This is a genomic window from Streptomyces sp. NPDC086023, from assembly GCF_044540325.1.
Classification (GTDB): Bacteria; Actinomycetota; Actinomycetes; order Streptomycetales; family Streptomycetaceae; genus Streptomyces.
Map to the genome: position 1 here is coordinate 56,675 of NZ_JBITRX010000003.1, position 57,671 is coordinate 114,345.

Genomic DNA, 57,671 nt, shown 5'->3' on the forward strand with positions numbered 1-57,671 from the left:
CCGACCTGGCCCTGCCGGCCGTCGGGGTCCTCCTCGTCGGCTACACCGACGTCGTCCTGACCGGCCGGGCCTTCGCCCGCCGGGACGACCCCCACCCCCTCGACGCCAACCGGGAGCTGCTCGCCCTCGGCGCGGCCAACCTGGGCGCCGGAGCGCTGCACGGCTTCCCCGTCAGCAGCAGCGCCAGCCGCACCGCCCTCGCCGACTCGGCCGGTGCCCGCACCCAGGCGTACTCCCTCGCCGGCGCCGCCTGCGTGGCCGCCGTCCTGCTCTTCCTCGGCCCCCTCCTGGCGCACACCCCGGCCGCCGTCCTCGGCGCGATCGTCGTCTACGCCGCCGTACGCCTCGTCGAGATCGGCGAGTTCCGCCGGCTCGCCGCATTCCGCCGGCGCGAACTCCTGCTCGCCGTCGGCTGCGCCCTCGGCGTCCTCGGCCTCGGCATCCTGTACGGCGTCCTGGTCGCCGTCGCCCTGTCCGTCATCGACCTGCTCGCCAGGGTCGCCCGCCCGCACGACGCCGTCCTCGGCATCGTCCCCGGGCTGGCCGGCATGCACGACGTCGACGACCACCCGACCGCCCGCACCATCCCCGGCCTGCTCGTCTACCGCTACGACTCCCCGCTGTTCTTCGCCAACGCCGAGGACTTCCGCCGGCGCGCCCTGGCCGCCGTGGACGCGCAGGACGAGCGGGGCGAGCCGGTGCGCTGGTTCGTGCTGAACACCGAGGCCAACATCGAGGCCGACATCACCGCCCTCGACGCCGTCGAGGCCCTCCGCTCCGAACTCGCCGGACGCGGCGTCGTGTTCGCCCTCGCCCGCGTCAAACACGAGCTGCGCCTGCTGCTCGACGCGTACGGTCTCACCGAGGCCGTCGGCCCCGACCGCATCCACCCCACCCTCCCCACGGCCGTCGCGGCGTACGAGGCCTGGCGGGCCGCATCAGGACCGCGGGACGGCACGGCTCCTTCCGGGGACGCGGACGACGGTCCGGGACCGTGAACCGGCTGCGGGGGAGCGGAGGTTGTGCCATGGTGACGGGGACCGCGAAACGGGGGACCGGCACCATGCGCATCAGCATCGACAACCACGGGGACGACCAGTCCGACGGGGCTTCCGAGGACGAACTGCGGTCGCTCCACCAGTGGTTGCTCGACAACCCGGAGATCCGGCGCCAGGCCGGCATCGAACTGGGCGGAGAACCGGGTCCCGCGGGATCCATGGGCGGACCGCTGGAGTACGTCCAGCTCGTCATGGACTCCGGGTTCGGCCTCGCCAACCTCGCCCTCGCCGTGGTCACCTGGCGCTCCACCCGCCCCCGCCCGCCCGCCGTCACGTTCGAGCGCGACGGCGTCACCGTCACGCTGACGGGGGAGGATCCGGAGGCGGCGGCCCGCCTGCTCGAAGCGCTCACGCGCACCGACGCATGAGCGGACCGCCGTGGCCGGAGCGGTCCCGCGCGGTGCTCATCGGCGTCAGCGAGTACGACCACCTCGAAGCTCTGCCCGGCGTCAAGGCCAACGTGCAGGACCTCGCCGCCGAGCTGCGGGACCCCGCGGTGTGGGGGCTCGCAGCCGAACACTGCACTGTCACCTGTGACCCGGCAACGTCGACGCAGGCCCTCGTGCCCCTGCGCGCCGCCGTGCGCGAGGCCCGCGACACACTGCTCGTCTACTACTCCGGCCACGGCCTCATCGACCCCGACCGCGGCGGACTCTGGCTGGGCCTGCCCGGCTCCCGCACCGGCGAGGACGACACCGTCCTCCTGTACGACTCGGTCCGCCGCGCATTGCTCCGCAGCCGTGCCGAGCGCACGATCGTCGTCCTCGACTGCTGCTACGGCGGCCGTGCCCTCGGCATGATGAGCGCCGCCGAGTCCACCACCGCCCTGGCCGACAGCGCCGAAATCAAGGGCACCTACCTGATCGCCGCCGCCGGCGAGTCCGTCCGAGCCCTCGCCCCGCCCGGCGAACGCAACACCGCTTTCACCGGCGAACTCCTCACCCTCCTCCGTGGCGGCGTCCCCGACGGCCCCACCGTGATCCGCCTCGACGAACTCACGGACCTCCTCACCACGGCCCTCCGCTCCCGCTCCCGCCCCGAACCCCAGACCCGCGACCGCAACGGGGTGGGCAAGCTCCGGATGTTCCGCAACCGCGCGTACAGCCCGCCGGCGGACGGCATCAGGCTTCCCGGCACCCGGTACGAGGTCACGGGCCCCGCCGAGAGGAGCGACGGCGAGGCCGAGAACATCCCCGGACGGGACACCCTGTTCGACCGCCCGGTCACCATCCGTGTCATGCGGCCGGACCTGGCCGCCGACCCCGCCATGCGGGAGAGGTTCGTCGACCGGATGCGCGCGCGGGCCCGCCTCAACCACCCCTCGCTGGCCGTGGTGCTCGACTGGGGCGAGGTGAAGCAGTCCCGGGTCAGCTGCCCGTATTTCATCACGGAGAGCCTCGGCGGCGGCACCCTCGCCGAGTGGACGCAGCCCCACTCGTACCCGTACCTCGTCGTGCGGACCGCGCTGGAAGTCCTGGAGGCACTGGAGCACGCCCACCGCGAGGGCGTGTCCGGCTGGTACCTCTCGACCGACCGCCTGCGCCTCACCACCACCGGCCACGTCAAGATCGTCGACCACTACGGCGGGCCGTCCCCGGCCTCTCCCACCGACGACGTCGCCGCCGTGGGCGAGCTGCTCCACTCCCTGCTCGGCAGCCCCGTGCCCGCCACGCCCGCGACCGTGCCCGGCGACCTGGCGGCCGTCGTCGCACGTGCGCGCCGCCACGGCTACGCCACGGCGGCCGACATGTCCCACGCCCTGGAGCGTCCGACCGGCCGGGTCGTCCCCGTGCCCGGCCCCCGGCCCAGGCAAGGAATCCACGTGCCCGCCACCCCGGCTCCACGGCCCCCGGAACCGCTGTCCTTCCGGGAAGTCCTCCGTTCCGCCGTGGGCAGCCACCCGGGCAGGAACCGCCACCGGAACGAGGACTCGGCCTACGCCGGACCCCGCCTCCTCGCGGTGGCCGACGGCCGACGCGGGGAAGCGGCCGCCGCGGAGGCGGGCCAGGTCGCCAGTGCCGAGGTCATCGCGGAGCTGGACCACGAGCTCAGGCGAGGGCTCACCCGGGAGTCGGTGATCTCGGCGTTCATCATCGCCGCGAAGCGAGCCGACAGGAACCTGGCAGAAATGATCGCCGCGGACCCCGCACTCGGCGGCATGGCCACCACCGTGACCGCCCTCTACCGGTTCGGACCGCACGCGGTGCTGCTGCATTCCGGCGGCAGCACCGCCTTCCGCATGCGGGACGGCCGCCTCAGCCAGCTCACCCCCGACCCCACCGAGCCGCCGTGGCCGGCAGGCGGGATTCCCGCGGCTCCCCAGGGGGACCAGGAGGGGATCCCGGGGGACCGGCGCAGGACACCGCTCCTGTGCGGTATCGGGGACGCCAGGGTGTACACGGCCTCCCTCGCCGTGCGGAGTGGCGACCGGTACCTGCTGTGCACGTCGGGCCTGACGGGCGCCCTCTCCCAGCGCCGCATCCGGGAACTGCTGGCGAAGTCCGAAGGGGCCGAGACCACGGTACGCATGCTCATGGAAGCGGCCTTGACCGGCGGAGGGCACGACAACATCACCTGCGTCGTGGGTGACGTCCTCAGCGCGGACGGCCCCGACGGAGCCGAGGACACGGAGACCCCACCCGTCACGGCCGGCGCCGTCGCCGACACCAGACGCCTCTGACCGGCCCGGACAGGGCGACCGGAACCGATCCGCCCGCCCCCACGTCCCACCCGCACCACGGAAGCGGACGGAAGGCCCCCCATGACCCGCCTGACCCCCACACCCCGCACGACCTCCCGCACCACCCCCCTGCGCCGCCTCGCCCCCCTCGTGCTCGCCGCCGCCCTCACGCTCACCGGCTGCTCCGCCGTCGCCGAAGCCGGAACCAACGGGCCCGACGCCGAGGACCCGCTTCCCGCGCCGGGCGCGGTCGACCGGGACAAGCCCGCACAGGGCCCCGCCCAGGCCAAGCCAGGCACCTGGTACCGGTTCGACCTCTTCACCCACTGCGGCATCAGCACCCTCAAGTTCTCCGGCCGGTACTGGCGCCTCATCCAGATCCGCACCGACCTGGACTCGAACGTGAAGGGCCCCCGCGTGGACTGGACCGCCGACTACACCCCCGGCTACGTGCAGCTGGAATCCGACAAGGTCGCGGTCTTCGAGACGGCGGGACAGCCCCCGCTCGCCTTCGAACCCGGCACCGGACCGGGCCTGCTCTGCAAGTAGCCCCGGCCCGGGAGGGGTAGGTACGGGGAATGAGCGCACCCGAACGCGAGTCTGAAGCCGACCCCGGGCTCTACGGCCCCGGCTCCGTCACCTGGCAGTGCCACGGCGATCCGATCATGTGGCTCGCCGGGGTGCGCGCCCTCTACCTCCAGGCCCTGCACCCCCGCGCCGTACGCGGAGTCGTCGCCAACTCCGACTTCCGCACCGACACCTGGGGACGCCTCTACCGCACCGCCGACTTCGTCGGCACCCTCACCTACGGCACCACCCCGGCCGCCGAGGACGCCGGCGCCCGCGTCCGCCGCATCCACGCCCGGCTCACCGCCACCGACCCGGCCACCGGCGAGACGTTCCGCATCGACGACCCCCACCTCCTCCTCTGGGTGCACTGCGCCCAGATCGACTCCTTCCTCCACGTCCTGCGCCGCTCCGGAGTCCGCCTCACCCCCGCCCAGGCCGACCGCTACGTCGACGAGAACCGCGTCAACGCCCGCCTCGTCGGCCTCGACCCCGCCGACGTCCCGGCCGACACCTCCCAGCTCGCCGCGTACTTCGAGAAGGTGCTCCCCGACCTCGCCGCCGGACCCGACGCCCGCGACGTCGACGCCTTCCTCCGCCACCCGCCCGTCCACCCCCTCCTCGCCCCCGCCCGCGCCCTGGTCTGGCGGCCGCTCGCCGCCCTCGCGTACGCCAGCCTGCCCCCGTACGCCCACCGCCTGTACGGGCGGACCGCGCCCGGTGCCCGCACCGTCACCCGGCGCCTGCGCCTCACCGCGCTCCTGCTGCGCGCCGTCCCCGCACGTCTGCGCTGGCAGCTCCCCCCAGGTCACATCTTGAAGGCAATGGCGCGCCTGGGTCCCGCCACGCGTCCCTCGCCGTACACACTGCGAAGAGCGGCGGCCATACTGGACGGGCCGGGGAGGGCACAGCACGACAACGGGGGCGGCTACACGAGATGGCGGAGTCTGCGGAGAAGAGACTGATCCAGGGCCGTTACCGGCCGCTCGACCTGATCGGGCGCGGGGGCATGGGGGAGGTCTGGCGGGCGCGCGACGAGTCGCTGGGCCGGCAGGTCGCCGTCAAGTGCCTCAAGCCGCTCGGGCCCGACCACGACGCGCACTTCACCCAGGTCCTGCGCGAGCGCTTCCGCCGCGAGGCCCGGGTCGCCGCGTCCCTCCAGCACCGCGGCGTGACCGTCGTCCACGACTTCGGCGACGACAGCGCCGCCGGCGGCCTGCTCTACCTCGTCATGGAACTCCTCGACGGCCGCAACCTCAGCCAGCTGATGGAGAGCGGCGAAGGCCGGCCGCTCCCCGTGGAGGAGGTCGTGGACATCGCGGAGCAGGTCGCCGCGGCCCTCGCGTACACGCACGAGCAGGGCATCGTCCACCGCGACCTCAAGCCGGCCAACATCATGCGGCTCAGCGACGGCACCGTGAAGATCTGCGACTTCGGCATCGCACGGCTCGCCCACGACATCGGCTTCACCGCCAAGCTCACCGGCGGCGGCATGGCCATGGGCACCCCGCACTACATGTCCCCGGAGCAGATCGCCGGCAACGAGGTCGACCACCGCAGCGACCTCTACTCCCTCGGCTGCGTGCTGTACGAGATCGCGACCGGCGCCCCGCCGTTCGACCTCGGCGACTCCTGGTCGATCCTGGTCGGACACCGCGACACCCCGCCCGTGCCGCCGCGCGCCCACCGGGCGGAGCTCCCCGCCTTCTTCGAGGAGGTCGTCCTCGACCTCCTCGCCAAATGCCCCGAGGACCGGCCGGCCGACGCCCGCCGCCTGCACCACCGCATCGCCGCGGCCCGCCGCGCGGCCGCCGGACTCCCGGCCGCCACCCTGCCGCCCCCGGCCCACACCGCGGGCGTTCCCGTCCCCGGCGCCACGGCCGCGCCGACCGTCGCACCGGCATCCGGCCACGTACCGGTACGGGCCGACGCAGCCGTGGGGACCGGCGCACCCGCCCCCGGGCAGGAGCCGCCGCTCCCCGGCTGGACCCACGGCATGCACACCGGCCCCAAGGCCGTGCTGCCGGCGCACGAGTCGGGCGGCTGGAGCGCCGACGCCCTCACCGGCGCCTGGACCGTGGCCCCCGCCTGGCCCGGCGCGGGGACCGCCCCGGCAGCCCCGGCCACCACCGGCACGGGCCCCTCCGCCGGCACCCCCTCCGGCGTCCACGCCGCGTCGCCCTCCGGCGTCCACGCCGCGTCGCCCTCCGGCACCGCGCCCGGCGACCCCCGCGTCCCCGGCCCCCGCACCGCGCCCACGCCCGGACCGGCCACGCCCGGACCGGCCACGCCCGGACCGGCCGCGGCCGCACCCGACCCCGGCCTGCTCGCCGCCCTGGAAAGCCGCCACGGCACGGCCATCAGCCTCGGACGCCTCGGCCGCTGGGCCGAGGCGGGGGAGGTGCACCGGTCCGTCGCGGCGGACCGCGCCGCCGCCCTCGGCCCCGAGCACCCCGACACCCTCGCCAGCCGCTACGAGGTCGCCTTCACCCTCGGCCGCACCGGCCGGGCAGGCGACGCCCTCATCGAGTACGGCAAGGTCGCCGAGGGCCGCCGCCGGGTCCTCGGCCCCGAGCACCCCGACACCCTGGCCGCCCGCCAGGAGATGGCGTTCGTCCTCGGCCGGCTCGGCCGCCACCAGGAGGCCCACGAGCTGTACACCGACGTCCTGGAAGCCCGCGACCGCGTGATGGGCCCCGACCACCCCGACACCCTGCGCTGTCGCCACAACCTGGCCTTCACGCTGTCCCGGCTCGGGCGCCTGGAGGACGCGTACCGGCTGGTCCACGACGTGGCCGCGGCCCGCGGCCGGGTGCTCGGCGCCGACCACCCCGACACGCTCGTCACCCGCTACGAGGCCGGCTACGCCCTCGGCCAGCTCGGCCGCTGGGGCGAGGCGCTCGCCGTGTACCGCGACGTCGCCGCCGCCCGCGAGCGCACCCTCGGCCGCGACCACCCCGACACCCTCGCCACCCGCTACGAGATCGGCATCAGCCTCGGCCGGCTCGGCCGCAGTGCCGAGGCACTCGACCTCTACCGGGACCTGGTCGCCGACCGCACCCGCGCGTACGGCGCCCAGGACCCCGAAACCCTCCGCGCCCGGCACGGCCTCGGCGTCAACCTCGGCCGGCTGGCCCGCTGGGACGAGGCCCTGGCCGAGGCCCGCGAGGTCGCCGCGCTGCGGACCGCGGTCCTCGGCCCCGGCCACCCCGACAGCCTGGTCAGCCGCCGGGAGGTCGCCGTCGCCCTGGGCTGGCTGGGCCGCTGGGCCGAGGCCCTCTCCGCGTACGAGGAGGTCGCCCGCACCCGCGAGCACACCCTGGGCGCCGACCACCCCGACACCCTCGCCGCCCTCAGCGACCAGGCCCACTGCCTGGAACGCCTCTCCCGCGCCCCGGAAGCCGCCGACCTCTACCGCCGCGTGGCCGCCCTCCGAGGCCAGGGCCTCGCCTACGGCAGCCCCCTCCCCCCGGTGGGCGCCTGACCGCGTCTCCGGCGGGAGCGTCCCCGCGCCCGCCGGCGCCGGGCGCGCCCGCCCGCAACGGCGCGCACGCCCTCTGGCCCCCGGTGATCGGCCCGTGTTACGAAGGGCCATGACCGCACGCGCCGAATTCCGCAGGCCCGCCAAGGACGTGTACGACGCCGTGATCGTCGGGGGCGGGCACAACGGCCTGGTGGCCGCCGCCTACCTGGCCCGGGCCGGACGTTCCGTCCTCGTACTCGAACGTCTCGGCCACACCGGCGGGGCCGCCGTCTCCACCCGTCCCTTCGCCGGTGTCGACGCCCGCCTCTCCCGCTACTCCTACCTGGTCTCCCTGCTGCCCCGGAAGATCGTCACCGACCTCGGCCTCTCCTTCGCGGTCCGCAAGCGCACCGTGTCCTCCTACACCCCGGTCACCCGCGACGGCACGCCCACCGGCCTGCTGGTCGGCGGCGGCGAGGAGCGCACCCGCCGCTCCTTCGCCGCCCTCACCGGGTCCGACCGCGAGTACGAGCGGTGGCGCGCCTTCTACGACACCACCCGGCGGGTCGCCGAGCGGGTCTTCCCCACCCTCACCGAGCCGCTGCCCGGCCGCGCCGAACTGCGCGCCCGCGTGGCCGACGACGACGCCTGGCGGATGCTGTTCGAGGAGCCCCTCGGCCGGGCCGTCGAAGAGCACTTCAGCGACGACCTGGTCCGCGGGGTCGTCCTCACCGACGGCCTGATCGGCACGTTCGCCGACGCCCACGACCCGTCCCTGCTCCAGAACCGCTGCTTCCTCTACCACGTCATCGGCGGCGGCACGGGCGACTGGGACGTCCCGGTCGGCGGCATGGGCGCCCTCACCGCCGCCCTCGCCGGGGCCGCCCGGGCCGCCGGCGCCGAGATCGTCACCGGGCACGAGGCCCTGCGCATCGACACCGACGGCGCCGCCGACGCCGGCGTGGTGTACCGCACCGAGCACGGCGAGGGGCAGGTCGCCGCCCGCCAGGTCCTGGTCAACGCCTCGCCCCAGGCCCTGGCCCGGCTGCTCGGCGAGGACCGGCCGGCGCCCGCCGAGGGCGCCCAGCTCAAGGTGAACATGCTGCTGCGCCGGCTGCCGCGGCTCCGCGACCGGCAGGCCGACCCCCGGGAGGCCTTCGCCGGCACCTTCCACATCGCCGAGGGCTACCGCGAACTCGCGGCCGCCCACGCCCAGGCGGCCGCGGGCGAGCTGCCCGCCGCCCCGCCCTCCGAGATCTACTGCCACTCGCTCACCGACCCGACCATCCTCGGGCCGGAGCTGGTCGCGCAGGGGTACCAGACCCTCACCCTGTTCGGACTCCACGCCCCGGCCCGGCTGTTCGAGAAGGACAACGACGGCGCCCGCGACCGGCTCCTCGCCGCCACCCTCGCGCAACTCGACGCCCACCTCGACGAGCCCCTCGCCGACTGCCTGGCCGTCGACGCCGAGGGCCGGCCCTGCATCGAGGCCAAGACCCCGCTGGACCTGGAGCACGAACTGCGCCTCCCCGGCGGCCACATCTTCCACCGCGACCTGGCCTTCCCCTATGCGGAGGCGGCCGAGGGCACCGGCCCCTGGGGCGTCGGCACCGCCCACCCCAACGTCTTCCTCTGCGGCGCGGGCGCCCCGCGCGGCGGCGGCGTGAGCGGCATCCCCGGCCACAACGCCGCGATGGCGGCCCTCGGCCGCTGACCGTGCCGCGCAGCGGAGCGGAGGGGGCGGCGCCGGGCCGCCGGCCGCGGCACCGGGAAACCGCCGCGCGCCGCCGGGAACGACCACGCGTCCCCGGTCGTTGTGCCGGTCCCGCAGTTCCGCGCCGAGAACCGAGGAGTGCCGTGCCCGACACCGCGTCCGCCGACGTCACCGCCGCCCTGCCGTCCGCCGCCGCCCTGCCGTCGCCGACCGCCCAGGCGGAGCGTCTGATCCAGCTGGGAGTGGCCGAGTCGGCCGGCCTGACCGCCGAGGACGTACGGGCCTTCGCCGCCGCCGCGGAGGGCGCCGGGGAGGGCGCCGCGGAGGGCGTACTGCTGGCCGTCCACCCCGACCGCGTGCCCGCCTCGGCCCTCGCCCCGCTGCTGCGCCGCGACGGCAGGCCGGGGTTCGTGGTCGTCGACATGACCGACGTCGACGACTTCGCCCCGTACGGAGTCGAGCTGCCCGACGCCCCGCTCTACCTGGTCACCGGCGTCGACCGCGGCGACCGGATGGCCAACTGGAGCCCTGAGGAGGCGCTGCCCGCCCTCGCCGGGGAGGACCGCACGCCGATGGTGCTCACCGAGGGCCTCCACTGGGTGCTCCAGCAGCCCGCGGTGCTGGACCGCAACCTCTGCTTCATGACCATCGGCTCGCGCCTGCGCAAGCCGAACGGGAAGCCGGACGCCCGTACTCCGGCGATCTGGATCAGCAACGGCACGGGCCGCGACGGCCGCGAGCGCCGCGACGCCCCCAAGGTCGGCTGGTGCTGGTGGGGCAACCGGCACACCTGGCTGGGGTTCGCCTCGGTCACCGGGCGCCGCGCGGACGGCTGAGCACCCGGGGTGCCGGGCCCTGCCGGCGTACGGACGCCACCTGGTCTCCGTACGCCCGTCAGCGCGTGTACACCCGGGGCACGCGCAGGCCCGCCAGCCCGGCCAGGAGGGCCAGGGACGACGCGGTGAGCAGCGGGACGTGCAGGGGGAAGCCGGCGCGGACGAAGGCCGCGCCGGCCACCCCGCCCGCGAACATCGACGCGACCGAGAGGGCGCGCCGGGCGGCGGCCCGCGCCGTGCCGAAGCTCGGGTCGCGTCCGATGAGGGAGCCGCTGAGGAAGCCGGTCATCGCGCGGGTCACGAGCGTGGTCGGCATCCCCGGCACCGCGACGCGCATCGCGGTGACGTTGCGCAGCCCCATGGCGGCCGACAGGACGGCGATGGCGGCCAGGTGACGGCCCGAGGGGGCCGACCGTACGGGTTCCAGGTCCCAGGCGATGGCCGCGGCGGCCGCCACCAGGACGGCCTCGGTCAGCATCGCGATGATCAGCCACCGCAGCCGGTGGGCCTCCAGGCGCCACTCCACGCGCGCGGCGAGGACCGCCCCGAAGACGAAGGCGCCGAGCGAGGTGGCGGGCGCGACGACCGACAGGCCGCCCTCGCCGATGGTGCCGAAGGCGAGGAAGAGCACGTTGCCCGTCTGCATGCCGGTGAACACCGGCCCGCACCCGAGCAGGCTCGCCGCCTCCACGATGCCCGTGGCGACGGTGAGCAGCGCCAGCAGCGGGGCCAGCCCGGCCGTCGGCCTCGTCGTGTCCACCTTCCCCCTCCCGCGTCCGGGTTACGGTGCCGAACAGTCTCGGGCCGGGTGCCGGTCCGGGCCGGGCCGCGGGGGCGGCGGCACGCCGCCGGCCGCTCAGTCGGCCGAACGCGTCCAGCCGGTGGCCCGGATCCGCGCTGCGTCGGCCGGCCGGTCCTCGGCGAAGAGGGTACGGTCGCCCGCGCGGACGCGGAGGGCGTCCACGTACACCCCGCGGCCCACGTACCGTCCTTCGGCGGAGTGGCGGAAGCGCAGCAGCAGTTCGCGCCCCGCCCAGGTGTCCAGCGGGGCGGTCAGCCGGTGCCAGACGCGGCCGGACCAGCCGTCGACCCGGCCCTCGGGCCAGGCCTGGCGGCCGCCGCCGGCGGCGGGGGAGGTGCTGAACGGGACGGGCGCCCAGCTCCGGCCGCCGTCGGCCGAGGCCTCCAGGAGGCAGGAGCCGTCACGCGGGACGGTGTCCCACCACAGGTCACATTGCAATTGCACGCCCGCCACGGCCCCCGCGCCCCCGTCGCCCGCCACGGCCCCCGCGCCCCCGTCGCCCGCGCCCGCCGCTCCCGCCGGCAGCGCGAGCGGCGGCAGCTCCAGCGTCCCGGTGCCGCCCGTCGCCATGCCGGAGAACCACGCCGGCCCGCCGTGCCGGGTGCGCACCGGCACCGCCCGCGCCACCTGGTTCGCCACCGCCACCCGCGGCGCGCTGCCGGCCCGCCAGGTCCGCACCGGGTGCACGGAGTTGCCCAGCAGGATCAGGAAGCTGTCCGTCGACGGGTCCAGCACCATGGAGGTGCCGGTGAACCCGGTGTGCCCGGCCGCGTGGGGCGTGGCCATCGCCCCCATGTACCAGTGCTGGTAGAGCTCGAAGCCCAGCCCGTGGTCGTCCCCGGGGAAGGCGGTGTTGAAGTCGGTGAACAGCAGCTCCACGGAGGCGGCCGACAGGATCCGCGTGCCGTCGTATGTCCCGCCGTCGAGCAGCGCCCGGGCCAGCACCGCCAGGTCCCACGCGGTGCCGAAGACCCCTGCGTGCCCGGCCACGCCCCCCAGGACATGGGCGTTCTCGTCGTGCACCTCGCCCCACACCAGCCCCCGGTCGAGCCCCGACCACGGCGGCCGCGCCACCTCCGTGGCCGCCGTCAGCGGCCGCCACGACTGCGGCGGACGGAACCTGGTGCGCCGCATCCCGAGCGGCGCCGTGATCTCCCTGCGGAGCTGCACGTCCAGCGGGCGCCCGGTGACCCGCTCCAGCAGCAGCTGGAGGGCGATCAGGTTCAGGTCCGAGTAGCGGTAGACGCTGCCCGGAGGGTCCTGCGGCCGTACCGCCCACAGCAGCCCCAGCCGCCCCTCGGGCGTCGTCTCCCGGTAGAAGGGCACCCACGACCGCAGCCCCGAGGTGTGGGTCAGCAGCTGGCGGACCGTGATCCGCTCCTTGCCGCTCCCGGCCGCCTCCGGTCCGCAGAACTCCGGCAGATGCTCCACCACCGGCGCCTCCAGGCCCAGCGCCCCGCGCTCGATCTGCTGCACCGCCAGCACCGAGGTGAACAGCTTCGTCAGCGAGGCCAGGTCGAAGACCGTGTCCCGGGTCATCGCGATCCGGTCCTGGTACGGCAGTTCGCGCGCGGTGTCGGCCCGCCCGTCGTAGTCCCCGTACCGCAGCGCGTCCCCGACCGCCTCGTGCAGCGCCACCGTCCGGCCCCGCCCCGCGAGGACCACGGCACCCGCGTACCAGGGCCGCTCGGGCGAGGGACCGAGGAACCTCCGCGCCTCCTCCGACGCCCGCTCCAGATAAGGCTCCAGCAGTCCGGCCTCGTGCGCCGAGCCGTAGCGCAGGCTGCGCCGGCCCGCCCCGCCCCGCCACCGCGCCGACGCCGTGCCCGGCAGCGACTGGAGGGCCAGCAGCCCGCCCAGCGCCAGCAGCCGCCCGCCCAGCGCCCGCCGGCTCACGCCGTGGCCGGCGCCACCGCGACCGTCCCCGTCACCGCCGGAACCGGGCCCTCCGGACGCCCCCGTGTCCACACCCATGCCGGTCCTCCTCGTCCGCCGCGCAGCCTCCCCCAGTATCTGCCCGCCCTCCGCGCCGGGCCCGCCCCGACCGGGCCGCAAAGAATCTGACACAGTATCAGAAAATCTCTTCCCTCGGCCGCCGCCCTGCGGCATCCTGCCGCCCATGAAGACGGAGCTGAGCACCACACTGGGAGTCGAGCACGCCATCTTCGGCTTCACGCCCTTCCCGGCGGTCGCCGCCGCCATCACCCGCGCGGGCGGCTTCGGGGTCCTCGGCGCGGTCCGCTACACCGCCCCCGACGACCTCGCCCGCGACCTCGACTGGATGCAGGACCACACCGGCGGCAAGCCCTACGGCCTCGACGTCGTCATGCCCGCCAAGAAGGCCGTCGACGGCATCAGCGAAGCCGACATCGAGGCGATGATCCCCGAAGGCCACCGCGCCTTCGTCCGCGAGACCCTCGCCAAACACGGCGTCCCCGAACTCGCCGAGGGCGAGGCCTCCGGCTGGCGCATCACCGGCTGGATGGAACAGGTCGCCCGCAACCAGCTCGACGTCGCCTTCGACTACCCCATCAAACTCCTCGCCAACGCCCTCGGCTCCCCGCCCGCCGACGTCATCCGGCGCGCCCACGACCACGGCGTCCTCGTCGCCGCCCTCGCCGGCAGCGCCAAACACGCCCGCCGCCACGCCGAGGCCGGCATCGACGTCGTCGTCGCCCAGGGCTACGAAGCCGGCGGCCACACCGGCGAGATCGCCTCCATGGTCCTCGTACCCGAGATCGCCGAAGCCGTCGCCCCGCTCCCCGTGCTCGCCGCCGGCGGCATAGGCAGCGGCGAACAGATCGCCGCCGGACTCGCCCTCGGCGCCCAGGGCGCCTGGCTCGGCTCCCTCTGGCTCACCACCACCGAGGCCGACCTCCACTCCCGGGCCCTCACCGAGAAGCTGCTCGCCGCCGGCTCCGGCGACACCGTCCGCTCCCGCGCCCTCACCGGCAAACCCGCCCGCCAACTGCGCACCGAGTGGACCGACGCCTGGGACGACCCGGACGGGCCCGGCGCCCTGCCCATGCCCCTCCAGGGCCTGCTCGTCGCCGAGGCCGTCTCCCGCATCCAGAAGTACGAGGTCGAGCCCCTGCTCGGCACCCCCGTCGGTCAGATCGTCGGCCGCATGAACACCGAACGCAGCGTCCAGGCCGTCTTCGACGACCTCACCCGCGGCTTCGAGAAGGCCATCGACCACATCAACCGCATCGCCGGACGAGCCTGAGGAGCGCGCCACCATGACCGCCCCCGCCACTCAGCCACCCAACGGATTCTGGGCCCAGGCCGCCGCAGACCCCGGCCGCACCGTCCTCGTCACCCCCGACGGCGAGGAGTGGACCGCCGGACGCCTCCACGCCGCCGTCAACCGCCTCACCCACGGCCTGCGCGCCGCCGGCATGGAACGCGGCGACTCCTTCGCCGTCGTCCTCCCCAACGGCGTCGAGTTCTTCACCGCCTACCTCGCCGCCTCCCAGGCCGGCTTCTACCTGGTCCCCGTCAACCACCACCTGGTCGGGCCGGAGATCGCCTGGATCGTCGCCGACTCCGGCGCCAAGGTGCTCATCGCCCACGAGCGGTTCGGCCCGGCCGCCACCGCCGCGGCCGACGAGGCCGGGCTGCCCGGCAGCCACCGGTACGCCGTCGGCGACGTACCCGGCTTCCGCCCGTACGCCGAACTCCTCGACGGACAGCCCGAGTCCGCGCCGGACGGCCGCACCCTCGGCTGGGTGATGAACTACACCTCCGGTACCACCGGCCGCCCCCGCGGCATCCGCCGCCCCCTCCAGGGCAAGCTCCCCGAGGAGACCTACCTCGGCGGCTTCCTCGGCATCTTCGGCATCCGGCCCTTCGACGACAACGTCCACCTGGTCTGCTCGCCGCTCTACCACACGGCGGTCCTCCAGTTCGCCGGTGCCTCGCTGCACATCGGGCACCCCCTGGTCCTGATGGACAAGTGGACCCCCGAGGAGATGCTGCGCCTGATGGACCGCCACCGGTGCACGCACACCCACATGGTGCCCACCCAGTTCCACCGGCTGCTCGCCCTCCCGCAGGCGACCAGGGACGCGTACGACGTCTCCGCCATGCGGCACGCCATCCACGGCGCCGCACCCTGCCCGGACCACGTCAAGCGGGCGATGATCGACTGGTGGGGGAGCTGCGTCGAGGAGTACTACGCCGCCAGCGAGGGCGGCGGCGCCTTCGCCACCGCCGAGGACTGGCTCAAGAAGCCCGGCACCGTCGGCAAGGCCTGGCCCATCAGCGAGCTGGCCGTCTACGACGACGACGGCAACCGGCTGCCCCCGGGCGAACTCGGCACCGTCTACATGAAGATGAGCACCGGCGGCTTCAGCTACCACAAGGACGAGGGCAAGACGCGGAAGAACCGCATCGGCGACTTCTTCACCGTCGGCGACCTCGGCCTGCTCGACGAGGACGGCTACCTCTTCCTGCGCGACCGCAAGATCGACATGATCATCTCGGGCGGGGTCAACATCTACCCGGCCGAGATCGAGTCCGAGCTGCTCACCCATCCGGCCGTCGCCGACGCCGCCGCCTTCGGCATCCCCCACGCGGACTGGGGCGAGGAGGTCAAGGCCGTCGTCGAACCCGCCGAGGGCTTCCAGCCGGGCGAGGCGCTGGCCGCGGAGATCCTCGCGCACTGCGAACGCCGGCTGGCCGGCTACAAGCGCCCCAAGTCCGTGGACTTCATCGGGACCATGCCCCGGGACCCCAACGGCAAGCTCTACAAGCGCCGCCTGCGCGACCCGTACTGGGAGGGCCACGAGCGCGCCATGTGACATACCATCAGGCGTGCGTGATGTGACATTCCACCATCAACCGTGACAGCGTGGCCCGTATGAGTACGGCAACACGCAGGTCACCCGCCACCGACTGGACCGTCGTGGTCCCGCTCCTCGCCCTCGTGGCGCTGATCCTCAGCTGGGGGCGGGACCTGCCCGGGGTGGCCGTGACGGCGGTCGCCCTCTGCCTGGCGGGCGCCGTCCTCGCCGCGGTCCACCACGCCGAGGTCGTGGCGCACCGGGTCGGCGAACCCTTCGGCTCGCTCGTCCTGGCCGTCGCGGTCACCGTCATCGAAGTCGCCCTCATCGTCACCCTGATGGCCGACGGCGGCGACAAGACCGCCACGCTCGCCCGCGACACCGTCTTCGCCGCCGTGATGATCACCTGCAACGGCATCGTCGGCCTGTCCCTGCTCGTCGGCGCCCTCCGCAACCGCGTCGCCGTCTTCAACGCCGAGGGCTCCGGCGCCGCGCTCGCCACCGTCGCCACCCTGGCCACCCTCAGCCTGGTGCTGCCGACCTTCACCACGAGCAAGCCGGGCCCCGAGTTCTCCACGGCCCAGCTCGCCTTCGCGGGCGTGGCCTCCATCTCCCTGTACGGGCTCTTCGTCGCCGTCCAGACCGTCCGCCACCGGGACTACTTCCTGCCGGTGGCCACCGAGTCCGACCGCGGCGACGAGCAGGACCACGCCGAACCGCCCACCGCCCGCGCCGCCCTGATCAGCCTCGGCCTGCTCGTCGTCGCGCTCGTCGCGGTGGTCGGCGACGCCAAGGCCGTCTCGCCGACCATCGAGTCGGTCGTCGCCGACGCCGGTCTGCCGCAGGCCGTCGTCGGCGTGATCATCGCCCTGCTCGTGCTGATGCCCGAGACCCTCGCGGCCGTACGGGCCGCCCGCCGCGACCGGGTGCAGACCAGCATCAACCTCGGCTACGGCTCGGCCATCGCCTCCATCGGCCTCACCATCCCGGCCATCGGCCTGGCCTCGATCTGGCTCTCCGGCCCGCTGGTCCTGGGGCTCGGCCCCACCCACATGGTGCTCCTCGCCCTCACCGTGGTCGTCGGGGCACTCACCGTCGTCCCGGGCCGCGCCACCCTCCTCCAGGGCGGGGTCCACCTGGTCATCCTGGCGGCCTACCTGTTCCTCGCCGTCAGCCCCTGACCCGGCCGCCCCGCCCGGCCCCGCACGCAACGGTGCCGTGGCCCCCGCCGAGGGGTGCCACGGCACCGTCACATGTCACCGGGCAATGTCACAGGGCAATGTCACCGGGCGACGTCCGGGCCCGGTCGCGGACCGGCCCCGCTCACCGCCGCTCCCGCGCCCACACCACCCGCAGCGCCGGAGACCGCAGGACGTCCCGCTCGCAGAACCGCGCCGTCACCCACCGCTCTCCGGAGAACAGCCGCGTCTGGTCGCCGTAGTGCGGGGAGTACGGGTTCGAGGACTGCGCGTACGTCAGCAGCGTGCGGGCCACCGGGCACCGCCCGCCGTCCCAGCCCACCGCCTGGATGTGGCTGGACCCGTGCACCACCTCGGCGTACCCGCCCGCCGCGGCCTGCCAGGGCGCCTCGATCTTGTTCCACACGCCCAGCGCCTCCGTGCCGCCGGACACCGGGATCCGCCGCCCGTTCCGCACCACGAACTGGTGCTCGCCCAGCGGGGCGTCCAGCGCGATCCCCGCCGCCCGCAGCTCCGCGACCGCGTCCGCCAGCGCCCGCCCGAACCCCGGCACCGCCGTGTTCGGCTCCCGCGGCGTACGGACCGGGTCCGCCGCCGAGAACGGCACCCGCCACAGGTCCTTCGCCGGCACCGCCGCCGTGAGCCGCCGCCAGAACCGGTCGAAGAGCAGCGCCCCCCGGCTCCCGGTGTCCGCCGTCCGGTCCCACGCCCCCAGCACCCCGCACGCCGCCGACACGTCCACGACCGCCCCGTCGCTGCCCACGGCCGTACCGCCCGGCAGCTCCGCGCACGCCCTCGCCGCCTCGCCGGCCGCCAGGTCCCCGGCCGGCGCCCGGTTCGCGAACTGCTGCCGCGTCAGGTCACCCACCGTCAGCGAGCCGCGCGCCGCCATCGCCGCCACGTCCTCGACCGCCCCGCGGGTGCGCAGCGAGCGGGGCGTGCCGACCGTGCCCCAGATCCGCTCGTACCCCGTCAGCGGCCGGTCCGCGTTGGCCAGCCACGCGCTGTCGTTGGAGTTCTCCACGTACGGCACACCCGCCAGCGTCGGCACCCGGCCCGGACCGAACACCCCCGGCTGGACCGCGTCGGCGTCCGAGCCGAGCGCGCACGCCGACCGCGCCCCGTCCAGCACCGCCAGCCCGGACGCCGGGTACGTCGCCCGCCCCAGCGGCGTCAGACAGGCCGCCGCCAGCTCGTCCGTGACCCGGGGGAGCACCTGCGCCTGGCCGAAGTAGGTGCCGCCGGCGGAGTCGGCGGCCACCGTGTTCACCCACGGCAGCCCCTGGGTCCGCCGCAGGGCGTCCCGGACCCCGTCCACGGAGCGGGCGCGCGCCAGGCCCAGGGCGGTGTCGGAGCCGCGCAGGTTGACCGCGTTGGGGTCGTTCAGCGCGTACGCCGTGCCGCGCGTCCAGGGCAGCGGCAGCGAGGCCCCGAGACCGGTCACGACCGGCCCGTACCGCGTCCACCACTGGCTGCGCGTGACCGGCTCGCCGCCCCTGACCGGCACGGTCACGGTCCGCCGGGTCATCCGCTCGGGCACGCCGTCGACCAGGTACACCGTCGGGTCGGCCGGGTCGAGCGTCAGCTGGTGCAGGTTCATCGGCACCCCGGTGGCCACGGTGTGGCTCCACGCCACCTTCTCGGTGAAGCCGATCGAGACGGTGGCCGTGCCGAGCAGGGAGGCGCCCGAGACGTTCAGTTCGCCCGGGATCGTCTGCTGGGACTGCCAGAAGCGGCGGCCGCCGTGCCAGGGGTAGTGCGGGTTGCCGAGCAGCAGGCCCCGCCCGTTCGCCGTGGTCCCGCCGCCGAAGGCCACCGCGTTGGACCCCATGTCGGCCCGCGCAGTGTCGAACAGCTCCCGGGCCGCGTCGGCGGCCGTGGCCGGGTCGGGTGAGCCGGCTGCCCCGGCCGGCCCGGGCGCGTCGGCGGTACGGGCCCCCTCGCCCGGCGGCTGCGCCCCCGTGATCCCGTCGATCCCGCGGCCCTGTCCGGCCAGCACGGAGATCGCGTACCCGCGGGCGGCCACGTCGGCCGCCGTCACCGGCGTCACCCAGGCGGCGCCGGCGCAGGCCGGGTCGGTGATCTCGTGCTGGGCCAGCCAGGCGTTGTAGCCGGCGGCCCAGCCCCGCATCAGTTCCTTGAGCTGCCGGCTCGGCCCGGCCGGGGCCGGTGTGGCCAGCAGCCGTTCGACCGTCCCGGCCTCGCGGACGCCCCGGAAGTACAGGTCGCTGGAGAGGTTGCCGGCGGCGGAGGACAGCGAGCCGTCGGGCGCGGCGTCCGGCCCGAACCAGCGCGAGCGGTCCCCGCGGACCGTCAGGAAGCCGTCGGCCAGGACGCACACCTGGTCGGCGGCCTGGGCCCAGCCGGTGCCGAAGCCGAGGTCGGCGTAGCTCCCGGCCAGGATGTGGGGGATGCCGTACTCGGTGTACCGGATGACCGCGGACAGTCCGCCGGCCGAGAGGTGCCCGGCCTGGCCGGCCGGGGCGGCCGCCGCGGGCGGCACCAGGGCGCCGGCCGCGAGCAGCGCGGTGCCGGACAGGACGAGGCGGCGCAGGCGGGCGCCGAGGCGCGGGCGCGGGTGTGGGCCGGTGCGGTGCGGGCGCGTGCGGAGGTGCAAGGTTCCTCCCGAGTGGGGTGCCGGCAGACACCCCGAACTCAGTCAGAATTGATGAGCACGTGTCAACATCCCGTTCGGTACGGAGATTCCGGGACGCCCCGCCGCGAACCGGCCGCGGCCGACCGGAGGGCGCCGCCTACGCGCCCGTCGCCACCGGCAGGTCCGAGGGCAGCCCCCACTCGCTCCACGAGCCGTCGTACACCGCCAGCTCCTCGTACCCCGCGAGCTCCGCGCCCAGCGCCAGCACGCAGGCCGTCACCCCCGACCCGCAGCTGAAGTAGAGCTTCTCCCGCTCCCCGGCCAGCTCCGCGAACGCCTCGCGCAGCCGCGCCGCCGGCAGCATCCGGCCCGCCTCCTGCACCTCGCCGAACGGCAGGTTCAGCGCCCCCGGCATGTGCCCGCCGCGCAGCCCGGGGCGCGGCTCCGGCGCCGTACCGGCGAACCGCTCCCGGGTACGCGCGTCGAAGACGGCCGAGCCCGGGTCGGCGAGTGCCGCCCGTACCTCCGCGGCGCCCACCAGCACCCCGGGCCGCGGCCGCGCCGTGAAGTCGCCCCGACGCGGTGCGGGCGCCGGCACCCCGGTCTCCACCGGCAGCCCGGCCGCCTCCCACGCGGGCAGCCCGCCGTCCAGCACCGCCGCCCGGTCGAAGCCCATCGCCCGCAGCATCCAGCGGGCCCGGGCGCTGGAGTACACGCCCGCCGCGTCGTAGACCACCACGGAACCGGCGTCGTCCACCCCCAGCGCCCGCAGCTCCTCCGTGAAGGCGTCCGCGCCCGGCATCGAGTGCGGTACCGGGCTCGTGTGGTCGGAGAGGGCGCCGTCGATGTCGAAGGGGCGGGCGCCGGGCACCCGGCGGCCGGCGCCCCGGTGGGCGCCCACCGAGGCGTCGAGGACGACGAGGTCCGGGTCGCCCAGGTGGGCGGAGAGCCAGTCGGTGTCGATCAGAGGGCCAAAGGGCATGGCGCGCAACCTTCGTTCGAAGACCGGACGATCAAGATCGCAGCGGCCCGCGCGCACTGTCAACGGTCGTGGTGGCCCTCGCCGTCGGTGAGCACCCCGGCGGCCCGGAGCCGGTTCAGCGTGCGGTGCTCGTGGACCAGGCGTCCCACCAGCGCACCCCCGTAGACCACGAATCCGACGCCGACCAGCCAGGACTGCACCACCAGCAGGGTGCCGAAGGCCCCGTACGTGACGGCGTTCGACGCGATCAGGGGGGAGAACACCAGCTGCGAGAAGACCCGCAGCCCCAGCATCCCGAGGGTGGTGGCCACCGCACCCGGCAGCAGGGCCCGCCACTTCACCCGCCCGCCGAGCAGCAGCCGCTGCGAGGCCCAGAAGAACAGACAGGTGCTCACCGTGTCGGCCGCCCCGGCCAGCAGCGTGCCGGCGAGCCCCGGGGTCGGCGAGGACACCGCGATCAGCACCCCCAGGAAGGCGATCAGCAGCGCCAGCCAGACCACGTGCCGCCACATGGTGTGCCAGCGGGCGGTCGGCAGGTCCCACACCTTCTCGTAGCCCGTCTGGACGGCCGAGCCGAAGGTGAGGCCGAAGACCGTCAGCGCCGCCAGACCGAAGGCGGTGGTCCGCTCCAGGGCCTGGCCGCCCGCCCCGAAGAGGACTTCCACCTGCCGGCGCGACCCCTCCGAGACGCCCAGGGCCTGGGCGAGCCAGCGCCCGAACCCCTGGAAGCTGTCGGGCGCGGCGGCCGCCACGACGATCAGCAGCGGGATGAGCGTGAGGAACCCGAGCGCCGCGAACCCCATGGCCCGGTGCATCAGCTCCATCTCGCGGCCCCGGCTCCAGGCCAGCCCGACGGGGGAGGCCACCACCCTGTCGTGGAGGCGCCGGAGCCGGTGCGGGTGGTCCGCGGCGCCCGACGTCTTCGAAGTCACGACACCTGACTACCCCAAACCGCCCCATACCTGGCCGAATGCACAGCCGTACGGGTGGATCCCGGCGGAAGGCGCCGCGCCGCCGCGCCGGGCGCGGAAGCCGCGCGCGGACCGTCGCCGCCCGCTCCCGGGGCGCCCGCGCTCAGCCCTTGGGGCGCAGGTCCACCAGCCGCTTGATCTTCCCGACCGACCGCTCCAGCGTCTCCGGGTCGACGATCTCCACCGCGACCGAGACGCCCACGCCCTCCTTCACCGCGTGCACCACCGAGGCCGCGGCGGCCTCCCGCTCGGCCGCCGTCGCATCGCGCCGCGCCTCCGCCCGCACGGTCAGCGCGTCCATCCGGCCCTCCCGGGTCAGCCGCAGCTGGAAGTGCGGGGCGACACCCGGCGTACGGAGCAGGATCTCCTCGATCTGGGCCGGATAGAGGTTCACCCCGCGCAGGATGATCATGTCGTCGCTGCGCCCGGTGATCTTCTCCATCCGGCGGAACGCCGGCCGCGCCGTGCCCGGCAGCAGCCGCGTCAGGTCCCGGGTGCGGTACCGGACCACCGGCATGGCCTCCTTGGTCAGCGAGGTGAACACCAGCTCACCGTGCTCTCCGTCCGGCAGCACCTCGCCGGTGACCGGATCGACCACCTCGGGCAGGAAGTGGTCCTCCCAGACGTGCAGCCCGTCCTTGGACTCGACGCACTCCTGCGCCACGCCGGGGCCGATGACCTCGGACAGCCCGTAGATGTCCACGGCGTCGATGGCGAGGCGGTCCTCGATCTCCCGGCGCATCTCCTCGGTCCACGGCTCGGCCCCGAAGATGCCGATCCGCAGGGAGGTGGCGCGCGGGTCGACGCCCTGGCGCTCCATCTCGTCGAGCAGGGTCAGCATGTAGGAGGGGGTGACCATGATGATCTCGGGCCGGAAGTCCAGGATCAGCCGGACCTGGCGTTCCGTCATGCCGCCCGAGGCGGGGATCACGGTGCAGCCCAGCCGCTCGGCGCCGTAGTGGGCGCCGAGGCCGCCGGTGAAGAGCCCGTACCCGTACGCCACGTGCACCTTGTGCCCCGGGCGGCCGCCCGCCGCCCGGATCGAGCGGGCCACCACGTCGGCCCACGTGTCGAGGTCGCGCTCGGTGTACCCGACGACGGTCGGCTGCCCGGTCGTGCCGCTGGACGCGTGGATCCGGCGCACCTCCGACTCGGGAACGGCGAACATCCCGAACGGGTAGTTCGCGCGCAGGTCGGCCTTGGTGGTGAAGGGGAAACGCGCCAGGTCCGCGAGGCCGCCCAGGTCCTCGGGGCGCACCCCGGCCTTGTCGAAGGACTCGCGGTAGTGCGGCACGTGGGCGTACGCGTGGCGCAACGTCTCCCGCAGCCGCGTGAGCTGGAGGGCCTCCAGCTCCTCGCGGCCGAGCCGCTCCGCCGGGTCCAGCAGATCCGTCATGGACGACGTCTCCCATCGAAAACGGACGACCGATCATTCGGTACGGGTCGTGGACGCCCAGTAATCCAGCCGCCCGCACCCCCTGGCAAGGGGCGGGCGGGCGGTACTTGAAGTCGGCGCCCCTGGCAGGGCGCGGCGACCGGACGACGGGGGCCGACGTGAGGGTGGCCGGGGCCACCGGAAAGCTTGTTGCGGCCCGCGCACCGTCCCGGACAGGATGACCGGCGTGATCGTCTCCACCTCCCACAACCCCCAGGCCTCCCACGGCTCCTACGCCTCCTACGACGGGACCCGGCTCGCATACCGCGCGGCGGGTGCGGGCGACCCCGGCCGGCCGCTGGTCTGCCTGCCGGGCGGCCCGATGCGGGCCGCCGAGTACCTCGGGGACCTGGGCGGGCTCACCGCACACCGGCGGCTGGTCCTGCCGGACGCCCGCGGCACCGGCGGCTCCGCCGTGCCGGCCGACCGGGGCACGTACCGGGTGGACCGTCAGGTGGCCGACGTGGAGGCGCTCCGCGTCCACCTCGGCCTGGAGCGGATGGACCTGCTGGCGCACTCGGCGGCCGGCAACCTGGCACTGCTGTACGCCGCCGCGCATCCGGAGCGGATCCGCCGCCTGGTCCTCGTCACCCCCAACGCGTGGACCGCGGGCCTCGGCGCCACGCCGGAGCAGCGGCTGGAGGCGGCGCGGGAGCGCCAGGGGGAGCCGTGGTTCGAGGAGGCGTACCCCGCCTTCGAGCGCCTCTGGGCCGACGGGGAGTGGTCGGACCTGGTGGTGCCGTTCTTCTACGGGCGCTGGGACGCGGCCGCGCGGGCCCACGCGGAGCGCGAGGAGCAGCAGTTCAACGAGGAGGCCGCGGAGGCCTACCGCGACGGCGCCGCATACGACCCGGCCGCCGTCCGTGCCGCCCTCGGGCGGACGGGCGCGCAGGTGCTGGTGCTGGCGGGGGAGCGCGACGGAGCCCCGCGCCCCGCGGTGGCCCGGGAGCTGGCCGGGCTGTTCCCCGCGGGGCGCTGCGTGGTGCAGCCGGGTGCGGGGCACTTCCCGTGGCTGGACGACCCGGAGTGGTTCGCCACCCGGATCGAGGACTTCCTCGCGGGCTGACCCGGCGCCGCGGGAGCGGACACGGGCGCCCTGCGGGCCGCCCCGCACCCCGGCGGACCCGTGACGACGACGGCCCCCGGCACCTGCCGGGGGCCCCTCGCGCTCACGGGAGTCGGGCTTCGGGATTCAGGAGCCCGGAGTCACTCCGCGGCGTCCGCCGCGGTCGCCACCTCCCGCGCCCAGCGGTAGTCGGCCTTGCCGCTGGGGGATCGCTGGACGGTCTCGGTCACCACCAGCTGGCGGGGGATCTTGTAGCCGGCCAGCCGGGTGCGGCAGTGGGCCTGGATCTCGTCGAGGGAGGGCACCGGGGCGCCCGCCCGGACCTGCACCACCGCGGCCACGTGGCTGCCCCACTTCGGGTCGGGCACCCCGGCGACCAGCGCGTCGTACACGTCCGGGTGGGACTTCAGGGCCTGCTCGACCTCCTCGGGGTACACCTTCTCGCCCCCGGTGTTGATGCACTGCGAGCCGCGCCCCAGGACGGTGACGATCCCGTCCTCGTCGACCGTGGCCATGTCGCCCAGCAGCACCCACCGCTCCTCGCCGCGCCGGAAGAAGGTCTCGGCGGTCTTGGCCGGGTCGTTGTAGTACCCGAGCGGTACGTGGCCGCGCTGCGCCAGCCGGCCGACCTCGCCCACCGCCACCGGCTCGTGGCTGACCGGGTCGACCACCATGGTCCGTTCGTTGACCTCCAGCCGGAAGCCCTTCTCCGGGCTGGAGTCGTCCGTCGCGCGGCCGTTGGAACCGGACTCGGAGGAGCCGAAGTTGTTGAGCAGCAGCACGTTCGGGACGAGCCGCTGGAACTCGGCCCGCACCGAGTCCGACATGATCGCGCCGGACGAGGAGACGCTGAACAGCGAGGACAGGTCGGTGCCCTTGAGCGGGCCGTTCAGGGCGTCGATCAGGGGGCGCAGCATCGCGTCGCCCACCAGGGAGACGCTGGACACCTTCTCCTTCTCGATGGTGCGGAGCACCTCCTCGGGCGCGTACTTGCGGTGGATGACGATCCGCTGCCCGTAGTTGAACGCCACGAAGGAGGTGAGGGTGGACGTGCCGTGCATCAGCGGGGGAGCCGGGAAGAAGGTGAGCCCGGCGCCCTTGGCGGCGACCCGCTCGGCCAGTTCCTCCGGCCGCTTGACCGGCTCGCCCGAGGGCTCACCGCCGAACAGGCCCGCGAAGAACAGGTCCTCCTGGCGCCACATCACGCCCTTGGGCATGCCGGTGGTCCCGCCGGTGTAGATGATGAACAGGTCGTCGGGGGAGCGGGGCGGGAAGCCGCGGCCGGGCGCGCCGGCCGCCTCCGCGTCCGGGAACGCCACGGGCGCGACGGCGGGCTCCGGGGCACCCTCGGGGGCCTCGCCCACGCGGATCAGGTGCCGGAGCTTCGCGGTCTGCGGCAGCGCGGCCGCCACCCGCTCGGTGAACTCCCCGTCGAAGACGAGCGCGGCCAGGTCGGCGTCCTTGTAGAGGTAGACCAGCTCCTCCTCCACGTAGCGGTAGTTGACGTTCACCGGCACCAGACGGGCCTTGAGGCAGGCCAGCACGGTCTGGAGGTACTCGACGCCGTTGTAGAGGTGCAGGCCCAGGTGCTCGCCCGGCCGCAGGCCGCTGTCGATCAGGTGGTGGGCGAGGCGGTTGGCCGCCGTGTCCAGCTCGCGGTAGGTGAGGCGGCGCTCGGCACCGGTGCCGGGGTGGTCGACGTACACGAGCGCCTCGCGGTCCGGGACCACGTCGACGACCGACTCGAACAGGTCGGCAAGGTTGTACTCCACCGTTCCTCCTGACCCCGGAAATGGCGTGGGCGGTGCTGGCTGTGGGCTGCTCGGCGGACATTAGAGCGCCGGTCACCCCAAGTGGGAAGGGCGCCGGACAAGAAATCTGACTGCCTGTCAGAAAACTCTTGCCCCCGACCCTGCCCTCCTGCAACCTGTTCTAGGTCTTGAGACGGGAGGACGGCAATGGGTGGGACGGAACACCTCACCGTGGAGCGGCACGGCGCCACGCTGGTGCTCACGATGAACCGGCCGGAGGCGAAGAACGCGCTCTCGCTGCCGCTGCTGGTCGGGCTCTACGACGGCTGGCTGGCGGCCGACGCGGACGACGAGGTCCGCTCGGTCGTCCTCACCGGCGCGGGCGGTGACTTCTGCGCCGGCATGGACCTCAAGGCCCTCGCGGGCAAGGGCATGGCGGGAGACCACTACCGCGACCGCCTCAAGGCCGACCCGGACCTGCACTGGAAGGCGATGCTCCGCCACCACCGGCCCCGCAAACCGGTCATCGCGGCCGTCGAGGGCTACTGCGTGGCCGGCGGCACCGAGATCCTCCAGGGCACCGACATCCGCGTCGCCGCCGAATCCGCCACCTTCGGACTCTTCGAGGTCAGGCGAGGCCTCTTCCCCATCGGCGGCTCCACCGTCCGCCTCCCGCGGCAGATCCCCCGCACCCACGCCCTGGAGATGCTCCTCACCGGCCGTCCCTACAGTGCCGCCGAGGCCGCCGCCGTCGGACTGGTCGGACACGTCGTCCCCGACGGCACCGCCCTGGACAAGGCCCTGGAGATCGCCGAGCAGATCAACGCGTGCGGCCCGCTCGCCGTCGAGGCCGTCAAGGCCTCCGTGTACGAGGCCGCCGAGCTGACCGAGACCGAGGGCCTGGCCGGCGAACTCACCCGCGGCTGGCCCGTCTTCGACACCGCCGACGCCAAGGAGGGCGCCCGCGCCTTCGCCGAGAAGCGCCCCCCGGTCTACCGCCGCGCCTAGCTAGGGGGGTGTTGCGAAAGTCCCGCACGGCGCCCACGGCGCCCGGCACGCACTCTCGCCGCACCGGCCAAAGCCCCGAGTACGCCCAGTACGAGGGCCTTCGTCCGGCATGCCGAGAGCACGCACCGGACACCGCGGGCACCACACAGGACTGTCGCAACACCCCCTAGGCCGTGCTTCCGGATCAGGCCGCCCCCAGAAGGAGCCCCGCCACCGTGACCGAGATACTCAGCGCACCGCTCGTCGTCGAATTCCCCTTCACCCGCTCCCTCGGGCCCGTCCAGAGCGCCTTCCTCACCGGTCTGCGCGAGCGGACCGTGCTCGGCGTGAAGGCCTCCGACGGCACCGTGCTCGTACCGCCCGTGGAGTACGACCCCGCCACCGCCGCCGAACTGTGCGAGCTGGTCGAGGTCGGCACCACCGGCACCGTCACCACCTGGGCCTGGAACCCCGCGCCCCGGCCCAACCAGCCCCTCACCACCCCCTTCGCCTGGGTGCTGGTCCGCCTGGACGGCGCGGACACCGCCCTGCTGCACGCCCTCGACGCGCCCGGACCCGACGCCGTCGCCACCGGCATGCGGGTGCGTGTCCGCTGGGCAGCCGAACGCACCGGCGCCATCACCGACATCGCCTGCTTCGAGCCGTACGAGGGCGTGGCGGCGGATGCGGAAACGGGCGCCGAACCGGGCACGGCCGCCGGCACCACCGCGGCAGCCACACCCCACAGCGGCGACTTCGACGACCCCGTCACCGGCATCGTCGCCGAGGCCCGCCTCGACTACACCTACAGCCCCGGCCGCGCCCAGACCGCCTACCTCGCCGCGCTTTCCGAGCGCCGCACCGTCGGCGAGCGCTGCCCCTCCTGCACCAAGGTGTACGTGCCGCCCCGCGGCGCCTGCCCCACCTGCGGGGTCGCCACCACCGACCGCGTCGAGGTCGGCCCCCGCGGCACCGTCACCACCTTCTGCATCGTCAACATCAAGGCCAAGAACCTGGACATCGAAGTGCCGTACGTCTACGCGCACATCGCCCTCGACGGCGCCGGCCTCGCCCTGCACGGCCGGATCGGCGGGATCCCGTACGACCAGGTCCGCATGGGCCTGCGGGTGGAACCGGTGTGGACCGACGGCGGCCGCTACCCCGACCACTACCGCCCCACCGGCGAACCGGACGCCGACTACGACGCCTACAAGGAGCTGTTGTGATGCCCAACGCCACACGTGACATTGCAATAGTGGCCTTCGCCCAGAGCGACCACCGGCGCCGCACCGACGACCTCAGCGAGGTCGAGATGGTGATGCCCGTCCTCCACGACGTGCTCGCCCAGACCGGCCTCACCGCCGGCGAGATCGGCTTCACCTGCTCCGGATCCAGCGACTACCTCGCCGGCCGCGCCTTCTCCTTCACCATGACCCTCGACGGCGTCGGGGCCTGGCCGCCCATCTCCGAGTCCCACGTCGAGACCGACGGCGCCTGGGCCCTCTACGAAGCCTGGGTCAAACTCCTCACCGGCGAGGCCGACACCGCCCTCGTCTACTCCTACGGCAAGTCCTCGCCCGGCTCCGTCCGCGACGTCCTCACCCGCCAGCTCGACCCCTACTACGTGGCTCCGCTCTGGCCCGACTCGGTGGCCCTCGCCGCCCTCCAGGCCCAGGCCCTCATCGACGCGGGCGACACCGACGAGCCGGCCCTCGCCGCCATCGCCACCCGCAGCCGCACCGCCGCCGAGGCCAACCCACACGCCCAGCTCCGCGGCCCCCGCCCCGCCGGCGACCGGCAGGCCGGCCCGCTGCGCACCGCCGACTGCCCGCCCATCGGCGACGGCGCCGCCGCGGTCGTCCTCGCCGCCGGCGACACGGCCCGCCGGCTGTGCGCCCGCCCCGCCTGGATCCGCGGCATCGACCACCGCATCGAGGCCCACTCCCTCGGCGTGCGCGACCTCACCGACTCCCCGTCCACCCGCCTCGCCGCCGAACGCGCCGGCGCCTTCGACCGCCCCGTCGACACCGCCGAACTCCACGCGCCCTTCACCTCGCAGGAGGTCGTCCTGCGCAAGGCACTCCGGCTGGACGACTCGGTCACCGTCAACCCCTCCGGCGGCGCCCTCGCCGCCAACCCGATGATGGCCGCCGGCCTGATCCGGATCGGCGAGGCGGCCGCACGCATCCAGCGCGGCGAGTCCCATCGCGCCCTCGCCCACGCCACCTCCGGCCCCTGCCTCCAGCAGAACCTGGTCGCGGTCCTCGAAGGAGACCCCGGTGAGTAAAGAACCAGTGGCCGTCGTCGGGATCGGCCAGACCAAGCACGTCGCCGCCCGGCGCGACGTCTCCATCGCCGGCCTGGTCCGCGAGGCCGCCCGGCGCGCCCTCGACGACGCCGAGCTGACCTGGGCCGACATCGACGCCGTCGTCATCGGCAAGGCTCCCGACTTCTTCGAGGGCGTGATGATGCCGGAGCTGTACCTCGCCGACGCCCTCGGCGCGGTCGGCAAGCCCATGCTCCGCGTCCACACCGCCGGCTCCGTCGGCGGCTCCACCGCCCTGGTCGCCGCCAACCTGGTGGCCGCGCGCGTGCACCGTACCGTCCTCACCCTCGCCTTCGAGAAGCAGTCCGAATCCAACGCCATGTGGGGCCTGTCCCTGCCGGTGCCCTTCCAGCAGCCCCTCCTCGCCGGCGCCGGCGGCTTCTTCGCCCCGCACGTCCGCGCCTACATGCGCCGCACCGGAGCCCCCGACACCGTCGGTTCCCTCGTCGCGTACAAGGACCGCCGCAACGCCCTCAAGAACCCCTACGCCCACCTCCACGAGCACGACATCACCCTGGAGAAGGTGCAGGCCTCCCCGATGCTGTGGGACCCCATCCGCTACTCGGAGACCTGCCCCTCCTCCGACGGCGCCTGCGCCATGGTCCTCACCGACCGCGAGGGCGCCGCCCGCGCCCCGCACCCGCCGGCCTGGATGCACGGCGGCGCCATGCGCAGCGAGCCCACCCTCTTCGCAGGCAAGGACTTCGTCTCCCCGCAGGCCGGCAAGGACTGTGCCGCGGACGTCTACCGGCAGGCCGGCGTCACCGACCCGCGCCGCCAGATCGACGCGGTCGAGATGTACGTGCCGTTCTCCTGGTACGAACCGATGTGGCTGGAGAACCTCGGCTTCGCCGAGGAGGGCGAAGGCTGGAAGCTCACCGAGTCCGGGGTCACCGAACTCGACGGCGACCTGCCGGTCAACCCGTCCGGCGGCGTGCTCTCCACCAACCCGATCGGCGCCTCCGGCATGATCCGCTTCGCCGAGGCCGCCCTCCAGGTCCGCGGCCGGGCCGGCGAACACCAGGTGGACGGGGCGCGACGGGCGATGGGCCACGCGTACGGCGGCGGCGCTCAGTTCTTCTCGATGTGGCTGGTGGGTTCGGAGCAGCCCACGAGCTGAGACCGGCCGGTGCGCGTGAGGTGTCCGGCGGCGGCCTGTCCGCCGCCGGACCCGCTCGCTACCCTGACCCCCGGGACGACGCGACCGGAGGGAGCCAGCATGACCACGCAGCCGCTGACCGGGTGGGGCAAGCCGGAGCTGGACCTGAGCAACGCGCGCTGGCAGTCCGGCAGTCAGGGCGCCGGCGACGTCCAGATCGCGTTCGTCGAGGGCTTCATCGCCCTCCGCAACAGCGAGCGGCCCGAGAGCCCGTCGCTGATCTTCGCCCCGGACGAATGGCGTGCCTTCGTACGGGGCGCTCAGGAAGGCGAGTTCGACCTGACGTGACGTGATCCGTTCGGTTCGTTCCGGTCGGATCTGATTCGGTCTGGGCTGGCTGGCCGGCCTGGTCTGCCCTGGGCTGGCTGGCTGGGCTGGTCTGCCCTGGGCTGGGCTGGCGCAAGGCGCCCGGTCGCGCCCTCAGGTCGTGCGGCGTGCGGCCTCCGCCTGGGCGATGGCCTCGGCGTCGCTCTCCGCGAGTGCGAGGGCGACGCCGAAGGCCTGGGCGATGTGGCCGGCCGCGGACATCACGCGTGCGGTGCCCACGACGGGTGCGATCGCGACGAGCAGGTCCTGGAGCTGCTCGACGGTGAACCCGGCCTTCGCCGCGGGGTCGATGTGCGCCAGGTACGAGATGGCCGGTGCGTCCATGGCCACGAGCGCGGCGATGCGGCTGAGGATCAGCGTGTGCTGGTCCATGTGGCAGTGCTCGATCGAGTCGATCGTCATCGCGGCGATCGTGTCGAGGACGGGTGTGTCGAACTCAGGTGCAGTGGCCATGACGGAGCTGCCTTCCGGATCCGTTGCCGTGGGAAGTCGGACCGCCGCCCGCTTCGCGGGGTGCCCCCTCCCGTGCCCGGCGGTGACCCGTCAAGCGTAGGCACCGTCACGCGGTCACGCGCGCCGAGGTGGCGCGCCGCCCGGCGGGTGCACTTCCGGGGCGGACCCCCGGCGGCCCCCCGCGGCCTCCGGCGCCCGGGCCTTCGTATCCGTCGTGTATCAGCGGGCGCTCGGTCGCCCATCAGCCCGTACCGCCCCGCCCCACGACGGGCGGAGCACGTCCGGGACCTGCCCTATCGTTCCTTCCATGTCCTCACCCACCCCGGCCCCGGCCCCTCCCGTACGCGTGCTGCTGGTCGAGGACGACGACCTGATGCGCCGGTCCTTCGCCGTCGCGCTGGAGCGCTACGGGTACGAGGTACAGGCCGCCGCCGACGGGCTCACCGGGCTGGAACTCTTCCGCGAGCACCCCTTCGACCTGCTGATCCTGGACGTGATGCTGCCCGGCCTGGACGGCATCGGCCTGTGCCGCCGGGTCCGCGAGACCAGCCTGGTCCCGGTGCTGATGATGTCCGCCCGCGGCGACGGCCTCGACGTGGTCGCCGGCCTGGAGTCCGGCGCCGACGACTACGTGGTCAAACCCGTGGACACCTACGTCCTCGTGGCCCGCATCCGCTCGCTCCTCAGGCGCGCCACCTACGCCCCCGCCCCCGCACCCGGACGGGCCCCGGGTGACGCGGCTCCGCCCGGGGGCGACCTGCTGGAGTTCGGGGACCTCACCGTCGACACCGCCGGCATGGAGGTGTCCGTCGCCGGGCAGCCCGTCGCGCTCACCCCGACCGAGCTGAAGCTGCTGCTGGAGTTCGCCGCCCACCCCGGCGTCGTCCTGGAGCGCCACACCCTGCTGCGCAACGTCTGGGAGTACGGCTGGGACGGCGACAGCCGGGTGGTGGACCTGTGCGTACAGCGGCTGCGCAGGAAACTCGGCCGGGACCGCATCGAGACGGTCCGCGGCTTCGGCTACAAGCTCAGGCGCTGACCGCCGTGGGCGCGTACGGGCCGCGGCGCCGCCGCGCCTCCCTCCGCTGGAAGATCGCCGCACTCGCAACGGCCACGGCCTGCCTCGTCGCGGCGGCCGTCGGTGTCCTGGTGCACCTGTGGACCGCCCAGGACATCCGGGAGCGTGCGGAGCGGGAGGCCTTCAACGGCGTGTACTCGGCCATGGACGTCTACCGGCGCACCGGAACCCTCTCCGGCGGCGCCGAACTCGACCCGGACGACCTCCCCGCCGCCCTGCGCCGGCCCGCCGACGCGGAGCGGCACACCGCCGTCGACGAGACCGTCGACGGGAACAGCGGGCCGACCGTCTGGGCCGCGCAGCGGACCGGCGGCCCGGGCAGCCCGGTGCTCGCCGTCCAGGTCAACATCAACCCGGAACTCCACAACCTGCGCCGCCTCGACCTCACCGTGGCGGTCGCCTCGCTGGTCGCACTCGCCGCCGCCGTCCCCCTCTCGGCGTACGGGGCCGGCCTGCTCGCCCGCCGGCTGCGGGCGGTCTCCGAGACGGCGGGCCGGATCTCCGCCGGCGACCTCGACGCCAGGACCGGACCCGTCAAGGGCGGCGACGAGGTGGCCGAGATCGCCGCCACCGTCGACCTCATGGCCGACAGCCTCAGCCGGCGGCTGCGCACCGAGCGCCGCTTCACCGCCGACGTCGCCCACGAACTGCGCACCCCCGTCGGCGGCCTGCTCGCCGCCGCCGACCTGCTGCCGCCGGGCGAGACCGAGGACCTCCTGCGGGCCCGGGTACGGGACCTGCGCGGCCTGGTCGAGGACCTGCTGGAGATCTCCCGCCTGGACGCCGGCGCCGAGCGGCCCGTACGCGCCCGGGTGCCGCTCGGCGCCGTGGTCGCCGAGGCCGTGGCCCGGACCGGACTTCCCACCGAGGTCACGGTGACGGGACCTGGCGGGGTGGACGGTGAGATCGTCGAGACCGACCCGCGCCGCCTGGAGCGGATCGTGGGCAACCTCGTCGTCAACGCCCACCGGCACGGCGGCACCCCGGTGCGGGTCACCGTCGGGGGCCGCACCGTCGTCGTGCGCGACCACGGCCCCGGCTACCCCGAGCAGCTGCTGCGCGACGGCCCGCGCCGCTTCCACACCGGCGCCGAGGAGCGGGGCACCGGGCACGGCCTGGGCCTCACCATCGCCCTGGGCCAGGCCGCGGTGCTCGGGGCCGAACTGCGCCTGGAGAATGCCGGGGACGGCGGCGCCGTGGCCACCTTGACGCTGCCGGCCTGACGGTCGGCCGGGGGCCGCCTTGTGGTGCCTGGGTGTCGGGCTGGACACAACGCCGGGGCGGCGGGGCGGTGGCCACCTTGACGCTGCCGGCCTGACGGTCGGCCGGGGGCCGCCTTGTGGTGCTGCCTGGGTGTCCGGGGGCCGCCTCGTGGTGTGCGGGTCCCCTCGCCTCTTGACCCGCCATGGCCTGCAGGCCTCCCCCAGCTACCGCTGGGAGGTACCCCCAGCGGCAGGCCCACCCCTGGGGCTTTGGGGCTTCGCCCTGGCCTTCGGCCACCCCAGGCCCGGGCCTGCCTCCGGACCAGCCTGCCATGGCGGGTCAAGAGGCTCCCCCACACACCACGAGGCGGCGGCAACGAGGTGCGTGGCCCCGAATGGGCTCACCCTTGGTCGGCTTCCTCCCCGGCCGGCTTCACCCCCGGCCCTGACCAGCCGCACAACCGCTGCACAGCCGAGCACCCGGCGATACACGGCTGCCCAGGCCCGGATACGTCCCCCCGACACCCTTCGACGTGCACCCACCGCACACCCGAAGAGGAGTCCCCGTGACCGTCGGCGCCTTCGCCCCGCACCCGCCGCACCCGACACCCGGGATCGCCGCCGCCACCACCGACCTGTCGAAGGTCTACGGCACCGGGGACACCCGCGTCGTCGCCCTGGACCGCGTCAGCATCTCCTTCAAGGAGGGCGAGTTCACCGCGATCATGGGTCCCTCGGGCTGCGGCAAGTCCACCCTGATGCACTGCGTCGCCGGCCTCGACCCGGCCACCTCCGGCTCCGTCCGCATCGGCACCACCGAACTCGCCACCCTCGACGACCGCCGGCTCACCCGGCTGCGCCGCGACCGGATCGGCTTCGTCTTCCAGGCGTTCAACCTCATGCCCACCCTGACCGCCCTGGAGAACATCACGCTCCCCATGGACCTCGCCGGCCGCACGCCCGACCGGCGGTGGCTGGACCGGGTCGTCGCCATGGTCGGCCTGTCCCAGCGCCTGGACCACCGGCCGGCCCAGCTCTCCGGCGGCCAGCAGCAGCGCGTCGCCGTGGCCCGCGCCCTGGCGTCGCAGCCCGCGATCGTCTTCGGCGACGAGCCCACCGGCAACCTCGACTCGCGCTCCGGTGCGGAGGTGCTGGGCTTTCTCCGCGACTCCGTGCGCGAACTCGGCCAGACCGTCGTCATGGTCACCCACGACCCCGTCGCCGCCGGGTACGCCGACCGCGTGGTGTTCCTCTCCGACGGCCGCCTCGTCGACGAGATGTCCCACCCCACCCCCGACCGGGTGCTGGACCTGATGAAGAACATCGACCCCCGCACGCGCGGCTGAATCCCAGGAAAGCACCCATGCTGAAGACAGCCCTGCGCAACCTGCTCGCGCACAAGGCGCGCCAGCTCATGACCGTCCTCGCGGTGTGCCTCGGCGTCGCCCTGGTCAGCGGCACCCTCGTGTTCGCCGACACCACCGCCGAGGCCCACCGCGCCGCCGAGTCCCGGAACTTCGCCGGCATCGCCGTGACCGTCACCTCGAAGGACCCCGAGCCCGGCGCCGATCCGGGGGGCAGCGCCCTGGACGACGCGCTTGCCCGGAAGCTCGCCGCCGTGCCCGGCGTCGCCGCGGTACGGCCCTCCGCCGACGGCGCCGCGGTCCTGAACGGTGCCGACCGCGCCCCGCTGCGGATCCGCACCGGCGCCAACCTGGCAGCCGGCTACGTACCGGGCAAGGACGGCACCGACGACCGCTACCCCCTCGTCGAGGGCCGCGCCCCGCGGAACGCCGGCGAACTGGCCCTGGACCGCGCCACCGCGGCCGCCGGCGGGCTCACCGTCGGGGACACCGTCACGCTCGCCGTCGACGGGCCGGTCCTGCACAAGCGGCTCGTCGGCATCGTCACCACCACCGAACCGCGGGTCACGGCCGGCGGCACCCTCGCCCTGTTCGACAAGGCCACCGCCCAGACACTGTTCGCCGCCCCGGGCCGCTACACCGCCATCGACCTGACCGCCGCGCCCGGCACCGACCAGTACGAACTCGCCCGCCGGGTCTCCGAAGCGCTTCCGGCCGGCCGCGCCGAGGCCACCACCGGCACCGCGCAGGCCCGGCAGCAGGCCGTCCTCGTGGACACCCTCACCCGCGGCTACGAGAAGGTCCCGCTGGTCTTCGCCGGCGTCTCGCTCTTCATCGCCTCGTTCCTGATCGTCAACACCTTCACCATGGCCGTGGCCCGGCGCACCCGCGACATCGCGCTGCTGCGGGCCGTCGGAGCGTCCCGCCGCCAGGTCGCCCGAACCGTCCTGCTCGAAGCGCTCCTGGTCGGACTCGTCGCCTCGGCCGCCGGATTCGTGCTCGGCCTCGGCATCGCCGCGGCCCTGCCGACCGTTCTGAGCACGGCCGGCAACACCCTGCCCGAGGGCCCGCTGGTCATCGGCCCCGACGCCGTCGCCGCAGCGCTCGGCGTGGGCGTCGGCGTCACGCTCCTCGCCGCCTGGCTGCCGTCCCGCCGCGCGGCACGGATCGCGCCCGTCGAGGCGCTGCGCACCGTCGGACAGCCGCCGTCCGCCGCCCGCTCCCGGGTCCGGGCCGCGACCGGCCTCGCCCTCCTCGTGCTCGGCGGCGCCCGGCTGGTCTCCCTCTCCGGAGCCGAGGACGCCTCCGCCGACAACCTGAACGCCGCGATGCTCGGCTGCGGCCTCTTCACGGCCGGCCTGATCGTCCTCGCGCCGACCCTCGCGGCCCCCGTGATCCGCCTCACCGGGCGCCTGACCGGCCGCTTCGGGATCACCGGCCGGCTCGCCCGGGAGAACGCGCTGCGCGACCCGCGCCGCACCGCGGCCACCGCCGCCACCCTCCTGACCAGCACCGCCCTCGTCGCCGGGCTCGCGGTCATCGGACACTCGGCCGGCCAGGCCCTCGACCGCCAGGCCGCAGCCGGCCTCGCCGCCGACTACGTGATCGCCTCCCGCACCCCCACCACCGGCGTGGACCCGGCGGCCGTCGGGCGGGTGGCCGGCGTACCCGGTGTACGCACCGCGAGCCCGGTCAGCGACTCGAACCTCGTCGTCGGCGGCCTCGTCCGGCAGATCTCCGGCGTCGACCCCGGCACCGTCGGCCAGGTCATGAAGCTCCGCTTCCGCAGCGGCTCGGCCGACGGCCTCGGACCCGGCCGCATCGCGGTCTCCGAGAGCCTGGCCCGCGCCAACGGCCTGGCCACCGGCGGCACCCTCACCGCGAGCATCGGCTTCCGCCAGGAGGCCAGGACGTACACGGTCGTCGGCGTCTACCAGGACAACCCGGTCGCCCAGGACGCGCTCGGCGCCCGCTCCGAGGTCGCGCGCCAGGCCTTCAGGCCCGGCTCCGTCCAGCGGCTCCTGGTACGCACCGACGCCGGTGCGGTCTCGGCGACGACCGAGGACCGGCTGCGCGCCGCGGTCGGCGACAGCCCGCTCCTGAAGGTCCAGGACCGCCGGGCCCTTGTCGACGAGGCCGCCGGCAGCATGGGCGACCTGCTGGACGTCATGTACGGGATGCTCGGCATCGGCCTGGTGATCTCCGCGCTCGGCATCGTCAACACCCTGGCCGTCTCGGTCGCGGAACGCACCCGCGAGATCGGTGCCCTGCGTGCCCTCGGCATGGACCGGGCCGGCGTCCGCCGCATGATCAGGCTGGAGGCGGTCACGGTCGCCGCGTACGGCACGCTCCTCGGTCTGACGGGCGGTCTGGTCTGCGCCTGGGCGGTCGCGCCCCTGGCGAGCGGCGCGCTGGAGCACTACTCGCCGTCCCTGCCCTGGGGAACCCTGCTCATGGTGTGCCTGGCCTCCCTGGTGATCGGCGCGCTCGCCGCGGCCGTCCCGGCCCGCCGCGCCGCGGGCCTGCGCCCGCTGGAGGCCGTGGCGGACTCCTGACCGGCGGCCCCGTAGCACCGGGCGCGGTGCGCCGGCTCCCCGGAAGGAGGCCGGGCGCGCCGTGCCCGTCGGCCGGGCAACCGGCCTGCGCCGGTCACCCCGGCGGCCGCGCGGCGACCCTCACGCCAGCAGCCCGGCCAGGTCCGCCGCCTCGCGGTAGTGCAGCCCGGTCATCCCCGCCCGCACGGCCGCCTCGACGTTCTCCTCGCGGTCGTCCACGAACAGGCACCGCCCGGCCGGTACGCCGGCCCGCGCCAGGGCGATGGCGTAGATCTCGGGATCCGGCTTGGCCACGCCCACCTCCGCGCTGCTGACCACCGCGTGCGCGAGGTCGTCGATGCCCAGGGCGGCCAGGTCCTCGCGCAGCCAGGGCGTGGCGTTCGTGACCAGCACCAGCGGGCGCACCGCACGCGAGGCCCGCAGCAGCGCCACGACCTCGGGGTCGATCCGGGAGGGCGCGTACGCGAAGGCCCGTGCCAGCTCCCCCGGCACGTGCCGCGCGATGGCGTCGGCCCACTCCTCCCGCGTGATCCGGCCCAGCAGCAGGGGCAGGTCGACCTCGGGCGAGAACGCCACGGAGGCGGTGGTGCCCTCGGGGAGGCCGGCGGCCCGCTCCAGAGCGCCGATGCCGTCCTCCTCGTAGAAGCGGATCACGCCGTCGAGGTCGCACAGCACCGCGTCGAACGGCCCGCCCCGCGCCCCGGCGGGCGCCCCGGCGGTCACCGGGGCCCCGCCGGGCCGGCGGCCAGGCCGGCGAAGAAAGCCCGGACGTCCGCGACCAGCAGGTCCGGGACCTCCAGGGCGGCGAAGTGGCCGCCCCGGTCGTACTCCGTCCACCGGACGACGCAGTTGGTCCGCTCCGCGATGTGGCGCAGTGGGATGAAGTTGTCGTACGGGAAGACCGCTAGAAGACTGACCCACGAAGACCGGCGGACACGACGCAGGACCGGTACGAGCACCGACAGCAGGACCAGGACCAGGACCAGGACCAGGATGAGGCGCCGCCGGACAGGCCCGGCGGGCCGGTGACGGAAGGGGCCTCCCATGGCCGCGGTTCCCACCTACGACGACGTGGCGGCCGCCGCCGAGCGCATCGCAGGACACGCCCACCGCACCCCCGTGCTCCGCTCCCGGCTCGTCAACGAACAGCTGGGCCTCGACGTGGTGTTCAAGTGCGAGAACCTCCAGCGCATGGGCGCCTTCAAGTTCCGCGGCGCCTTCAACGCCCTCTCCCGCCTCACCCCCGACCGGCGCGCAGCCGGCGTCGTCGCCTACTCCTCGGGCAACCACGCGCAGGCCATCGCCCTCGCCGCCCGCCTGCTGTCCGTACCGGCCACCATCGTGATGCCCCACGACGCCCCGGCCGCCAAGGTGGCCGCCACCCGCGGCTACGGCGGACGGATCGTCACGTACGACCGCTACACCGAGGACCGCGAGGAGATCGGCCGCGCCCTCGCCGCGGAGCAGGGGCTCACCCTCATCCCCCCGTACGACCACCCCGACATCATCGCCGGCCAGGGCACCGCCGCGAAGGAACTCCTGGAGGAGACCGGTCCCCTGGACGCCCTCTTCGTGCCCCTCGGGGGCGGCGGCCTGTTCTCCGGCACCACCCTCGCCGCCCGCGCCCTGGCCCCCGCCTGCCGGCTCGTCGGCGTCGAACCCGAGGCCGGCAACGACGCGCAGCGCTCCCTCGCCGAGGGCCGCATCGTCCACATCGACACCCCGAAGACCATCGCCGACGGAGCCCAGACCCAGCACCTCGGCGAACTCCCCTTCGCGATCCTGTCCCGCGAGCGGCCCGAGGTCGTCACCGCCACCGACGACCAACTCGTGGATTGCATGCGGCTGTTCGCCACCTACCTCAAGCTGGTCGTCGAGCCCACCGGCTGCCTCGGCCTCGCCGCCCTGCGCACCATGGCCGACGGACTGCGCGGCGCCCGCGTGGGCGTCATCGTCTCCGGCGGCAACGTCGACCTCGACCGCTACGCCCGCCTCCTCAGCGAACACCCCGCCCGCGCGTAGGCTGCCCGCCATGAGCGGCGAACGCGACCTGACCACCCTCCTCGGCGGCATGCGCCCCGAACTCCACCCCGGCCAGTACGTCTTCTGCACCATCCCCGGCAGGGCCGTACCCCCCGGCACCCACCCCGTGGCCACCGTCCGCGAGGACGAGGGCCTCACCCTCGTCCTGCCCCGGGCCGAGGCCGACGAGGAGAAGCTGCCCTACGACTACGTGGCCGGCTGGATCACCCTGCGCGTCCACTCCGCCCTCGACGCCGTCGGCCTCACCGGCGCCTTCGCCCGCGAACTCGCCACCGCCGGAATCAGCTGCAACGTCATCGCCGGGTACCACCACGATCACCTGTTCGTACCCGCCGACCGCGCCGCCGAGGCCGTCCGCGTCCTCGAAGCCCTCGCGGCACGCTCCACCCCGTAGCCCCACGGCTCCCACCAGCGGACGGCCCGCGTACGCGCCCGGCGGCGACCCGGTGGGTGCCGCCGCGAACGCTCCCCGAAGGCTCCACGAACGACCCGCCGGCGACCCGCCCGAAAGAAGATCAGATCATTCCGCGACAGCGGGCTCCCCCCGAGCCCCCACGCGCGTACGCTGAACCACCTGAACAGCCCGCGTGTCGGGCGCACCGGCGCACGACCCGGCGTGGGGGGTACCACGATGACGCAGCACACGAGCCGCTTCCGACGGGCACTATTCGAACGCGAGGCCGAACTGGCCACCGTGGACGAGGCGCTGGACCAGCTCCTCGGCACCGACGGCGCACCCACCGGCGCCCTCCTCGCCTTCGCCGCGCCCGCCGGACTCGGCAAGACCACCCTCCTCGCGGAAGTGCGCCGCCGCGCCCACGCCCACGGCTGCACCGTCCTCTCCGCCCGCGGCGGCGAACAGGAACAGGGCAGCGCCTTCCACGTCGCCCGGCAGCTCATCCAGCCCCAGCTCGCCGACCGGACCGAAGCCGAACTCCGCACCACCCTCGGCAGCTGGTACACCATCGTCGGCCCCGCCCTCGGCCTCTGCGCCCCCCAGCACGGCGCACCCCCCGACCCCCAGGGCCTCCGCGACGGCCTCGACTGGGTCCTCACCCACCTCGCCGTCCAGCGCGCCCCCATGGTCCTCGTCTTCGACGACGCCCACTGGGCCGACCCCGAATCCCTCGGCTGGCTCGCCGCGTTCGCCCCCCGCACCGAACACCTCCCGCTCCTCCTCGTCGTCGCCTACCGGCCCGACGAACTCCCCCCGGACGCCGACACCTTCCGCTCCCTGCCCGGCCGGTCCGGACAGCGCGCCCTCGGCCTCGAACCCCTCAGCCCCGAAGCCGTCGGCGCCCTCGTCCGCCAGACCGTCGGCCCCGACGCCGACGACGCCTTCTGCCAGGAGGCCTGGTCCGTCACCGAGGGCAACCCCTTCGAGGCCGTCGAACTCGTCGCCAAGGTGCACGACCGCAAACTCGCCCCCACCGGCTCCAGCGCCCCCCTCCTGCGCGACCTCGCCGCCGCCCAGCGCGGCAGCGGCCTCGTCGCCCGCCTCGAACGCCTCGGCCCCTCCACCGTCCGCTTCGCCTGGGCCTGCGCCGTCCTCGGCATCGCCATCCCCCAGGACCTCGCCGCCCGCGTCGCCGGCCTCGGAACCGAGGAGGCCGCCGACGCCACCGACCGGCTGCGGGACGCCCGTATCCTCTCCGGCGCCACCACCGGCGACGACCGCCTCGAATTCGTCCACCCCCTCATCGCCACCGCCCTCTACCGCGCCATCCCCGACGCCGTCCGCGTCGCCCTCCACGGCCAGGCCGCCACCGCCGTCGCCGACGGCGGCCTCGGCGCCACCGCCGCCGCCCGCCACCTCCTGGAAACCCACCCCGAAGGCGACGACCGCGTCGTCGCCCTGCTCCGCGAGGCCGCCCGCGAGAACCTCCGCGCCGGCGCCCCCGACGCCGCCCGCCGCCAGCTCGCCCGCGCCCTGCGCGAACCCCCCTCCTTCGACGACCGCGCCGCCGTCCTCTTCGAACTCGGCTGCGCCTCCCTCCTCACCGAACCCGCCACCACCGTCAACCACCTGCGCGCCGCCCTCGCCGAACCCGTCGAGAACCCCGCGCTCCGCCAGGGCATCGTCATCCGCCTCGCCCAGGTCCTCGCCCACAGCGACCGCCTCGCCGAGGCCTCCGAGACCCTCGGCCACGAGATCCGGCACACCACCGACCCCCGCACCCGGCTGCGCCTCCAGTCCGAGCAGTTCATGTGGGACGCCTTCCGCGCCGACGAGCCCGACTCGCCCGCCCGCTCCCGCCGCCTCGCCCGGCTCGCCGACCGCCTCACCGGCCGCGACCTCACCGAGCGCTACGTCATCGGACTCCGCGCCTGGGACGCCACCCTCCGCGGCGAACCCGCCGAGACCGTCCTGCACCACGCCCAGCGGGCGCTGGGCACCGAGTTCAGCTGGGCCTACGCGGACCGCGGCTTCGAAGTGCCGGTCCTCACCGCCCTCACCCACATGTACGCCGACCGGCCCGGCCGCGCCGAGGAACTGTTCGCCGCCGGCACCGCCGAGTTCGAGCGCCAGGGCTGGCGCGGCGCCCACCTCTCCTTCGCGAACAGCCTCCTCGCGTACATCCGCTACCGCCGCGGCCGCCTCGTCGACGCCGAGGAGTACGGCCGCGCCGGCCTCCGCCTCGCCGAACGCGTCGGCCCCGGCACCCCCGTGATGTGGTACGCCGTGACCATCCTCATCGAGGTCCTGCTCGCCCGCGGCCGCCTCGACGAGGCACGCGAACTCGCCGCCCGCCACTCCTTCGGGGCGCCCTTCCCCGCCGCCGTCGTCTTCCCCGACAGCCAGACGGTCCACGCCGAACTGCTCCTCGCCGCCGGAGACCGCACCGCCGCGGCCGCCGAGCTGGAGGCCGTCGGCCGCCGCCTCACCCCCCGCGGCATCCAGAACCCCTCCTGGTGCCCCTGGCAGCTGCACCTCGCCCGCGCCCTCGCCGACCGGGAGCCCGACCGGGCCGCCGAACTCGCCGCCGAGGCCGTCCGCCGCGCCCGCGGCTTCGGCGCCCCCTCCGCCGTCGGCCAGGCCCTGCGCATGGCCGCCGAGGTCACCACCGGCACCGACCGGGTGAAACTCCTGGAAGAGGCCGTCCAGTGGCTGGCCGCCTCACCCGCCGGATACGAGCTCGCCTGCGCCCAGGTGGCGCTCGGCGCCGAGCTCCGCAGCACCGGCCAGGACCCCGGGGCCGTACGCCTCCTGGCCGAAGGGCTGGAGACCGCCGTCGAATGCGGCGCCGACGGCCTCGCCGACCAGGCCCGCGCCGCGCTCACCGCCGCCGGCCAGAGCCCCCTGCCCGCCGCCCGCGCCGTACCCGAGCTCACCGTCCGCGAGGACCGGGCCGCCCGCCTCGCCGCCCGCGGCGCCACCACGGCCGAGCTGACCGCCGCCCTGGACACAGACGAGGCCACCGTGGCCCGCCTGCTCTCCGGCGTCTACCGCAAGCTCGGCACCGACCGCGCCGGACTCGCCGAAGCCCTCCACGACACCCTCTGAGCGGGCCCCCGCGCCACCCCCGCCGCCCGCCCCGGCCCCCGGGGGCCCCGGAACCCCACCCGGCACCCGGAAACCACCCTCCGGCACGTACCATGGCCGCATGTCCTTCCTCCGCCGCCGCAGCGCCGCCACACCCGCGGGCCCGGACTTCGACGTCCTGGCCATGGACCCGGGGGACTGGCCTGGCAACCTCGGAGCCGGCCTGCTGCCGGCGGCCGACGGCAGCTGCCAGGGTGTCTTCCTCCGCTACGACCTCTTCGGCGGCCGCGGCCCCGCGATGATCATCGGCAACCTCCCCGAGGGATCACCCGCCCGCGAGCTCGCCGACCGCCAGGTCCCCTTCGAGGTGACCCAGCTCCTGGCCGCCCTGGAGAACGACGAGGACGTCGAGGTCACCGGCACCGAGGACGTCCCCGTCATGCAGGGCGACAACCTCCTGATCGTCCGCCGCATCAAGCTCTCCGAGAGCCGCATCTCCTGCGTCCAGTTCGACCGCAGCGACAACGTCCTCGTCACCATCGCCAGCTGGGACCGGCCGATCACCGACGACCTGTACGCGCTGCTCAAGCCGCTCCCCGCGGAACTGTTCCAGCAGGGCTGAGCCCGGCCGCACAAGGGTCCGGCGGGGACGCCGCACAGCCCCCGCCGCACCCCGCCCCCGCCGCACCCCGCCCCCCGGCACCCCGCCCCCCGGGCCCCGCCCCGCCGGAACCCGTACCGGCTACGCCCCCGCGATGTCGTTCGCCGCGATGTAGCCGAAGGTCATCGCGGGACCGATCGTCGAACCCGCCCCCGCGTAGCTGTGCCCCATCACCGCCGCGCTCGCGTTCCCCGCCGCGTACAGCCCCCGGATCACCGAGCCGTCCGCCCGCAGCACCCGCGCCCGCGCGTCCGTCACCATCCCGCCCTTGGTGCCCAGGTCACCCGGCACGATCTTGAACGCGTAGAACGGCGGCGCCCACAGCGGCGCCAGACACGAGTTCGGGTGCACCCCCGGGTCCGTGTAGTAGTGGTCGTACGCCGTGTCGCCCCGCCGGTAGTCCGTGTCCGTCCCCGTCCACGCCTGCCCGTTGAACCGGTTGACCGTGGAACGCAGCGCCCCCGCCGGCACCCCGATCCTCTCCGCCAGCGCGTCGAAGGTCCACGCCTTCGCCACCGCCCCCGACTCGTACCACGCGTCGGGGAACACGAACGCCGGCGCCACGTCCTTGAACAGGTACTTGTTCCGGTAGTTCTGATCCACGATCAGCCACGCCGGGATGTGCCGCGACGTACGGTCCTTCTCGTACATCACGTGCACCACGTCGCTGTACGGCGCCGCCTCGTTCACGAACCGCGCCCCCGCCTGGTTCACGATCAGCCCCCCGGGCAGCGTCCGCTCGGCCAGGCAGAAGTACGGCTCGCCCGGCAGCGGGATCGCGGGGCCCCACCAGGCGTCCTCCATCAGACCCAGCGCCGCCCCCGCCCGCTCCCCGGCCCGGATCCCGTCACCCGTGTTCTCCCTGGCGCCCACCGTCCACGCCGTGCCGATCGGCTGCTGCTGGTACTGGGCGCGCATCGCCGCGTTGTGCTCGAAGCCCCCGGAACCGACCACCACGCCCCGCCGGGCCCGTACGACCCCCCGCGCGCCGTTCCGCTCGACCACCACCCCCGTCACCGTCCCGGAGACGTCCTTCACCAGGTCCGTCAGCGGGGTCTCCAGCCACACCGGCACCCCCGCCCGCTGGAGCCCGGCCCGCAGCCCCGCGGCCAGCGCCTGCCCCATGGTGAGCGGCTTCTCCCCGCACAGCGCCGCCTTCGTCCCGCGCGCCAGGCACTCCGTGGACACCGCCAGGCCCTTCGCGTTCACCGCGGCCAGCGTCAGCCACTTGTAGTCGGAGCTGAACACCACCATCCCGGCGGGCACCGGCATGTACGGCGGGTTCAGCCGCGCCAGTTCGGCGCCCAGGACGTTCCCGTCGAGCTGGTCCGGCTCGATGGACCGGCCGCCCGGCAGACCGCCCGGCAGGTTCGGGTAGTAGTCGCTGTAGCCCTCCATGTACCGGAACTTCAGCGGACTGTTGGCCATCACGAAGTCCAGCATCCGCGGCCCGTGGTCCAGGAACGCCCGCTGCCGGTCCGCCGGCACCTCGGGACCCACCACGGCCGCCAGGTACGTCGCGGCCTTCGCCGGCGTGTCAGGCACCCCGGCCGCCAGGATCACGCTGTTGTTCGGCAGCCAGATGCCCGCGCCCGACCGCGCCGCGGAACCCCCGAAGGTGGCCGCCTTCTCGACCACCACGCAGCTCAGGCCGCGCTTCGCCGCGGTCAGCGCGGCCGTCATCCCGGCCGCCCCGGAACCGACCACCACCACGTCGTACTCGCCGAGCACCGGAGCGTCGTCCGCATGGGCGGCGGCGGCCGGCAGACCGGCCGCGAGGACCCCGGCACCCGTACCGGCGAGCACGGCACGGCGGGAGGGGCGGGAGGCACGTGCGGACATGGGCAGCTCCGAAGATGAGGACGGGCGGGGGAGTTCGGTGCTGATGCGGCGTCAGAAAGGTGCTCGCGGGGTCATGCGATGTCAAGGCATACGCCGCTACGGCACCCACCCGCACGCCACCCCCGCACCCGCTCCGCCACCCCCCGCACAACGCGAAATCCCGTGGCGCGCCCACTCGGTGGACACACCACGGGATTTCGCTCGTGCAACCGCCCGCGGCCCGTACGGCCCTCCCCGCCGCCCGCGGACGAGCCGGCGTCAGCGCGTGCCGACCGCCGCCCGCACCGCCCTGCGGGCCATCCCGCAGTCGTCGTGCAGCCTGCGCAGCAGCAGCCGCTGCTCCTCGCCGGACGACAGCGCCCCCGTCCCGCCGGGCGCCCCCGCCATCGACCGCTGCACCGCCAGCTCGTACGTACGGATCTCCCGGGTCAGCACCAGCATCAGGTTCACCAGGAACGCGTCCCGCGACAGCGGGCCCGCCGACTGCGCCAGCTGGCTGATCTGCCGCCGGGCCGCCGGAGCGTCCCCGAGGACCGTCCACAGCGTCGCCAGGTCGTACCCGGGCAGGTACCAGCCCGCGTGCTCCCAGTCGAGCAGCACCGGCCCCGCGGGCGACAGCAGCAGGTTCGACAGCAGCGCGTCGCCGTGGTTGAACTGGCGCGGCAGCCGCCCGCCGGGCCCGGCCAGCGCCAGCCCGTGCAGGAGCTTCTGCAGGTCACCCAGATCCCGGTCGGTCAGCAGCCCCAGCTCGTGGTACCGGGCGATCCGGGAGGCGTAGTCCAGCGGACGCCCGAACAGCTCGGCCGGCGGCCGCCACTGGTTCACCCGGACCACCGCACCCAGCGCGGCCCGCACGTCGGCCCGCGGCGGAGCCTCCACCGGATGCCGCTGCAGGGCCGCCACCCGCCCGGGCATCCGTTCCACGACCAGGGTGCAGTTCTCCGGGTCGGCGGCGATCAGACGCGGCACCCGTACCGGCGGACGATGCCGGACGAACGCGCGGTAGGCAGCTATTTCGTGCCGGTACCGCTCGGTCCACTCCGGCGAGTGGTCCAGTAAAACCTTGGCGACCGCGGTCGTCCGCCCGGTCGTGCCCACCAGCAGGACCGACCGCGCGCTGCGGCGCAGCACCTGGACCGGCGCGAACTCCGGACAGATCCGGTGCACCGAGGCCAGCGCGGCCCGCAGTTGGGCCCCCTGGGGACCGGACAGGTCGATTCTCCCGCTGAGCGGCTGCGTCACGGTCCCCGGCATCCGCCGCAGTGGGGCGGCGCCCTGCGCCGGGGCCGCGGGGCGGCCGGGGGCGAGGTAGGGGCCGCCGCCCGCCTGGAAGGCGCGGTGCGGCCGGGTCGGGGCGGACACGGAGGACGATGCTGCGTACATGACGGATACGTATCCCTTCGTGCGCCGACGAGTTGCGTACGCCTTCCCGCCCCGGTCCTGACGGACCGGCCGGCACCCTGGGGAGTGCCACCCGATCCGTCGCTGCGGGCCGGGTCGGGGAGGCGCCTTCTTACCTGACACCCGCGCGGGTGTTGCGTACCATCTGGCGCACCCTGGCGAACCCTGGCGAATAGTCGCTCGGCACCTGACCGGGGGTTAGTGTCAAGTCAGCCGAGAACCTGGGGGCTTGACGTGAGCAGAGGACCCAACACCCGCCTGAGCGACCTGTTCGGCCTGGCCGGCTGGTCCAAGGGCGAACTCGCGAGGATGGTCAACCGGCAGGCGGCGGCCATGGGCCACCACCAGCTTGCCACCGACACCTCGCGGGTGAGGCGCTGGATCGACATGGGGGAGACCCCGCGAGAACCGGTGCCGACGGTGCTGGCCGCCCTGTTCACCGAGCGACTCGGTCGTGTCGTGACCATCGAGGACCTCGGGTTCGCAAGACCAGGGCGTACGAACAGACGGCAGCCGGGCGGGGCGAAGGACAACCCCGACGGGCTCCCGTGGGCGCCGGAGCGGACAGCGGCGGTCCTCACCGAATTCACGGGAATGGACCTCATGCTCAACCGACGCGGACTGATGGGCGCGGGCGCCGCACTCACCGCCGGCTCCGCCCTCAGCAGCCACATGTACGACTGGCTGCACCGGGACCCGGCCCTGACGGCGGACGCCCCCCGCTTCACCGACCCCCTCCACGCCGATCCCGCGGGATTCGACCGCTACGAGGCGGCGCCCATCGGCTCCCAGGAGATCGAGGCGCTGGAACGCTCCGTGGAGGTGTTCCGCGCCTGGGACGCCTCCCGGGGTGGAGGACTCCAGCGCAAGGCCGTCGTGGGCCAGTTGAACGAGGTGGGAGGCATGCTCGCCTACCGCCACCCCGACCACCTCCAGCGCCGCCTCTGGGGCGTGGCCGCCAACCTGGCGGTGCTCGCCGGCTGGATGTCGCACGACGTGGGCCTGGAACCCACCGCGCAGAAGTACTTCGTCATCGCCGCGCACGCCGCCCGCGAGGGCGGCGACCGGCCCCGCGCCGGGGAGGCGCTGTCCCGGGCCGCCCGCCAGATGGTGCACCTGGGCAAGCCGCACGAGGCGCTCGACCTGATGAAGCTGGCGCAGTCCGGCGCGGGCGAGCAGACCCTGCCGCGCACCCGCGCCATGCTCCACACCATCGAGGCCTGGGCGCAGGCGGCGATGGGGCGGGGCCAGGCGATGCGGCGGACCCTCGGCGAGGCCGAGGAGCTGTTCGTGTCGGACAAGGACGACGTGACGCCGCCGAGCTGGATGCAGCACTTCGACGAGGCCGACATGCACGGCATGCAGGCGCTGGCCTACCGCACGCTGGCCGACCACGACCCGTCGGCGGCGCCGATCGCCCAGCGGCACGCCAAGGAGGCCCTGCGGCTGCGGGGGGCCGGCTACCAGCGGTCGCAGATCTTCGACTACATCTCGATGGCCTCGGCCTGCTTCATCGCCGACGACCCCGAGCAGGCGGACCGGTACGCCCGGCTGGCGCTGGTGTCGATCGGCGAGACCTCCTCGCACCGCACCTGGGACCGGCTGCGGGAAATGTACCGGCTGACGGGCCAGTACGCCGGGTACGCGCGGATCGAGGACCTGCGCGAGGAGATCGAGCTGGCGCTGCCGCGCGGCCCCTCGCGCGCGTCGCGCACGTCGGAGGTCTGACCCGGCCACACCGTCCGGCAGGACACCACGGGCCCGACACGGCGGACGGGCCCCGGGAACGGCCCGGGAGCGCCGGGGCCTGGCCGGCGTACCCGGACACGACGGAGGGGCCGCGCCTGTCGGCGCGGCCCCTCCCGGCCGTTCCCCGTGTCCCGGCCGTTCCCCGTGTTCGCGTTCCCTGCCGGTGGGCCCGTTCAGGCGCCGATCCTGGCGACCAGTACGCAGGCGTCGTCCTCGCGCCCGGTCTCGCCGAACTCCTCCAGCACCAGCCGCACGCAGTCCTGCGCGGAGCGGGCGGCGGTGAAGCGCGGCGCCAGCGCGATGAGGCGTTCGGCGCCGTCGGTGCGGCTGAACTCGATGCTGCGCGGGGAGAGTCCGTCGGTGTGCAGGACCAGGACGTCGCCCACCTCAAGGCGCTCCTCGGCCTGCCCGTACGCCGCTCCGGAGGTGGCGCCCAGCAGCACGCCCTCCGGCGGCTGGAGGGCACGGCCGGAGCCGCCGCGGAACAGCAGGGGCGCGGGGTGGCCGGCCTGCGCCCAGGACAGGGTGCGGGTGGCGGGGTCGAAGCGGCAGCACACGGCGCTGCCGAGGGCGGGCTGCACGGAGGTCTCCAGCAGCTGGTTGAGCCAGCCCATCAGGGGGCCGGGCTCGATGCCGGCCATCGCCATGCCGCGCAGGGCGCCCAGCATCATCGCCATGCCGGAGGTGGCGGTGACGCCGTGTCCGGTGAGGTCGCCGACCGTCAGCATCGAGGTGCCGTCGGGGAGTTCGAGCGCGTCGTACCAGTCGCCGCCGATCAGGGCGCTGGTGGCGGAGGGAAGGTAGTGCGCGGCGAGGTCGAGCGCGCCGGTGCTGCCGTGCGGGAACCGCAGGGAGCCGCGCCACGAGGGCAGCACCGCTTCCTGGAGTTCGACCGCGAGCCGGTGCTCGGTCTGCGCGATCTGCCGCTGCCGCTGGAGGGAGTCGCGGGTCTCGCGGACGGCCCGCTCGCTGCGCCGCAGTTCGCTGACGTCCCGCAGCACGGCCCACATGGAGGCCGTGCAGCCGTCGGGGTCGAGGACGGGTTCGCCGCGCATGTGGAGGGTGCGCACGCAGCCGTCGACGCGCACGATGCGGAACTCGCCGTCTATGGCCTTGCCGTCGACGAGGCAGTCGGTGACCATCGAGGTCAGCAGGGGCTGGTCCTCGGCGAAGAGCGTGGAGCCGAGCTCGTCGAGGGGGAGTGGGCCGCTCTCGGGCGAGCGCCCGAAGATCTGGAAGAGCTCCTCGGACCAGGTCACCTCGTCGGTGAGCAGGTTCCATTCGGCGCTGCCCACCCGGGTCTGCTGGGCCTCGGGTCCGGCCTCGGGGGCGGCCGCCGGCAGGTCGGGCTCCTCGGGGGCCGGCGGCATCCCTTCCTTGAGCTGGCCCAAGTGCTCGCCGAGGTCGTCGAGCTGATGGACCGCCAGGTCGCACAGCGCGCGCTGCCAGCGGCCCTGGGCGTCGTCGTCGTCCACGACGGTGTCCCGTCGTACCGCGTCCACGTCTCCTCGGAGGCGCCGGGTCTGTGAGATCAGCGCGTCCACCGACCCTGGCTCGGGTGGCTGTGAGGGACGGTCCGCGTAGGTGTGGGACGGCATGGAGAACTCCGATACAGGCGCGGCACGGCCAAGTCTGATGGAAGGACCGGTTACGACTGTTGCACAGGCCGCGACGGCCCGTAAGGGATTTGGCAACATCCGTTACGGGGTTGCATGAGGCATATGCCAAGGGCCTCGCTTGTCCTGATTCTTGTGCGAATGTTTCCGGTCAGAAGCTACTGCCGCGTACCTCGGAGTCATCCGTTCCGCACGGGTCAGGAGACGCTCAGCGGCACCGGGTGGATCTCGTCGTACGGGTGCCCGGTCCGGGTGTGCACGCTCTGCACGGCATCCGCCGACGGCGCCTCGGACAGGCAGTACACGACCCCGGAATCCGGGTCCGCCCAGGCGCGCTCGAAGTGCACGCCGGCCTCGGCCTCGATCGCCAGGTCCGCCTGGTGCGCGGCGGAGAGCTGGGCCGCGGTGATCCCCATCATCCCGCGGTGGACATCCATGAACTGGGGCATGTCCGCACACCTCCTCGTCAAGGTGGGTTCCCCTCCATCCTGACCCCGCCGGGCCGCCGCGTCGACCGGGAGGGCGCCCTGCGCGGAGCCCGGGGCGAAGGGCGGGACGGCGGAGCGGGAGGCCCGGGTGGGGGCCGGAAGGGGCGGCCGAAACCGGCCCCTGGAAACCCGGTTTTCGATCACGCGCCCGACCCGTACGGAACCACCCTTTCGCCGTACCCGGAGAGGCGCGGGAACGACACGATCGTGCCCCCGCGCCGCCGGGCGGAGCCGAAGCGCCGTCCACCGGGCCGCCCCACCCTTGCGCCCGGGGCCGGCTTCCAGGGCCTGGGGGGTCCCGGGCCCTGGGGGCCGGGGCCCGGGGTGACGCGCCCGCGAGGGGACGGGGGCGGCCCCGGCCTCCAGGCCGCCCCCGTCACCCCGCGGGCGCGGCCGGGTCGCCGGGCGCCTGGGCGGCCCGATGCCCCCGAGGCAGCCCCAGGCGCCGGGGGCGGGCCCGTGACCCGCGCCGGCAACCCGCGCCGGGCCAGGCCGGCAACCCGCGCCGGGGGCGGGCCGGCGGCCACGACGCGGCCCACCTCGCGGCCCGAGCGGCCCCGGCGGTCCACAGCCCGCAGTCCCCGACCGCAGTTCCCGAGCACTTGCCGCGCCGCTACGCCGAAGCCCGCCTCGGCACTTCCGTCGCCGCCCGGTGCCGGCCGGGCGGGAGCGCACCTTCCCGGGCGCTGCCGAGCAGGCTCCGAGGTCCGCAGTCCCGACGGGGTTCCCGCACGCCCCGGGCAGCCGCCAGGGCCCTGCCCGAGCACCGCGGCGAGTACGCGCCGCGGCACCGCCTGGCCCCGCCCGGACACCGCCCCGCCGCCCCGGTGGCAGCGCGCGTTCCGGGGTGCCGCCAGGACCCGGGAGGGACCGCCCGAAACCAACGCCGGCCCCGCAGCATTCCCGGCAGGGTTCCCGCACCTCCCGCGCATGCGCCAGGTCCCGCCCGAGCGCCTCCGCCGAACACGCCCCGCGCGGCTGCCCGGACCGCCCGCGCGCTTCAGCCCCCCCGTGCCGCCCCGGCGGCAGCGGGCTCCCGGGCGCCGCTCGCGGGTGCTCAGTGGCAACTGCCCGGGCGGGGGTGCGGGGGCGGGCCGGGCGAGCCGGTGCCGATGCCCCGCCTCCGGCGCGTGCCGGTGCCGATGCCCGCCCCGGCGCGTACCCGTGGCGCGTACCCACGGGGCGATGCCCGGGCGGGGCGTGCCGGTTGCGCGGCCGCCGGTGTCACGGCCGCCCACTCCGCCGCGGCCCTACCGCTGGGAACGGACCGTCCGGCTCCGGGGGGTTCCGCCAGGGCGGAGCGGTGGCTACCCTACGTGCCGGTAACCGTTCGGACAGAGCCGGCATCGGCGAGGCAGGGGAAACGTGGCGGAACAGGGCAGACGCGCCTTCCTCACCCAGTTGGTCGCCGCACCGACACTGGCCCTCGCCACCCGCGCCGCATCCGACGCCCTGGCGCCCGCCACCGCCCACGCCGCGCCCGCCGTGATCCCCTCCCTGCCCGCGCCGGCCGACCTCGTCGACCTGGGCGAGCTGTTCATCCTGGCCGGCGCGCCCACCGCGCACCTCCTCGTACTCCGCGTCGACACCGACGGCACCATCGTCTTCCGGCTGCCCCGCGAAGAGGTCGGCCAAGGCCTCACCACCGCGGTCGCCATGCTGGTGGCCGAGGAACTCGACGCCCCCCTGGACCACGTACGCGTCGAACTCGACGACGCCCGGCCCGAGCTGCTCTTCAACCAGCTCACCGGCAGCTCCAACAGCATCCGCTCCCTCTACGGCCCCGTCCGTCACACCGCGGCCGCCGCCCGCGCCCGGCTCCTCGCCGCCGCCGCGCGCCAATGGGCGCTGCCCGTACGCGACCTGACGACCCGTGACGGCGCGGTCCACGCCCCCGACGGCCGCACCGCCCCCTACGGAGACCTCACCACCGCGGCCGCCGACCCCGCCCTCACGGTCCTCGCCGCCACCCCCAAGCCCGAGTCCGCCCACACCCTTGTGGGCCGCCCCACCGGCCGCGTCGACGCCCGCGCCATGGTCACCGGCCGCCAGCGTTACACCCTCGACCTCGACGTACCCGGCGCCAAGCCCTGCGTACTGCGCCGCCCGCCCACCCTCGGCGGCACCGTCACCGCCGTCGCCAACCGCGACGCCGTACGCGCCATGCCCGGCGTCCTCGACGTCGTCACCGTGCCCACCGGGGTCGCCGTCGTCGCCGAGACCTTCGGCCAGGCCCTCGACGCCCGCGCCGCCCTCCAGGTCACCTGGGGACCCGGCCCCGCCGACGCGCTCTCCGATGCCCAGGTCCGCACCAGGCTGCGCGCCGCCACCCCACCTCTCCTGGTCCCGCCGCTGCTCACCCCGTATCTCGACGCCGAGTTCGACTTCGCCTTCGTCAGCCACGCCCCCATGGAGACCAACTCCGCCATCGCCGACGTACGCCCCGACCGCGCCGAGATCTGGTCCGGACTCAAGTCGCCGATCATCGCCCAGCAGGCCATCGCCGCAGCGCTCGGCCTGCCCCTCGACAAGGTCACCGTCCACGTCGTCCAGGCCGGCGGCTCCTTCGGACGCAGGCTCTTCTTCGACGCCGCCCTGGAGGCAGCCCTCGTCTCCCGCGCCTGCGGCCGCCCGGTCCGGCTGATGTGGACCCGCGTGGACGACACCCGGCACGGCCGGATGCGGCCCGCCACGCACCACCGCATCCGCGCCACCTGGGCACTCGGCGGGGTGCTGTCCTTCGAACACCGCGTCGCCGCAGTCGAGACGGACTTCCGGCACGGCCTCGGCGAGATCCTCACCGCCACCGCCGCCAGCCTGCCCGCCGGCATCGGCAACGCCGGCTTCGCCCAGACCCTCTTCCTCACCACCGTCAAGTCGCCCTACCACTTCGGCCTCACCACCCAGACCCTCACCGAGGTGCCCACCGGCATCCCCACCGGCTCCTGGCGGTCGGTCTACTCCGCCAACACCCGCGGAGCCGAGGAGATCGTCGTCGACGAGATCGCCGCCCGGCTCGGCAAGGACCCCGTGCAGTTCCGGCGCACCTTCCTCAAGGACGCCGCCCAGCGCGCCGTACTCGACAAGGCCGCGACGGAAGGCCAGTGGGGCAGGACCATGCCGCCCGGCTGCGCCCAGGGCATCGCCTTCCACGAGGAGTACGGCTCCCGCACCGCCTGCCTCGTCGAGATCGACACCCGCGACCCCGAACACGTCCGCGTCACCAAGGCCGTCATCGCCGCCGACGTGGGCCGCCCGGTCAACCCCAAGGGGCTGGAGGCCCAGCTGCTCGGCGGCCTCACCGACGCGATCTCCACCACCCTGCGGGCCGGCCTGCACCTCGACAAGGGGCTGCCACTGGAGGGCAGTTACAGCCAGTTCCACTACGCCCGCCAGCGCGACACCCCGCGGGACGTGCGCGTCCACATCATGCCCGCCACCGGCGAGCCGGGCGGCGCCGGCGAACTGGGCGTGCCCGCCGCGGTGGGGGCCATCGCCAACGCCTACGCCGTGGCCACCGGCACCCGGCCGCGCAGCTTCCCGCTCGACTTCGACGTCGACTTCACCCCGTACCCGCGCTAGGGGGTGTTGCGAAAGTCCCGCACGGCGCCCACGGCGCCCGGCACGCACTCCCGCCGCACCGGCCAAAGCCCCGAGTACGCCCAGTACGAGGGCCTTCGTCCGGCACGCCGAGAGCACGCACCGGACACCGCGGGCACCACACAGGACTTTCGCAACACCCCCTAGTCCCGAGACGCCCCGCCCGCCGGCCCCGGCGTCCCCCGCTTCCCGCAGACCCACGCCCCCGCGACCAGTCCAGGAGCCCGCCGTGCCCACGCACACCTTCACCGTCAACGGGCGCACCGTCAGCGTCGACGCACCCGACGACCTGCCCCTGCTGTGGGCGCTGCGCGACCTGCTGGGGATCCGCGGGCCCAAGTACGGCTGCGGCGTGGACGTGTGCAAGGCCTGTACGAGCCACCTGGACGGCGCGGAGATCCGGCCCTGCGTGGTGCCCGTGGCGGCGGCCGCCGGGCGCGAGGTGACCACCATCGAGGGGCTCGCCGACGGCGACACCCTGCACCCGGTGCAGGAGGCCTGGCTCGAACAGGACGTGGCGCAGTGCGGGTTCTGCCAGCCCGGCCAGATCATGGCCGCGGTCGCTTTGCTGCGACGCACCAGCGAACCGACCGACGAGGACCTCGACGCCATCGCCAACATCTGCCGCTGCGGGACGTACTTCAGGATCCGCGAGGCGATCAGGAGCGCGGCGGCCCGCATGAAGTGACCGTGTGACATGTCACCGTGCCATGTCACCGGTGACCGCGTGCCCTCACGGCCGTCCCCCGGCCCACCGGCCGGCAACCCGCCACGGCGGCCGGCAAGGGCCCGGCGCTCCCCTGTTCGCGCCGGGACCCCACCGCTCATGCCCCGAAGAGGTACGCCGGGCGCACCCGGAGGTGCAGCCGTTCCCGCCGTACCCCGCCGGTGCACACAACGTAGATCCGCCCGGGGCGCTGGGGAGGGTTCGATCTGCCCAGTGGCGTGACGAGACCGGTATCACAGCGCACAGTCAGCGCCGGATGGTTGAATTCCCCAGCCCGGAGCGCCGGTCCGCCGCCCGCGCGCGGGGCCGGGCCGCAGCGAGCGCCCGGCCGTGGGGAACGAGGGGGACGACCGATCCAGCACCAGCCCGCCGACGGGTCCCCCGTCCCGGCCGCCCCGCCCGCCGTCGCCGCCTCCACCGCCACCACCCGGCGCAGCCGTGCCGACGACGTCCTCAAGGCCCACCACCTCGCCCACACCGGCGGCTCCCGGGCCCTGCTGCGCTGGCTCTCGCTCCGCCTGGACGCCTGGACCGGCCTGGTCCGCGCCGACGGCCGGGTCCTCGCATCCTGGCCCGGTCCCCCCGACCCCGCCGCCGCCGGCCTGGCCGCCCGCGGCGCCGCCGAGATGCACTCCCGCGGCGTGCGGTCGGCCGTACTCGACGTCACCGACCGCGCCGCGCTCCTCTACGCCCTGGACGAGCCCGCCGCGGGCCGCACCACCGGCACCGGCCGGGCCCTGGCCGCCGTACTGCCCCGCCCCTGCCCCGCGGGCGTCCCGGCCCTGCTCGCCGACGCCGCCGTACCGCTCGCCCTGACCCTGCGCGCCGAGGACGCCGAGGAACGCCACCAGCGCGCCGCCCTCGCCGAGTCCCGCTCCCGCGAGGCCGTCCTGCACCTCCTGATGAACGGCCGCCTCTCCACGGCCCACCAGATAGCCGAGGCCCTCACCCCCTCCCTGCCGGACCCCTTCCGCATGTACGTCGTGGAGTGCCGCACCGGCCAGCGCGAAGCCGTCAGCCGGCTGTGCGAGGAACTCACCGACGCCAGCGCCTGGATCGTGCGCTGTCCCGTCTACGTCCGCCACCTCATCGTCCTCGTCCCCACCGACGCGGCCGCCACCTCCGCCGGTCGCGACCCCCTCGCCGAGGCCCTCACCGCCGCCGCCCGCGACTGCGTGGTCGGCGTCAGCGAGGAGACCCGGCTGCGCGACTGCCCCGCCGCCTACACCCAGGCCTTCCACGCCCTCGCCGTGGCCCGCGGCCGCACCGGCCGGCACGCCCGCTTCGGCGCCGGACCCGAACTCGCCCTCGCCGCCCACGGACCCGGCGCAGCCTGGGCCGCAGCGCTGCTGGCGCCCCTCCACGCGTACGAGCCCCGCCGCCCCCAGGACCCCGGCGCCCAGGAGCTGCGCGCCACCGCGCATGCCTGGCTCAGCTTCGCCTCCCACGCCACCCGCCTGCTGAAGATCCACCGCAACACCCTGGCCACCCGGGTCCGCCTGGTGGAACAGATCCTGGGCCTGGACCTCGGTACGCTCCCCGACCAGGCGGCCCTCTCCCTGGCCCTGCGCCTCACCCCCGGCGGCCACCCCGCTCCCGCTCCCGCCGAGCCCTCTCCCGCCCCCGCGCCTGCCGCCGCCGCTCCCGCAGACGCCGCCCCCGCGCCGGCCGGGCCCGCGCCGGCCGGGCCCGCCTCCACGCTGGACCGGGTCCTCGCCGACGAAGCCCTCACCCGCTGGGCCGCCGACCACCTCGCCCCGCTCACCGGCCCGGCAGCCCCGCCCGGAGCCCGCGACACCCTCCGGGCCTGGCTGGACCACGACGCCCAGCTCGTCCCCACCGCCGCCGCTCTCGGAATCTCCGTACCCGGCGCACGCAAACGTCTGACCCGCCTGGAAGCCCTCTTCGAACGCTCGCTCCTCCAGTCACCGAGCGCCCGCCACGACCTCTGGCTGGCCCACCGCGCCGAATCCCTGGCCACCGCCTGACCGCCTCGTCGGCTCGGGCGAGGCGTGGCGCAGCGCCGTGACCAGGAGGCCGGTGGCAGCCGCCCGAAGGCTCAGGGCGGTCCCTGCGCCGGGAGGGGTGCTCTCCCGCCGTGTCACACCGCCTCATTCCGGCGAAAAGCGCAGATCATGCCCGAATGAGGCGAATCAATCCGAAGAGGGTGCTGGTCGGTGAGCCGCTCGACACCGCACGCCTGGGCGAGACCCTGCTCCCCAAACGGCTCGCGCTGCCGATCTTCTGCAGTGACCCGCTCTCCTCCGTCGCCTACGCCACCGAGGAGATCCTGCTCATCCTCGCCCTCGGCGGCGTCACGCTCCTCCACCTCGCCTGGTACGCGGCCGCCGCCATCGTCTTCCTCCTCGTCGTCGTCATCGCCTCCTACCGGCAGACCTGCCACGCCTACCCCGGAGGCGGCGGCGCGTACGTCGTCAGTTCCGAGAACCTCGGACAGACCGCCGCCCTCACCGCCGCCAGCGCGCTCCTCGTCGACTACGTCCTCACCGTCGCCGTGTCCGTCGTGTCCGGCGTCTCCGCCATCACCTCCGCCATCCCCTCCCTCTCCGACCACGAAGTGGTGCTCTCCGTCGGCTTCGTGGTCCTGCTGACCGTCATGAACCTGCGCGGCGTCCGCGAGTCCGGACGCATCTTCGCCATCCCCACCTACGGGTTCGTGCTCGTCATCTACGTGATGTTCGCCA

The 57,671-nt window shown here is 74.8% G+C and carries 43 protein-coding genes and 1 pseudogene (2 of these 44 running past the window's edge); 30 read left to right on the forward strand and 14 right to left on the reverse strand.

Going from position 1 to position 57,671, the window contains the following annotated elements; genetic code table 11:
- The 8 genes from ACIF6F_RS06915 to ACIF6F_RS06950 all read left to right on the forward strand — a co-directional run.
- Positions 1-998 carry the 3' portion of a SulP family inorganic anion transporter gene (locus tag ACIF6F_RS06915; protein WP_399942344.1) on the forward strand. Its footprint begins 760 nt before the window's first position, so only the last 998 of its 1,758 coding nucleotides appear in the window; its start codon lies off the left edge, out of view; it ends in the stop codon at positions 996-998.
- A gap of 65 nt (positions 999-1,063) precedes the next feature.
- Entirely contained in the window at positions 1,064-1,426 is a 363-nt protein-coding gene (locus ACIF6F_RS06920; RefSeq protein ID WP_399942347.1) for a hypothetical protein, read from the forward strand.
- Positions 1,423-3,738 carry a caspase family protein gene (locus ACIF6F_RS06925; RefSeq protein WP_399942350.1) on the forward strand — a complete coding sequence of 772 codons (2,316 nt, stop codon included), beginning with the start codon at positions 1,423-1,425 and terminating at the stop codon, positions 3,736-3,738. Before ACIF6F_RS06920 ends, ACIF6F_RS06925 begins: the two co-directional genes overlap by 4 nt.
- An 81-nt stretch (positions 3,739-3,819) precedes the next feature.
- Complete coding sequence (locus ACIF6F_RS06930) at positions 3,820-4,287, forward strand: hypothetical protein (protein ID WP_399942353.1); 468 nt, start codon at positions 3,820-3,822, stop codon at positions 4,285-4,287.
- Between the two features lie 29 nt (positions 4,288-4,316).
- Positions 4,317-5,270 carry an oxygenase MpaB family protein gene (locus ACIF6F_RS06935; protein WP_399942356.1) on the forward strand — a complete coding sequence of 318 codons (954 nt, stop codon included), beginning with the start codon at positions 4,317-4,319 and terminating at the stop codon, positions 5,268-5,270.
- Positions 5,243-7,789, forward strand: coding sequence for a tetratricopeptide repeat protein (locus tag ACIF6F_RS06940; RefSeq protein ID WP_399942359.1), 2,547 nt, complete (start codon positions 5,243-5,245; stop codon positions 7,787-7,789). Before ACIF6F_RS06935 ends, ACIF6F_RS06940 begins: the two co-directional genes overlap by 28 nt.
- A gap of 109 nt (positions 7,790-7,898) precedes the next feature.
- Positions 7,899-9,482 carry a phytoene desaturase family protein gene (locus ACIF6F_RS06945; RefSeq protein ID WP_399942362.1) on the forward strand — a complete coding sequence of 528 codons (1,584 nt, stop codon included), beginning with the start codon at positions 7,899-7,901 and terminating at the stop codon, positions 9,480-9,482.
- 143 nt (positions 9,483-9,625) lie between these two features.
- Positions 9,626-10,318, forward strand: coding sequence for a DUF5701 family protein (locus tag ACIF6F_RS06950; protein ID WP_399942365.1), 693 nt, complete (start codon positions 9,626-9,628; stop codon positions 10,316-10,318).
- 58 nt (positions 10,319-10,376) lie between these two features.
- Here the strand turns inward: ACIF6F_RS06950 and ACIF6F_RS06955 are convergent, their stop codons facing one another.
- Together ACIF6F_RS06955 and ACIF6F_RS06960 are read right to left on the reverse strand one after the other, a co-directional pair.
- Positions 10,377-11,078 carry a YoaK family protein gene (locus ACIF6F_RS06955; protein ID WP_399942368.1) on the reverse strand — a complete coding sequence of 234 codons (702 nt, stop codon included), beginning with the start codon at positions 11,076-11,078 and terminating at the stop codon, positions 10,377-10,379.
- Positions 11,079-11,174: 96 nt separating this feature from the next.
- Complete coding sequence (locus tag ACIF6F_RS06960) at positions 11,175-13,094, reverse strand: serine hydrolase (protein ID WP_399942371.1); 1,920 nt, start codon at positions 13,092-13,094, stop codon at positions 11,175-11,177.
- A 145-nt stretch (positions 13,095-13,239) separates the two neighbouring features.
- Here ACIF6F_RS06960 and ACIF6F_RS06965 point away from each other — a divergent pair, with 145 nt between their 5' ends.
- Genes ACIF6F_RS06965 through ACIF6F_RS06975 form a run of 3 tightly spaced genes read left to right on the forward strand, consistent with a single transcriptional unit; the run spans position 13,240 to position 17,085 of the window.
- The gene (locus tag ACIF6F_RS06965) at positions 13,240-14,346 is read left to right on the forward strand and encodes an NAD(P)H-dependent flavin oxidoreductase (protein WP_399942374.1); all 1,107 of its coding nucleotides are present in this window, start codon (positions 13,240-13,242) and stop codon (positions 14,344-14,346) included.
- A 13-nt stretch (positions 14,347-14,359) separates the two neighbouring features.
- Positions 14,360-15,922, forward strand: a complete 1,563-nt coding sequence (locus ACIF6F_RS06970) for an acyl-CoA synthetase (protein ID WP_399942377.1) — start codon at positions 14,360-14,362, stop codon at positions 15,920-15,922.
- 59 nt (positions 15,923-15,981) lie between these two features.
- Positions 15,982-17,085 (forward strand): calcium:proton antiporter, encoded by a 1,104-nt coding sequence (locus ACIF6F_RS06975; RefSeq protein ID WP_399942380.1) that lies wholly within the window; start codon positions 15,982-15,984, stop codon positions 17,083-17,085.
- Between the two features lie 142 nt (positions 17,086-17,227).
- Here the strand turns inward: ACIF6F_RS06975 and ACIF6F_RS06980 are convergent, their stop codons facing one another.
- The 4 genes from ACIF6F_RS06980 to paaK all read right to left on the reverse strand — a co-directional run bounded on the left by ACIF6F_RS06980 (position 17,228) and on the right by paaK (position 23,048).
- Entirely contained in the window at positions 17,228-19,720 is a 2,493-nt protein-coding gene (locus ACIF6F_RS06980; RefSeq protein ID WP_399942383.1) for a penicillin acylase family protein, read from the reverse strand.
- Positions 19,721-19,856: 136 nt separating this feature from the next.
- Complete coding sequence (locus ACIF6F_RS06985) at positions 19,857-20,681, reverse strand: sulfurtransferase (protein ID WP_399942385.1); 825 nt, start codon at positions 20,679-20,681, stop codon at positions 19,857-19,859.
- A 59-nt stretch (positions 20,682-20,740) separates the two neighbouring features.
- The gene (locus tag ACIF6F_RS06990) at positions 20,741-21,613 is read right to left on the reverse strand and encodes a YhjD/YihY/BrkB family envelope integrity protein (RefSeq protein ID WP_399942388.1); all 873 of its coding nucleotides are present in this window, start codon (positions 21,611-21,613) and stop codon (positions 20,741-20,743) included.
- A 142-nt stretch (positions 21,614-21,755) separates the two neighbouring features.
- Positions 21,756-23,048, reverse strand: a complete 1,293-nt coding sequence (gene paaK / locus ACIF6F_RS06995; RefSeq protein ID WP_399942391.1) for a phenylacetate--CoA ligase PaaK — start codon at positions 23,046-23,048, stop codon at positions 21,756-21,758.
- 226 nt (positions 23,049-23,274) lie between these two features.
- Between paaK and ACIF6F_RS07000 the strand changes: the two genes are divergently transcribed.
- The gene (locus ACIF6F_RS07000) at positions 23,275-24,153 is read left to right on the forward strand and encodes an alpha/beta fold hydrolase (protein WP_399942394.1); all 879 of its coding nucleotides are present in this window, start codon (positions 23,275-23,277) and stop codon (positions 24,151-24,153) included.
- 140 nt (positions 24,154-24,293) lie between these two features.
- Here the strand turns inward: ACIF6F_RS07000 and ACIF6F_RS07005 are convergent, their stop codons facing one another.
- On the reverse strand, positions 24,294-25,925 hold the full coding sequence (locus ACIF6F_RS07005) for an acyl-CoA synthetase (protein ID WP_399942397.1): 1,632 nt from the start codon (positions 25,923-25,925) through the stop codon (positions 24,294-24,296).
- Positions 25,926-26,111: 186 nt separating this feature from the next.
- Here ACIF6F_RS07005 and ACIF6F_RS07010 point away from each other — a divergent pair, with 186 nt between their 5' ends.
- From ACIF6F_RS07010 to ACIF6F_RS07030, 5 genes are all read left to right on the forward strand, one after another.
- On the forward strand, positions 26,112-26,912 hold the full coding sequence (locus ACIF6F_RS07010) for a crotonase/enoyl-CoA hydratase family protein (protein ID WP_399942399.1): 801 nt from the start codon (positions 26,112-26,114) through the stop codon (positions 26,910-26,912).
- Positions 26,913-27,127: 215 nt separating this feature from the next.
- Complete coding sequence (locus ACIF6F_RS07015) at positions 27,128-28,117, forward strand: OB-fold domain-containing protein (RefSeq protein WP_399942400.1); 990 nt, start codon at positions 27,128-27,130, stop codon at positions 28,115-28,117.
- Entirely contained in the window at positions 28,117-29,178 is a 1,062-nt protein-coding gene (locus ACIF6F_RS07020) for a thiolase domain-containing protein (RefSeq protein WP_399942403.1), read from the forward strand. Before ACIF6F_RS07015 ends, ACIF6F_RS07020 begins: the two co-directional genes overlap by 1 nt.
- Entirely contained in the window at positions 29,171-30,337 is a 1,167-nt protein-coding gene (locus ACIF6F_RS07025; protein WP_399942405.1) for a thiolase domain-containing protein, read from the forward strand. Before ACIF6F_RS07020 ends, ACIF6F_RS07025 begins: the two co-directional genes overlap by 8 nt.
- A gap of 99 nt (positions 30,338-30,436) precedes the next feature.
- On the forward strand, positions 30,437-30,664 hold the full coding sequence (locus ACIF6F_RS07030; protein ID WP_399942407.1) for a DUF397 domain-containing protein: 228 nt from the start codon (positions 30,437-30,439) through the stop codon (positions 30,662-30,664).
- Between the two features lie 132 nt (positions 30,665-30,796).
- Here the strand turns inward: ACIF6F_RS07030 and ACIF6F_RS07035 are convergent, their stop codons facing one another.
- Positions 30,797-31,156: a carboxymuconolactone decarboxylase gene (locus ACIF6F_RS07035; RefSeq protein WP_399942410.1), complete on the reverse strand. Its 360-nt coding sequence runs from the start codon at positions 31,154-31,156 to the stop codon at positions 30,797-30,799.
- Between the two features lie 307 nt (positions 31,157-31,463).
- On the opposite strand from ACIF6F_RS07035, the gene cseB reads away from it, so the two are divergent.
- The 4 genes from cseB to ACIF6F_RS07055 all read left to right on the forward strand — a co-directional run bounded on the left by cseB (position 31,464) and on the right by ACIF6F_RS07055 (position 37,355).
- The gene (gene cseB / locus ACIF6F_RS07040) at positions 31,464-32,195 is read left to right on the forward strand and encodes a two-component system response regulator CseB (RefSeq protein ID WP_399942411.1); all 732 of its coding nucleotides are present in this window, start codon (positions 31,464-31,466) and stop codon (positions 32,193-32,195) included.
- Positions 32,196-32,200: 5 nt separating this feature from the next.
- Positions 32,201-33,457 carry an ATP-binding protein gene (locus ACIF6F_RS07045; RefSeq protein ID WP_399942414.1) on the forward strand — a complete coding sequence of 419 codons (1,257 nt, stop codon included), beginning with the start codon at positions 32,201-32,203 and terminating at the stop codon, positions 33,455-33,457.
- Positions 33,458-34,050: 593 nt separating this feature from the next.
- A complete protein-coding gene (locus ACIF6F_RS07050) occupies positions 34,051-34,782 on the forward strand; it encodes an ABC transporter ATP-binding protein (RefSeq protein WP_399943437.1) in 732 nt (243 codons plus the stop codon).
- A 17-nt stretch (positions 34,783-34,799) separates the two neighbouring features.
- Positions 34,800-37,355 carry an ABC transporter permease gene (locus ACIF6F_RS07055; protein WP_399942416.1) on the forward strand — a complete coding sequence of 852 codons (2,556 nt, stop codon included), beginning with the start codon at positions 34,800-34,802 and terminating at the stop codon, positions 37,353-37,355.
- Between the two features lie 120 nt (positions 37,356-37,475).
- Here ACIF6F_RS07055 and ACIF6F_RS07060 read toward each other — a convergent pair whose 3' ends face one another.
- A complete protein-coding gene (locus tag ACIF6F_RS07060; protein WP_399942419.1) occupies positions 37,476-38,078 on the reverse strand; it encodes an HAD family hydrolase in 603 nt (200 codons plus the stop codon).
- Positions 38,075-38,266: pseudogene (locus tag ACIF6F_RS07065) on the reverse strand (alpha/beta fold hydrolase); the annotation flags it as partial. The pseudogene ACIF6F_RS07065 and the gene ACIF6F_RS07060, both read right to left, overlap by 4 nt.
- Positions 38,267-38,399: 133 nt before the next feature.
- Between ACIF6F_RS07065 and ACIF6F_RS07070 the strand changes: the two are divergent.
- The 4 genes from ACIF6F_RS07070 (at position 38,400) to ACIF6F_RS07085 (ending at position 43,504) form a co-directional block, all read left to right on the forward strand.
- Entirely contained in the window at positions 38,400-39,377 is a 978-nt protein-coding gene (locus ACIF6F_RS07070) for a threo-3-hydroxy-L-aspartate ammonia-lyase (RefSeq protein ID WP_399942422.1), read from the forward strand.
- Positions 39,378-39,387: 10 nt separating this feature from the next.
- Complete coding sequence (locus ACIF6F_RS07075; protein WP_399942424.1) at positions 39,388-39,792, forward strand: ACT domain-containing protein; 405 nt, start codon at positions 39,388-39,390, stop codon at positions 39,790-39,792.
- A gap of 237 nt (positions 39,793-40,029) precedes the next feature.
- Complete coding sequence (locus ACIF6F_RS07080) at positions 40,030-42,903, forward strand: ATP-binding protein (protein ID WP_399942427.1); 2,874 nt, start codon at positions 40,030-40,032, stop codon at positions 42,901-42,903.
- A gap of 100 nt (positions 42,904-43,003) precedes the next feature.
- Positions 43,004-43,504, forward strand: a complete 501-nt coding sequence (locus ACIF6F_RS07085; protein ID WP_399942430.1) for a hypothetical protein — start codon at positions 43,004-43,006, stop codon at positions 43,502-43,504.
- A gap of 120 nt (positions 43,505-43,624) precedes the next feature.
- Here the strand turns inward: ACIF6F_RS07085 and kstD are convergent, their stop codons facing one another.
- The gene (kstD, locus tag ACIF6F_RS07090) at positions 43,625-45,385 is read right to left on the reverse strand and encodes a 3-oxosteroid 1-dehydrogenase (RefSeq protein ID WP_399942433.1); all 1,761 of its coding nucleotides are present in this window, start codon (positions 45,383-45,385) and stop codon (positions 43,625-43,627) included.
- Positions 45,386-45,643: 258 nt separating this feature from the next.
- Positions 45,644-46,768 carry an aminoglycoside phosphotransferase family protein gene (locus ACIF6F_RS07095; protein ID WP_399942436.1) on the reverse strand — a complete coding sequence of 375 codons (1,125 nt, stop codon included), beginning with the start codon at positions 46,766-46,768 and terminating at the stop codon, positions 45,644-45,646.
- Between the two features lie 252 nt (positions 46,769-47,020).
- On the opposite strand from ACIF6F_RS07095, the gene ACIF6F_RS07100 reads away from it, so the two are divergent.
- Positions 47,021-48,514: a hypothetical protein gene (locus ACIF6F_RS07100; RefSeq protein WP_399942438.1), complete on the forward strand. Its 1,494-nt coding sequence runs from the start codon at positions 47,021-47,023 to the stop codon at positions 48,512-48,514.
- Positions 48,515-48,708: 194 nt separating this feature from the next.
- On the opposite strand, the gene ACIF6F_RS07105 is transcribed toward ACIF6F_RS07100, so the two are convergent.
- Both ACIF6F_RS07105 and ACIF6F_RS07110 read right to left on the reverse strand, forming a co-directional pair.
- Positions 48,709-50,133 (reverse strand): PP2C family protein-serine/threonine phosphatase, encoded by a 1,425-nt coding sequence (locus ACIF6F_RS07105; RefSeq protein ID WP_399942441.1) that lies wholly within the window; start codon positions 50,131-50,133, stop codon positions 48,709-48,711.
- A gap of 215 nt (positions 50,134-50,348) precedes the next feature.
- The gene (locus ACIF6F_RS07110; RefSeq protein WP_399942444.1) at positions 50,349-50,600 is read right to left on the reverse strand and encodes an SCO4226 family nickel-binding protein; all 252 of its coding nucleotides are present in this window, start codon (positions 50,598-50,600) and stop codon (positions 50,349-50,351) included.
- 1,404 nt (positions 50,601-52,004) lie between these two features.
- Here ACIF6F_RS07110 and ACIF6F_RS07115 point away from each other — a divergent pair.
- The 4 genes from ACIF6F_RS07115 to ACIF6F_RS07130 form a co-directional block, all read left to right on the forward strand.
- Positions 52,005-54,221 carry a molybdopterin cofactor-binding domain-containing protein gene (locus ACIF6F_RS07115; RefSeq protein WP_399942447.1) on the forward strand — a complete coding sequence of 739 codons (2,217 nt, stop codon included), beginning with the start codon at positions 52,005-52,007 and terminating at the stop codon, positions 54,219-54,221.
- Positions 54,222-54,468: 247 nt separating this feature from the next.
- On the forward strand, positions 54,469-54,927 hold the full coding sequence (locus ACIF6F_RS07120; RefSeq protein ID WP_399942449.1) for a (2Fe-2S)-binding protein: 459 nt from the start codon (positions 54,469-54,471) through the stop codon (positions 54,925-54,927).
- 299 nt (positions 54,928-55,226) lie between these two features.
- Positions 55,227-56,954, forward strand: coding sequence for a helix-turn-helix domain-containing protein (locus ACIF6F_RS07125; protein WP_399942452.1), 1,728 nt, complete (start codon positions 55,227-55,229; stop codon positions 56,952-56,954).
- Between the two features lie 155 nt (positions 56,955-57,109).
- Positions 57,110-57,671, forward strand: the start of a protein-coding gene (locus tag ACIF6F_RS07130; protein ID WP_399942454.1) for an APC family permease. Its footprint extends 1,358 nt past the window's final position; 562 of the gene's 1,920 nt are visible here — the first part of the coding sequence; it begins with the start codon at positions 57,110-57,112; its stop codon lies beyond the right edge, outside the window.

What these genes read in the sequence shown, in the direction of transcription:
- ACIF6F_RS06920 (WP_399942347.1), top strand. Translation starts at nt 1,064, where the DNA reads ATGCGCATCAGCATCGACAACCACGGGGACGACCAGTCCGACGGGGCT.
- ACIF6F_RS06925 (WP_399942350.1), top strand. Translation starts at nt 1,423, where the DNA reads ATGAGCGGACCGCCGTGGCCGGAGCGGTCCCGCGCGGTGCTCATCGGC.
- ACIF6F_RS06930 (WP_399942353.1), top strand. Translation starts at nt 3,820, where the DNA reads ATGACCCGCCTGACCCCCACACCCCGCACGACCTCCCGCACCACCCCC.
- ACIF6F_RS06935 (WP_399942356.1), top strand. Translation starts at nt 4,317, where the DNA reads ATGAGCGCACCCGAACGCGAGTCTGAAGCCGACCCCGGGCTCTACGGC.
- ACIF6F_RS06940 (WP_399942359.1), top strand. Translation starts at nt 5,243, where the DNA reads ATGGCGGAGTCTGCGGAGAAGAGACTGATCCAGGGCCGTTACCGGCCG.
- ACIF6F_RS06945 (WP_399942362.1), top strand. Translation starts at nt 7,899, where the DNA reads ATGACCGCACGCGCCGAATTCCGCAGGCCCGCCAAGGACGTGTACGAC.
- ACIF6F_RS06960 (WP_399942371.1), bottom strand. Translation starts at nt 13,094, where the DNA reads ATGGGTGTGGACACGGGGGCGTCCGGAGGGCCCGGTTCCGGCGGTGAC.
- ACIF6F_RS06965 (WP_399942374.1), top strand. Translation starts at nt 13,240, where the DNA reads ATGAAGACGGAGCTGAGCACCACACTGGGAGTCGAGCACGCCATCTTC.
- ACIF6F_RS06970 (WP_399942377.1), top strand. Translation starts at nt 14,360, where the DNA reads ATGACCGCCCCCGCCACTCAGCCACCCAACGGATTCTGGGCCCAGGCC.
- ACIF6F_RS06975 (WP_399942380.1), top strand. Translation starts at nt 15,982, where the DNA reads ATGAGTACGGCAACACGCAGGTCACCCGCCACCGACTGGACCGTCGTG.
- ACIF6F_RS06985 (WP_399942385.1), bottom strand. Translation starts at nt 20,681, where the DNA reads ATGCCCTTTGGCCCTCTGATCGACACCGACTGGCTCTCCGCCCACCTG.
- paaK (WP_399942391.1), bottom strand. Translation starts at nt 23,048, where the DNA reads ATGACGGATCTGCTGGACCCGGCGGAGCGGCTCGGCCGCGAGGAGCTG.
- ACIF6F_RS07010 (WP_399942399.1), top strand. Translation starts at nt 26,112, where the DNA reads ATGGGTGGGACGGAACACCTCACCGTGGAGCGGCACGGCGCCACGCTG.
- ACIF6F_RS07020 (WP_399942403.1), top strand. Translation starts at nt 28,117, where the DNA reads ATGCCCAACGCCACACGTGACATTGCAATAGTGGCCTTCGCCCAGAGC.
- ACIF6F_RS07030 (WP_399942407.1), top strand. Translation starts at nt 30,437, where the DNA reads ATGACCACGCAGCCGCTGACCGGGTGGGGCAAGCCGGAGCTGGACCTG.
- ACIF6F_RS07035 (WP_399942410.1), bottom strand. Translation starts at nt 31,156, where the DNA reads ATGGCCACTGCACCTGAGTTCGACACACCCGTCCTCGACACGATCGCC.
- cseB (WP_399942411.1), top strand. Translation starts at nt 31,464, where the DNA reads ATGTCCTCACCCACCCCGGCCCCGGCCCCTCCCGTACGCGTGCTGCTG.
- ACIF6F_RS07055 (WP_399942416.1), top strand. Translation starts at nt 34,800, where the DNA reads ATGCTGAAGACAGCCCTGCGCAACCTGCTCGCGCACAAGGCGCGCCAG.
- ACIF6F_RS07070 (WP_399942422.1), top strand. Translation starts at nt 38,400, where the DNA reads ATGGCCGCGGTTCCCACCTACGACGACGTGGCGGCCGCCGCCGAGCGC.
- ACIF6F_RS07075 (WP_399942424.1), top strand. Translation starts at nt 39,388, where the DNA reads ATGAGCGGCGAACGCGACCTGACCACCCTCCTCGGCGGCATGCGCCCC.
- ACIF6F_RS07080 (WP_399942427.1), top strand. Translation starts at nt 40,030, where the DNA reads ATGACGCAGCACACGAGCCGCTTCCGACGGGCACTATTCGAACGCGAG.
- ACIF6F_RS07085 (WP_399942430.1), top strand. Translation starts at nt 43,004, where the DNA reads ATGTCCTTCCTCCGCCGCCGCAGCGCCGCCACACCCGCGGGCCCGGAC.
- kstD (WP_399942433.1), bottom strand. Translation starts at nt 45,385, where the DNA reads ATGTCCGCACGTGCCTCCCGCCCCTCCCGCCGTGCCGTGCTCGCCGGT.
- ACIF6F_RS07095 (WP_399942436.1), bottom strand. Translation starts at nt 46,768, where the DNA reads ATGTACGCAGCATCGTCCTCCGTGTCCGCCCCGACCCGGCCGCACCGC.
- ACIF6F_RS07105 (WP_399942441.1), bottom strand. Translation starts at nt 50,133, where the DNA reads ATGCCGTCCCACACCTACGCGGACCGTCCCTCACAGCCACCCGAGCCA.
- ACIF6F_RS07110 (WP_399942444.1), bottom strand. Translation starts at nt 50,600, where the DNA reads ATGCCCCAGTTCATGGATGTCCACCGCGGGATGATGGGGATCACCGCG.